Annotated in this window: 67 protein-coding genes (1 of these 67 cut by a window edge); 57 read left to right on the forward strand and 10 right to left on the reverse strand. The window is 61.7% G+C overall.

What is annotated here, in order from left to right:
- Window positions 1-229: 229 nt before the first annotated feature.
- From IV098_RS08875 to lplT, 6 genes are all read right to left on the reverse strand, one after another.
- The gene (locus IV098_RS08875; protein WP_296888228.1) at window positions 230-1633 is read right to left on the reverse strand and encodes a DNA-processing protein DprA; all 1404 of its coding nucleotides are present in this window, start codon (window positions 1631-1633) and stop codon (window positions 230-232) included.
- Window positions 1630-3708, reverse strand: coding sequence for a RecQ family ATP-dependent DNA helicase (locus IV098_RS08880; RefSeq protein WP_296888230.1), 2079 nt, complete (start codon window positions 3706-3708; stop codon window positions 1630-1632). The genes IV098_RS08875 and IV098_RS08880 overlap by 4 nt, the downstream gene beginning before the upstream one ends.
- 128 nt (window positions 3709-3836) lie before the next feature.
- The gene (gene pepN / locus IV098_RS08885) at window positions 3837-6518 is read right to left on the reverse strand and encodes an aminopeptidase N (RefSeq protein ID WP_296888232.1); all 2682 of its coding nucleotides are present in this window, start codon (window positions 6516-6518) and stop codon (window positions 3837-3839) included.
- 59 nt (window positions 6519-6577) lie between these two features.
- Window positions 6578-7682 (reverse strand): peptide chain release factor 2 gene (prfB, locus tag IV098_RS08890; RefSeq protein WP_296888234.1). Its coding sequence is split into 2 segments (ribosomal slippage): window positions 6578-7600 and window positions 7602-7682, totalling 1104 coding nucleotides; the frame shifts between segments, so codons are not numbered across the junction.
- Between the two features lie 11 nt (window positions 7683-7693).
- Window positions 7694-8977 carry an MgtC/SapB family protein gene (locus tag IV098_RS08895; protein ID WP_296888235.1) on the reverse strand — a complete coding sequence of 428 codons (1284 nt, stop codon included), beginning with the start codon at window positions 8975-8977 and terminating at the stop codon, window positions 7694-7696.
- Window positions 8978-9036: 59 nt separating this feature from the next.
- Window positions 9037-10254 (reverse strand): lysophospholipid transporter LplT, encoded by a 1218-nt coding sequence (gene lplT, locus IV098_RS08900; RefSeq protein WP_296888237.1) that lies wholly within the window; start codon window positions 10252-10254, stop codon window positions 9037-9039.
- Between the two features lie 159 nt (window positions 10255-10413).
- Between lplT and IV098_RS08905 the strand changes: the two genes are divergently transcribed.
- Both IV098_RS08905 and IV098_RS08910 read left to right on the forward strand, forming a co-directional pair.
- A complete protein-coding gene (locus tag IV098_RS08905) occupies window positions 10414-11358 on the forward strand; it encodes a LysR family transcriptional regulator (protein WP_296888239.1) in 945 nt (314 codons plus the stop codon).
- On the forward strand, window positions 11358-11762 hold the full coding sequence (locus IV098_RS08910; RefSeq protein ID WP_296888241.1) for a hypothetical protein: 405 nt from the start codon (window positions 11358-11360) through the stop codon (window positions 11760-11762). The genes IV098_RS08905 and IV098_RS08910 overlap by 1 nt, the downstream gene beginning before the upstream one ends.
- Before the next feature lie 38 nt (window positions 11763-11800).
- Here the strand turns inward: IV098_RS08910 and IV098_RS08915 are convergent, their stop codons facing one another.
- Window positions 11801-12211, reverse strand: a complete 411-nt coding sequence (locus IV098_RS08915; protein WP_296888243.1) for a Fur family transcriptional regulator — start codon at window positions 12209-12211, stop codon at window positions 11801-11803.
- A 139-nt stretch (window positions 12212-12350) separates the two neighbouring features.
- On the opposite strand from IV098_RS08915, the gene hisD reads away from it, so the two are divergent.
- From hisD to IV098_RS09120, 41 genes are all read left to right on the forward strand, one after another.
- Complete coding sequence (hisD, locus tag IV098_RS08920) at window positions 12351-13655, forward strand: histidinol dehydrogenase (protein WP_296888245.1); 1305 nt, start codon at window positions 12351-12353, stop codon at window positions 13653-13655.
- 13 nt (window positions 13656-13668) lie between these two features.
- Window positions 13669-14733 carry a histidinol-phosphate transaminase gene (hisC, locus tag IV098_RS08925; protein ID WP_296888247.1) on the forward strand — a complete coding sequence of 355 codons (1065 nt, stop codon included), beginning with the start codon at window positions 13669-13671 and terminating at the stop codon, window positions 14731-14733.
- A gap of 30 nt (window positions 14734-14763) precedes the next feature.
- The gene (gene hisB / locus IV098_RS08930) at window positions 14764-15351 is read left to right on the forward strand and encodes an imidazoleglycerol-phosphate dehydratase HisB (RefSeq protein ID WP_296888249.1); all 588 of its coding nucleotides are present in this window, start codon (window positions 14764-14766) and stop codon (window positions 15349-15351) included.
- Complete coding sequence (gene hisH, locus IV098_RS08935; RefSeq protein WP_296888251.1) at window positions 15348-16034, forward strand: imidazole glycerol phosphate synthase subunit HisH; 687 nt, start codon at window positions 15348-15350, stop codon at window positions 16032-16034. The genes hisB and hisH overlap by 4 nt, the downstream gene beginning before the upstream one ends.
- A 50-nt stretch (window positions 16035-16084) precedes the next feature.
- Window positions 16085-16840: a 1-(5-phosphoribosyl)-5-[(5-phosphoribosylamino)methylideneamino]imidazole-4-carboxamide isomerase gene (hisA, locus tag IV098_RS08940; RefSeq protein ID WP_296888253.1), complete on the forward strand. Its 756-nt coding sequence runs from the start codon at window positions 16085-16087 to the stop codon at window positions 16838-16840.
- A gap of 3 nt (window positions 16841-16843) precedes the next feature.
- Window positions 16844-17599 (forward strand): imidazole glycerol phosphate synthase subunit HisF, encoded by a 756-nt coding sequence (gene hisF, locus IV098_RS08945; RefSeq protein ID WP_296888255.1) that lies wholly within the window; start codon window positions 16844-16846, stop codon window positions 17597-17599.
- Window positions 17596-17997 carry a phosphoribosyl-AMP cyclohydrolase gene (hisI, locus tag IV098_RS08950; protein ID WP_296888257.1) on the forward strand — a complete coding sequence of 134 codons (402 nt, stop codon included), beginning with the start codon at window positions 17596-17598 and terminating at the stop codon, window positions 17995-17997. Before hisF ends, hisI begins: the two co-directional genes overlap by 4 nt.
- The gene (locus tag IV098_RS08955; RefSeq protein ID WP_296888259.1) at window positions 17994-18320 is read left to right on the forward strand and encodes a phosphoribosyl-ATP diphosphatase; all 327 of its coding nucleotides are present in this window, start codon (window positions 17994-17996) and stop codon (window positions 18318-18320) included. Before hisI ends, IV098_RS08955 begins: the two co-directional genes overlap by 4 nt.
- Window positions 18317-18655, forward strand: a complete 339-nt coding sequence (locus tag IV098_RS08960) for a histidine triad nucleotide-binding protein (RefSeq protein WP_296888261.1) — start codon at window positions 18317-18319, stop codon at window positions 18653-18655. The genes IV098_RS08955 and IV098_RS08960 overlap by 4 nt, the downstream gene beginning before the upstream one ends.
- 17 nt (window positions 18656-18672) lie before the next feature.
- Window positions 18673-18885 (forward strand): Sec-independent protein translocase subunit TatA, encoded by a 213-nt coding sequence (tatA, locus tag IV098_RS08965; protein WP_296888263.1) that lies wholly within the window; start codon window positions 18673-18675, stop codon window positions 18883-18885.
- A 64-nt stretch (window positions 18886-18949) separates the two neighbouring features.
- Window positions 18950-19417 (forward strand): Sec-independent protein translocase protein TatB, encoded by a 468-nt coding sequence (gene tatB / locus IV098_RS08970; protein ID WP_296888265.1) that lies wholly within the window; start codon window positions 18950-18952, stop codon window positions 19415-19417.
- The gene (tatC, locus tag IV098_RS08975) at window positions 19414-20238 is read left to right on the forward strand and encodes a twin-arginine translocase subunit TatC (protein WP_296888267.1); all 825 of its coding nucleotides are present in this window, start codon (window positions 19414-19416) and stop codon (window positions 20236-20238) included. The genes tatB and tatC overlap by 4 nt, the downstream gene beginning before the upstream one ends.
- A gap of 68 nt (window positions 20239-20306) precedes the next feature.
- Window positions 20307-21509: an ammonium transporter gene (locus IV098_RS08980; RefSeq protein ID WP_296888269.1), complete on the forward strand. Its 1203-nt coding sequence runs from the start codon at window positions 20307-20309 to the stop codon at window positions 21507-21509.
- A 226-nt stretch (window positions 21510-21735) separates the two neighbouring features.
- On the forward strand, window positions 21736-21969 hold the full coding sequence (locus IV098_RS08985; RefSeq protein ID WP_296888271.1) for a zinc ribbon domain-containing protein: 234 nt from the start codon (window positions 21736-21738) through the stop codon (window positions 21967-21969).
- Between the two features lie 201 nt (window positions 21970-22170).
- Window positions 22171-22572 (forward strand): hypothetical protein, encoded by a 402-nt coding sequence (locus IV098_RS08990; RefSeq protein ID WP_296888273.1) that lies wholly within the window; start codon window positions 22171-22173, stop codon window positions 22570-22572.
- A complete protein-coding gene (locus IV098_RS08995; protein WP_296888274.1) occupies window positions 22569-24287 on the forward strand; it encodes an ATP-binding protein in 1719 nt (572 codons plus the stop codon). Before IV098_RS08990 ends, IV098_RS08995 begins: the two co-directional genes overlap by 4 nt.
- Window positions 24288-24307: 20 nt before the next feature.
- A complete protein-coding gene (locus IV098_RS09000; protein WP_296888276.1) occupies window positions 24308-24601 on the forward strand; it encodes a hypothetical protein in 294 nt (97 codons plus the stop codon).
- Window positions 24598-24765 (forward strand): hypothetical protein, encoded by a 168-nt coding sequence (locus IV098_RS09005; protein WP_296888277.1) that lies wholly within the window; start codon window positions 24598-24600, stop codon window positions 24763-24765. Before IV098_RS09000 ends, IV098_RS09005 begins: the two co-directional genes overlap by 4 nt.
- A 37-nt stretch (window positions 24766-24802) precedes the next feature.
- Window positions 24803-25111 carry a hypothetical protein gene (locus IV098_RS09010; RefSeq protein ID WP_296888278.1) on the forward strand — a complete coding sequence of 103 codons (309 nt, stop codon included), beginning with the start codon at window positions 24803-24805 and terminating at the stop codon, window positions 25109-25111.
- 6 nt (window positions 25112-25117) lie between these two features.
- Window positions 25118-25432, forward strand: coding sequence for a hypothetical protein (locus IV098_RS09015; protein ID WP_296888280.1), 315 nt, complete (start codon window positions 25118-25120; stop codon window positions 25430-25432).
- A gap of 22 nt (window positions 25433-25454) precedes the next feature.
- Entirely contained in the window at window positions 25455-27035 is a 1581-nt protein-coding gene (locus IV098_RS09020) for an FAD-dependent oxidoreductase (protein ID WP_296888281.1), read from the forward strand.
- A gap of 5 nt (window positions 27036-27040) precedes the next feature.
- Window positions 27041-27655: a glutathione S-transferase N-terminal domain-containing protein gene (locus IV098_RS09025; RefSeq protein WP_296888283.1), complete on the forward strand. Its 615-nt coding sequence runs from the start codon at window positions 27041-27043 to the stop codon at window positions 27653-27655.
- Window positions 27655-29166, forward strand: coding sequence for a YdiU family protein (locus IV098_RS09030; RefSeq protein WP_296888284.1), 1512 nt, complete (start codon window positions 27655-27657; stop codon window positions 29164-29166). Before IV098_RS09025 ends, IV098_RS09030 begins: the two co-directional genes overlap by 1 nt.
- A complete protein-coding gene (locus tag IV098_RS09035; RefSeq protein ID WP_296888286.1) occupies window positions 29163-29357 on the forward strand; it encodes a hypothetical protein in 195 nt (64 codons plus the stop codon). The genes IV098_RS09030 and IV098_RS09035 overlap by 4 nt, the downstream gene beginning before the upstream one ends.
- A gap of 30 nt (window positions 29358-29387) precedes the next feature.
- Window positions 29388-29651: a hypothetical protein gene (locus tag IV098_RS09040; protein WP_296888288.1), complete on the forward strand. Its 264-nt coding sequence runs from the start codon at window positions 29388-29390 to the stop codon at window positions 29649-29651.
- Between the two features lie 42 nt (window positions 29652-29693).
- Window positions 29694-30392 (forward strand): fumarylacetoacetate hydrolase family protein, encoded by a 699-nt coding sequence (locus IV098_RS09045; protein ID WP_296888290.1) that lies wholly within the window; start codon window positions 29694-29696, stop codon window positions 30390-30392.
- A 36-nt stretch (window positions 30393-30428) separates the two neighbouring features.
- Window positions 30429-30863, forward strand: a complete 435-nt coding sequence (locus tag IV098_RS09050; protein WP_296888292.1) for a hypothetical protein — start codon at window positions 30429-30431, stop codon at window positions 30861-30863.
- Window positions 30864-30909: 46 nt separating this feature from the next.
- Window positions 30910-31224 carry a Rieske 2Fe-2S domain-containing protein gene (locus tag IV098_RS09055; RefSeq protein WP_296888294.1) on the forward strand — a complete coding sequence of 105 codons (315 nt, stop codon included), beginning with the start codon at window positions 30910-30912 and terminating at the stop codon, window positions 31222-31224.
- Between the two features lie 17 nt (window positions 31225-31241).
- A complete protein-coding gene (locus tag IV098_RS09060) occupies window positions 31242-32120 on the forward strand; it encodes a tRNA nucleotidyltransferase (RefSeq protein WP_296888296.1) in 879 nt (292 codons plus the stop codon).
- Between the two features lie 7 nt (window positions 32121-32127).
- Window positions 32128-32517, forward strand: a complete 390-nt coding sequence (locus tag IV098_RS09065; RefSeq protein WP_296888298.1) for a hypothetical protein — start codon at window positions 32128-32130, stop codon at window positions 32515-32517.
- 34 nt (window positions 32518-32551) lie between these two features.
- Window positions 32552-33022 carry an ankyrin repeat domain-containing protein gene (locus IV098_RS09070; protein WP_296888299.1) on the forward strand — a complete coding sequence of 157 codons (471 nt, stop codon included), beginning with the start codon at window positions 32552-32554 and terminating at the stop codon, window positions 33020-33022.
- Window positions 33023-33159: 137 nt separating this feature from the next.
- A complete protein-coding gene (locus IV098_RS09075; RefSeq protein ID WP_296888301.1) occupies window positions 33160-33489 on the forward strand; it encodes a hypothetical protein in 330 nt (109 codons plus the stop codon).
- 258 nt (window positions 33490-33747) lie between these two features.
- Entirely contained in the window at window positions 33748-34959 is a 1212-nt protein-coding gene (locus IV098_RS09080; protein WP_296888303.1) for an ATP-binding protein, read from the forward strand.
- 282 nt (window positions 34960-35241) lie between these two features.
- Window positions 35242-35718, forward strand: coding sequence for a HugZ family protein (locus tag IV098_RS09085; RefSeq protein ID WP_296888305.1), 477 nt, complete (start codon window positions 35242-35244; stop codon window positions 35716-35718).
- 237 nt (window positions 35719-35955) lie between these two features.
- Window positions 35956-36615 (forward strand): carbonic anhydrase, encoded by a 660-nt coding sequence (locus IV098_RS09090; RefSeq protein ID WP_296888307.1) that lies wholly within the window; start codon window positions 35956-35958, stop codon window positions 36613-36615.
- 117 nt (window positions 36616-36732) lie between these two features.
- A complete protein-coding gene (locus tag IV098_RS09095; protein ID WP_296888309.1) occupies window positions 36733-37620 on the forward strand; it encodes an ADP-polyphosphate phosphotransferase in 888 nt (295 codons plus the stop codon).
- Window positions 37621-37941: 321 nt separating this feature from the next.
- Window positions 37942-38538: a tetratricopeptide repeat protein gene (locus IV098_RS09100; protein ID WP_296888311.1), complete on the forward strand. Its 597-nt coding sequence runs from the start codon at window positions 37942-37944 to the stop codon at window positions 38536-38538.
- A gap of 82 nt (window positions 38539-38620) precedes the next feature.
- Window positions 38621-38959, forward strand: a complete 339-nt coding sequence (locus IV098_RS09105; protein ID WP_296888313.1) for an ankyrin repeat domain-containing protein — start codon at window positions 38621-38623, stop codon at window positions 38957-38959.
- A 163-nt stretch (window positions 38960-39122) separates the two neighbouring features.
- Window positions 39123-39434, forward strand: coding sequence for a hypothetical protein (locus IV098_RS09110; RefSeq protein WP_296888314.1), 312 nt, complete (start codon window positions 39123-39125; stop codon window positions 39432-39434).
- 141 nt (window positions 39435-39575) lie between these two features.
- Complete coding sequence (locus tag IV098_RS09115) at window positions 39576-40409, forward strand: hypothetical protein (protein WP_296888316.1); 834 nt, start codon at window positions 39576-39578, stop codon at window positions 40407-40409.
- A 184-nt stretch (window positions 40410-40593) separates the two neighbouring features.
- Window positions 40594-41163, forward strand: coding sequence for an antibiotic biosynthesis monooxygenase (locus IV098_RS09120; protein WP_296888318.1), 570 nt, complete (start codon window positions 40594-40596; stop codon window positions 41161-41163).
- Window positions 41164-41178: 15 nt separating this feature from the next.
- Here the strand turns inward: IV098_RS09120 and IV098_RS09125 are convergent, their stop codons facing one another.
- From IV098_RS09125 to IV098_RS09135, 3 genes are all read right to left on the reverse strand, one after another.
- Complete coding sequence (locus tag IV098_RS09125; protein WP_296888054.1) at window positions 41179-41763, reverse strand: Fe-Mn family superoxide dismutase; 585 nt, start codon at window positions 41761-41763, stop codon at window positions 41179-41181.
- 86 nt (window positions 41764-41849) lie between these two features.
- On the reverse strand, window positions 41850-42251 hold the full coding sequence (locus IV098_RS09130) for a group II truncated hemoglobin (RefSeq protein ID WP_296888320.1): 402 nt from the start codon (window positions 42249-42251) through the stop codon (window positions 41850-41852).
- An 84-nt stretch (window positions 42252-42335) separates the two neighbouring features.
- On the reverse strand, window positions 42336-42926 hold the full coding sequence (locus tag IV098_RS09135; protein WP_296888322.1) for a hypothetical protein: 591 nt from the start codon (window positions 42924-42926) through the stop codon (window positions 42336-42338).
- A gap of 484 nt (window positions 42927-43410) precedes the next feature.
- Here IV098_RS09135 and IV098_RS09140 point away from each other — a divergent pair, with 484 nt between their 5' ends.
- The 14 genes from IV098_RS09140 to IV098_RS09205 form a co-directional block, all read left to right on the forward strand.
- Entirely contained in the window at window positions 43411-44622 is a 1212-nt protein-coding gene (locus IV098_RS09140; RefSeq protein WP_296888324.1) for an IscS subfamily cysteine desulfurase, read from the forward strand.
- A gap of 24 nt (window positions 44623-44646) precedes the next feature.
- Window positions 44647-45069, forward strand: a complete 423-nt coding sequence (gene iscU / locus IV098_RS09145) for a Fe-S cluster assembly scaffold IscU (RefSeq protein WP_296888326.1) — start codon at window positions 44647-44649, stop codon at window positions 45067-45069.
- A 27-nt stretch (window positions 45070-45096) separates the two neighbouring features.
- Window positions 45097-45453, forward strand: coding sequence for an iron-sulfur cluster insertion protein ErpA (erpA, locus tag IV098_RS09150; RefSeq protein WP_367114180.1), 357 nt, complete (start codon window positions 45097-45099; stop codon window positions 45451-45453).
- An 11-nt stretch (window positions 45454-45464) separates the two neighbouring features.
- Entirely contained in the window at window positions 45465-45788 is a 324-nt protein-coding gene (gene iscA / locus IV098_RS09155) for an iron-sulfur cluster assembly protein IscA (protein ID WP_296888330.1), read from the forward strand.
- A gap of 23 nt (window positions 45789-45811) precedes the next feature.
- A complete protein-coding gene (hscA, locus tag IV098_RS09160) occupies window positions 45812-47680 on the forward strand; it encodes a Fe-S protein assembly chaperone HscA (RefSeq protein WP_296888332.1) in 1869 nt (622 codons plus the stop codon).
- Between the two features lies 1 nt (window position 47681).
- Window positions 47682-48020: an ISC system 2Fe-2S type ferredoxin gene (gene fdx / locus IV098_RS09165; RefSeq protein WP_296888334.1), complete on the forward strand. Its 339-nt coding sequence runs from the start codon at window positions 47682-47684 to the stop codon at window positions 48018-48020.
- A gap of 80 nt (window positions 48021-48100) precedes the next feature.
- On the forward strand, window positions 48101-49216 hold the full coding sequence (gene ald, locus IV098_RS09170; protein WP_296888335.1) for an alanine dehydrogenase: 1116 nt from the start codon (window positions 48101-48103) through the stop codon (window positions 49214-49216).
- Between the two features lie 156 nt (window positions 49217-49372).
- On the forward strand, window positions 49373-50515 hold the full coding sequence (nifV, locus tag IV098_RS09175; protein ID WP_296888337.1) for a homocitrate synthase: 1143 nt from the start codon (window positions 49373-49375) through the stop codon (window positions 50513-50515).
- Between the two features lie 71 nt (window positions 50516-50586).
- Window positions 50587-51324 carry a serine O-acetyltransferase gene (gene cysE, locus IV098_RS09180; RefSeq protein ID WP_367114181.1) on the forward strand — a complete coding sequence of 246 codons (738 nt, stop codon included), beginning with the start codon at window positions 50587-50589 and terminating at the stop codon, window positions 51322-51324.
- Window positions 51325-51344: 20 nt separating this feature from the next.
- Window positions 51345-51674: a nitrogenase stabilizing/protective protein NifW gene (gene nifW, locus IV098_RS09185; protein WP_296888340.1), complete on the forward strand. Its 330-nt coding sequence runs from the start codon at window positions 51345-51347 to the stop codon at window positions 51672-51674.
- A gap of 11 nt (window positions 51675-51685) precedes the next feature.
- On the forward strand, window positions 51686-52531 hold the full coding sequence (locus tag IV098_RS09190) for an electron transfer flavoprotein subunit beta/FixA family protein (RefSeq protein WP_296888342.1): 846 nt from the start codon (window positions 51686-51688) through the stop codon (window positions 52529-52531).
- 24 nt (window positions 52532-52555) lie between these two features.
- The gene (locus IV098_RS09195; protein WP_296888344.1) at window positions 52556-53656 is read left to right on the forward strand and encodes an electron transfer flavoprotein subunit alpha/FixB family protein; all 1101 of its coding nucleotides are present in this window, start codon (window positions 52556-52558) and stop codon (window positions 53654-53656) included.
- 24 nt (window positions 53657-53680) lie between these two features.
- Window positions 53681-54979 carry an FAD-dependent monooxygenase gene (locus IV098_RS09200; RefSeq protein WP_296888346.1) on the forward strand — a complete coding sequence of 433 codons (1299 nt, stop codon included), beginning with the start codon at window positions 53681-53683 and terminating at the stop codon, window positions 54977-54979.
- Window positions 54976-55090 carry the beginning of a ferredoxin family protein gene (locus tag IV098_RS09205; RefSeq protein ID WP_296888348.1) on the forward strand. It continues 179 nt past the right edge of the window, so only the first 115 of its 294 coding nucleotides appear in the window; the start codon lies at window positions 54976-54978; its stop codon lies beyond the right edge, outside the window. The genes IV098_RS09200 and IV098_RS09205 overlap by 4 nt, the downstream gene beginning before the upstream one ends.

The raw sequence follows: 55090 nt of genomic DNA on the forward strand, positions 1-55090 counted from the left end.
TGCGCGAATACCTGCATGGCGACTACCTCATGCTGTACACCGCATCGGAAACCGACGCCACGGTTTATCTGTTGTCTATCCGGCATCACCGCCAGCTTTCGTTTGACTTTTCTCGGCTCTGGCCTGGGGCGTGATGCTCGCCGCGCACCGGTCCACCAGGCTGGCGGAGCTGGGCGAGATATAAGGGGCTGGGGATGGTGGGGGCTGAGGGTGTACACCACCTACATCTTTACTCGAAAAGAGAAGATGGTTTGACGATGTAACGAACAGGTTTTTTATGTTTATCAAGGACTCCTTCGTCAACTAGGCGCTGCAGCCACGTTTTTGCTTGGGCGTTAGTAACGTCCAGTGCCGCGGCCACCTCGGCGTCTTTCATTGGCTTGTTCAAGAGCAACAGAATCGAATCGCGAACGGCTGCAAACAGCAACTCAGCCGGCGTCGTTATAGCCTTCTGGGTATCCGTTTCCTTGATGAATGGAACCGATGCTACCTGTGTCACAGTTGATAATCTTTCCGGGCGCTCAGCTACTGGCTTCGCATCTGAAAGCACATCGGTGGTTGTTGTTAGCACGTTCCCGGCATAGGACGCTAGGGTTGCATTGAGTGGAGACGGGGTAACATGCGCGGCATCGTATGGCTCGTCGTTCATAAATAGTGCAAAGCCAACCTGCTGAGAGGTTGCGGGAGAGGGCTTTGTTACGTTGAACACCGCCTCGAACGAATCCACGTCTTGTGGGTTCGGCCAAGGAAGCGCACCTTTCTTACATAGAGCATCAAGCCCCCTAGAAGGCTCACCCGTTGATCGAACAAACACGGGGACGAACTTGAGTTTGTCGAGCTGCTCGATGGCACCTGCCCAAGTACCGCCCTTGTTGAGGTCTGAACTCACCACTAGTGAGGTGTCTGCCAATGCGTAAATCAGCTTGTTTCGCTGCATGGCATTGCCGACATTGAACCCGGCGTTAGGATCGTAGGGCGAGATCAGCACCAGTTGGTCATCGAGCAGCAGGTTACGGTGCTCACGGTTCATGGTTGTCTTCTCCAGGCTGTCTGCCAGAACACCGCAGACCTTGCCACCCGCTTCGAGTGCACCACGCATTGCGGCTTGATCGATGCCTTTGGCACCACCTGAGACAAGCGTTCTGCCAGCGCGAGCAGCCAATCGCCCAACCGACATGGTGTAGTCAATCAAGGCGTCTTCCACATGGCGCGATCCGACGACGGCAAGCCCACCGGTTTCGAGCAAAGCCATGTCGCCACAGCCGTAGAGCACTGCCGGCGCATCTTCACGAAGTCGCGTCTTCAGGCGACGCGGATACTCGGCATCGGCGCGGCTGACCACCCAGATGGCGCGTGCTTGCCAGCGCTCGATCACTTGGCTCAGCAGGAATCCGCGCCCCAACAATTTCTGCAGGCGGTTCTCGTCAATTACCGGTTGGCACGCATGCAGGATCTCAGCTGCGTCCGGCGAGAGGAGATCCGCAGGCTGACGCTGGATCTCGCGCAAATGCCGTGCGAGACGTTTGTATTCACCAGGCGAGAGCAGATCCGATGACGCAGTTCCTCGTCCGGCAATGAGCGGCGCAGTCAGCAGCAGGATCGCCTGGGTGTTGGGTGAGAGGACTGGCGTCATTCGTCGTGCCCCGTCTGTGAAAGGGCCATAGGCCAAACCGCGCCACTACCGTTTTTGCGCAGCAGCCATGCAGACACCGTCAGCGTCCAGCGCGAGTCGACCATGTCATCAACCAGGAGGACTGGGCCGGGAGGAATGGGCTGGCCGTTGAGTGCGAGCGAGCCATCAATGTTGCGCGCCTGTTGTGTACTGTTTGCCATCGTTTTCTGTTCGGGCCTTGCGTCTTTTTTTGCGATGACCATATGAAACGGCAGACCCAGCGAAGCAGCCAAGCGTTGCGCTAAATTCGGTACCAATTCGGGATGCCGAAGCGAAGGAACGCAGGTCACCCAGGTCGGGCTCGGCTGCGGATTCCACTCCTGAATCATCTTCACGCACGCAGCAACGAGGTCATCGGAAAAGTGGCCGTCGTGGTATTTGCCCTGTCGAACCAAGCCACCCCAGCCTGCATCGCCCCAGACGCAGAGGGCCTTGCCTGGCTGCGCTTGATACGGAATGGTGGATGCGGTGTGAATTCCGTACTGCGGCATTCCCCCCACGGGCCATTTTTTGCGAGGCTCGATAGGCAGACTTGTGCGACAAAGAAATTCCTCCGCTTCCCGAACCAGCAACTGATCTACGTCTTCTGACAGCGGCGGTAAAGACGGTGGGCTAACAGTGCTTGAATCGCCATCAAGCGCATCAATCAGAAAGCCCATGTGCTGCCCGAAAGGCCGAGCGACGTATTCCTGCATTTGCTGGAGTTCGGCACGCCTTAATTTAGTGAGCCGGTCTGCTCGCGTCCAGAATCCGTCTCCTAGCTCGGCTGCAGTAAGCTGCCACTTCGTATTTTGCTTGGCGATCGGCGCTGGAGATTCGAGAGAGAGTGCCGTAATAGTCTTCTCGATGCGGCCTTTGCTCATGTTCACGCAGGCCATGAGATCAGGTATTGACAGTCCTTCCGGCGCTTCATTAAGAGCCCCCAGGACATCGTCAACCTCTTGGCGAGTTGGGAACGCGCTACGGATAAACCAGTCGGTAATTCCTTCTTCTTCATCTCCGCTCAAGAGCACGCCATATGCAGATTCCAGCGCTCGTCCTGCGCGCCCTACTTGCTGGTAATAGGCGACAACTGAGCCGGGCATCTGAAAATGGATAACGAACGCCAGGTCCGGCTTGTCGTAGCCCATGCCCAATGCGGTGGTCGCTACAAGTGCCTTAACCTTGTTCTCCTGCAGTGCTTGCTCCAGCTCCTCACGCCGGTCACCTGTCTTACCTGTGTAGGCCTCTACAGCAAAGCCCCGGGCCTTGAGCCAATCCGCCAGTTGATTGGCATCTCGGATAGTGAGGGTGTAAATGATGCCGTGCCCTGGAAGTGAATTGAGTTGCTGCGCGATCCATGCCATACGGACAGCTTGACTGGGCAAACGCATCGTTTGCAGCGTCAGAGAATCTCGATTCAGGTCACCACGTAGTACCTTCATATTGGGGCCGAGCACAGCCACAAGATCCTCCATAACCCGATTGTTTGCCGTTGCAGTTGTGGCCAGTAGGCGCAGATTGGCTGGTAGCGTTCGGGCGATACGTTCCAGCAGTCGGTAGTGAGGACGGAAGTCGTGACCCCAATCGGAAATGCAATGGGCCTCATCGATAACCATCAGCGAAATCTGCCCTGCGATACCAGCCAGAACCTCTGTGTTAAACCAGTCGTTACCCAGTTTTTCTGGCGCTATCAGCAGAATGTCCACTTCGTTTCGACTGAGCTTGGCTTCAACTGATTTCCATTCATCCTGATTATCGGAGTTGATGGTGGCGGCGCGAACCCCCATCCGCTCTGCCGCTGCGATCTGGTTTCTCATCAGCGCCAGCAGCGGCGAGATCAATAACGCAGGGCCGGCCCCAGCTTCCCGCAGCAACTTGGTCGCGATGAAATAGACGAAGCTCTTGCCCCAGCCCGTCTTCTGCACAACCAGTAAGCGACCTTTGCCTTCGACGATATGACGAATGGCATCTTCCTGGCCGTTACGGAAAGTGGCATCAGCACGTCCGGAGCCGATTCGGAGGTGTTCCAGTGCACGTTTTGGATCGTAGGCCACGTTATTACATTCCTTGTTTTATGTTCGGTAAATGGTCGCCGCCTAAATATGTTATTTCTAAAACCATGTGGATACAGGAGAATTGGCGTCTGAGACAGGCTTATGCTTGTAGCCCGGTCACCCACATCTCAAGCCTTTAACGCATTCCCCACCACCTCCGCCACATCCTTCGCCAGCCCCTCGACCGTGGCAATGCGCTCCAGCGCGGCACGCGCGTGCGCCTGCCGTCCGGCGTCGAACTGGCGCCAGCGGTCGAAGCTGCGGGCGATGCGTGAGGCGACCTGCGGGTTTATGGCCTGCAATTCGCTGATGACGTCGGCGGCCAGCGCGTAGCCGCTGCCGTCGGCGGCGTGGAAGGCGCGCGGGTTGGCGCCGCAGAAGCCGCGGATGAGGGCGTAGACGCGGTTGGGGTTTTTGAGGTCGAAGGCGGGGTGGGTCATGAGCGCGCGGATGGTGCGGGCGTCGGTGGTGCGCGCGGTGGCCTGCACGGACAACCATTTGTCGACGACGAGCGCTTCGTCGCGCCAGGTGTCGTAGAACGCGGTGAGCGCGGCTTCCCGCTCGGGCTCGTCGAGCTGGACGAGGGTGGCGAGCGCGGCGAACACGTCGGTCATGTTGCCGCCGGCCGCGATCAGCGCGGCGAGGCGCGGGGCCATCTCCAAGGGTGCGGCTTCGGCGAGGTAGCCCAGGCAGGCGTTGCGCAGGGCGCGGCGGCCCAGCTGTGCGCCGTCGGGGGCGTAGGGTTCGGTGGGCGCGAGTGCGGCCCAGGCCGCTTCGAATTGCGCCCGGCAGTGCGCGGCGAGCGCGCGGCGCAGGGCGAGGCGCGCGGTGAAGATGGCGTCGGGATCAATGACCTTGCCCGCTGCGGCGACGCTGTCGGCGAGCACGGTTTCGGACGGCAGGGCCAGCGCTTCGGCGGCGAGTGCGGGGTCGCCCGCGAGGCCGTCCGCCAGCACGCGCGCGCAGGCGTCGAGGAAGGCGGGGGGAATCCAGTCGCTGCCCTGGCCTCCGTTGGCGATACCTGCCAGCAGGATGCGCGTTGCGAGACGTTGCCCGGCTTCCCAGCGGTTGAAGGCGTCGGCGTCGTGCGCCATCAGGTGAGCAAGTTCGGCGTCGGTTTGTTCGAATTCCAGCCGCACGGGTGCGGAGAAATTGCGCAGCAGCGAGGCGACGGGCGCGGCGGGGATATCTTCGAATACAAACGTCTGCGTGGATTCGGTGAGCGAGAGTACGCGGGTGGTGGATGTCCCAATTTCGCCCGCGAGCCGCAGGTCGGCGTCGTGGCCGTCGGGCAGCACGAGGCCGACGGCGACGGGGATGTGCAGGGCGCCGTCTTCAACCGTCTGTCCGTTTTCCGCGAGCCGCTTTTCGTAGGCGGTGGGCGCGAGGGTTTGCGTGAGGGTGAGCGTGTAGCGCTTCGATGCGGCGTCGTACTCGCCGTGCGCTTTCAACACGGGCGTGCCCGCGCGCGCATACCAGCGGCGGAACTGCGTGAGATCGACGCCGCTTGCATCCTGCATCGCCGCGACGAAATCTTCGCAGGTGACGGCCTGGCCGTCGTGGCGCTGGAAGTACACATCCATCCCGGCGCGGAAGCCCGCTTCGCCCAGCAGCGTGTGGATCATGCGGATGACTTCCGCGCCCTTGTTGTAGACGGTGGCGGTGTAGAAGTTGTTGATCTCGGCGTAGGAGGCGGGCCGGATCGGGTGCGCCATTGGCCCCGCGTCCTCGGGGAACTGGCCGGCGCGCAGACCGCGCACTTCCTGGATGCGGGTGACCGCGCGCGAGTGCACGTCGGCGCCGAATTCCTGGTCGCGGAAGACGGTGAGGCCTTCCTTCAGCGAGAGCTGGAACCAGTCGCGGCAGGTGACGCGGTTGCCGGTCCAGTTGTGGAAATACTCGTGCGCGACGACGCGGTCGATGCCCTGGTAGTCGGCGTCGGTCGCGGTGTCGGGGCGCGCCAGCACGTATTTGGTGTTGAAGATGTTGAGGCCCTTGTTTTCCATCGCGCCCATGTTGAAGTCGCCGACGGCCACGATCATGTAGCGGTCGAGGTCGTATTCCAGGCCGAAGCGCGTCTCGTCCCAGCGCATGGCTTTTTTCAGCGCCGCCATTGCGTGGCCACACTGGTCGAGCTTGCCGGGTTCGACGTAGATTTCGAGCAAAATCTGGCGGCCCGAGGCGGTGGTGAACGTGTCTTCCAAACCATCCAGCTTGGCCGCGACCAGCGCGAACAGATACGCGGGCTTGGGGAAGGGGTCTTCCCAGCGCACCCAGTGCCGCGCCGCGTCATCGCACGCGCCGGCGGCGACGGGATTGCCGTTGGACAGCAGCTGCGGAAAACGCGCGCGCTCGGCTTCCACCGTGCAGGTGAAGGTCGCCATCACGTCCGGCCGGTCGGGGAAGAAGGTGATGCGGCGGAAGCCTTCCGCCTCGCACTGGGTGAAATAGCCGTCCTTGGAACGGTACAGGCCGGACAGCTGGGTGTTCTGGTCCGGGTGAATGCGCACCGTGGATTCAAGCTGGAACGTGTCGGGCAGCAGCGCGGCAATCGTCAGCAGGCCGTCGGCGCAGGTGTAACGCGTCGGGGCGAGCGCGGCGCCGTCGAGCGTCAGGCCCACCAATTCCAGCGCCTCGCCATTCAGTACCAGCGCGCCGGCCAGCGCGGCCGGATTGCGGCGGCAGGCGAGACGGGTTCTGACTTCAGCATGGCCCTCGAAAATGCTCACATGCAAATCGACCGTGTCGATCAGCCAGGCAGGTGGGGCGTAGTCCTTGAGATACAGCGTGACGGGGGTTTCGGTGCGCATGGGGACTCCGGCGGCAGACATGAATGAAGGGCGCCGCACCCGCCAGGCGGGTACGACGCTTACACGCCCTGTTTCAGGCTGGCTTCGATGAAGATGTCGAGGTCGCCGTCCAGCACTTTTTGCGTGGCGGAGGTTTCGACGTTGGTGCGCAGATCCTTGATGCGCGAGTTGTCCAGCACGTAGGAACGGATCTGGTGACCCCAGCCCACATCCGACTTGCCGGCTTCGAGCTTGTCCTGTTCGGCCTGGCGCTTGCGCAGCTCGGCTTCGTACAGCTTGGATTTCAGCATCGACATCGCTTCGGCGCGGTTCTTGTGCTGCGAGCGGTCGTTCTGGCACTGCACCACGATGTTGGTGGGCAGGTGGGTGATGCGCACCGCGGAGTCGGTCTTGTTGATGTGCTGGCCGCCGGCGCCGGATGCGCGGTAAGTGTCGACGCGCAGGTCGGCGGGGTTGATGTCGACTTCGATGGAATCGTCGACTTCGGGGTAGACGAAGATGCTGGCGAAGCTGGTGTGGCGGCCGCCGGACGAGTCGAACGGCGATTTGCGCACCAGGCGGTGGACGCCGGTTTCGGTGCGCAGGGTGCCGTAAGCGTAGTCGCCTTCGATCTTGATCGAGGCGGACTTGATGCCGGCGACGTCGCCTTCGGATTCTTCCAGCAGCTCGGCCTTGAAGCCTTTGCGCTCGGCGTATTTGAGGTATTGCCGCAGCAGCATCGAGGCCCAGTCGCAGGCCTCGGTGCCGCCGGCGCCGGCCTGAATGTCGATGAAGCAGTTGTTGGGGTCGGCCGGGTTGTTGAACATGCGGCGGAATTCCAGCGTCGACACATCCTTTTCCAGGCTGGCGATGTCGGTTTGCACGGCGGCCAGCGTGTCGTCGTCGTTTTCTTCGCGCGCCATCTCGAACAGTTCGGCGGCGTCTTTCAGCCCGGCGGCGACGCGGTCGAGCACCAGCACCACGTCTTCGAGCGATTTGCGTTCACGGCCCAGTTCCTGGGCGCGCGCGGCGTCGTTCCAGAAGTCCGGCGCTTCGGACAGACGGACGACTTCTTCTAGACGATCCTGCTTGTGATCGTAGTCAAAGAAACCCCCGGAGCTGGGTGGAACGGGCGCCTAGATCGGCGAGTTTGGCTTCAATCTGATTGAGGGATTCGGCTTCCATGGCGGGGCGTTTTACAGGGCGGAAAAGCCGCGCATTATAGCCCAGGAGGCGACCAGCCCCAGACCCAGCGCACCCATGCCCGCGGCTGCGTGGCGCGCCAGTTGCCGGCCGCCGACGAACAGCGCCAGTGCCGACTTGAACAGTAGGTTGGCCAGCGTGGCGATGACGACGACATTGACCACCGCCGCAACCGAAAGCCGGTCCAGATTGAACAGGCGCAGGCTGGACAGCGTGATGGCATCGACATCGGTCAAACCCGATACCAGCGCCACGGCATACAGGCCGCGCGTGCCGAGCCAGTCGGCCAGCCAGGCCGAGGCCAGCAGCACGCCGGCATACATCAGGCCAAAGCCCAGCGCCGTGCGCAATTCGGTCGGATTGCCCATGTCCAGGGTGGGCATCTCGCCCTGCGGCTGCAGCCGGTAGACGCCATAGGCCGCGCCGAGGCCGCCGATGAGCAGTCCGCCGCCGATGACCGGCAGCAGGTGCGGCAGCACGCCCGGCGCCAGCACGGCGGTCAGCACGCCCAGTCGCACCAGCACCATCAGATTGGCCAGCACGATGACGATGACCGCGACCGGCAGCATCGCGCTGCTGGCGCGGGCGTGGCGGCTGAAGGCCAGCGTGGTGGCGGTGGACGACACCAGCCCGCCGAGCAGGCCGAGGATCACCGCGCCGCGTTGCTGCCCGACTAGCCGCAGCGCGGCGTAGCCCGCCAGGCCGACGCCTGCAATCAGCACCACCATCCACCAGATCTGATAGGGGTTGAGCGCACCGTAGGGGCCGTAATCCCGGTTCGGCACCAGCGGCAGGATGATCAGCGACAGCACCGCAAACTGCAGCACCGACAACAGATCGCGCCGCGTCATGTGCTGGCTCCAGCCGCGCAGTTCCGGCTTGAAATACAGCAGCATGGTGGCCGCGATGCCCAGCATCACTGCCAGCTGGATTTCGGCGTGCCACACCAGCACGCCGAGCCCGTAACACAGCATCAGCGCCGCCACGGTGGTCGTGCCCGGATCGCCTTCCGGCTGCGGGTCGCGCAGATAGGCGGCGATCATCATGGCGCCGACCAGCAGCAAACCTGCTGCGATCAGCCAGTGTTCCTCCAGCGTGGTCGCCAGATGCGCCGCCAACACGCCCAGCAGAGCCGTCAGTGCAAAGGTGCGCAAGCCTGCCTTGGCCGCCGGATTGCGCTCGCGCTCCAGCCCCATCAGCAGGCCGATCGCCAGCGCCACCACGTAGCGCGGCAGGGCAGCGAGTTCGGCAGGAAGCCAGGCGAGGATTTCGTTCATGTGGGGGAGGGGGCAGCGTACTGCCTGTCGGTTACAGAGATTGCCGACTGTTTTATAGGCTAATGCACGACGTCATTGCGGTGGCGCAGCCAGATCGCGGTCATCACGCTGCTGATGAACAGGCCGAACACCCAGACGATGGTGTGAATGTGCCAGTCGGCGCGGATCATCAGGGCATAGGCCCCGGTCAGCAGCAGGATGCTGATGTTTTCATTGAAATTCTGCTGGGCGATAGAGTGGCCGGCACCCATCAGCAGATGGCCGCGATGCTGCAGCAGGGCGTTCATCGGCACCACGAAAAACGCGGCGAGCACGCCCAGCAGGATGAGCAGGAACAGCGCCAGCGTCAGGCTTTCCACCCAGATCAGCGAGATTGGAATCAGCCCCAGCACGATGCCGGCCGGCAGGGTGCGAATGGCGTGTTCGAGGCGGACGTATTTTCCGGCAAGGATGGAACCCAGAGCGATGCCGACCGCGGTGGCGGCCGTGAGCTGGGTAGCCTCGCCGAGCGAGTATTTGAGGTTGAGCGCCGCCCATTCGATGATCAGCAGGCGCAGGGTGGCGCCGACGCCCCAGAACAGCGTGGTGACGGCAAGCGAAACCTGCCCGAGCGGGTCGCGCCACAACAGCATGAAGCTGTGGCCGAAATCGTGCAGCAGGAATAGGGGCGAGTTGTTCGCGGGCTTGTGGTCGATCGGCAGGCGCGGAATGAACAGGTTGATGACGGCCGCGCCCAGGTACAGGCCGGTGGTGACGACAATGGCGAATTTGGGCGCAATCAGCTGGCCGTCCATGCCCAGGCTTTGCAACGTGGATTCGGCCAGAAGCGGATTGATGAGCGCACCGCCGATGATGGCGCCCAGTACGATCGCTGCGACCGTCGCGCCCTCCATCCAGCTGTTGGCGACCACCAGTTTTTCGGGCGGCAGCAGTTCAGTGAGGATGCCGTATTTGGCCGGGGAGTACATGGCCGCGCCGATCCCCACGATGATGTAGGACAGCAGTGGATGCAGACCGCCCAGCATGGCGATGCAGCCGACAAATTTGACCGTGTTGGCGATCAGCATGACGCGCCCTTTGGGCAGTGCGTCGGCAAACGCCCCCACCAGCGGCGCCAGCACGATGTAGGCGATCACGAAGACAGTTTGCAGCAGCGGCGAGTGCCAGTCCGGCGCAGCAAAGAACACCAGCAAACCGATGGCGGCGAAGAGCAGGGCGTTGTCGGCCAGAGCGGACATGAACTGCGCGAGCAGGATGGTGTAAAAAGCGCGGTTCAAAATTCAAGTAATCAGATAGGCAGGGCGGAAAGCGCGTGTTTGCAGCGTGCTCGGGGCGATCAAACGCGTGAGATTACAGCAACTTGGTGTGGCTCATGTTTCATGACGCTGGGCTTTGTGGTTGAATAAAATTCTTTACTGACCCCACGACATGGTTTTATGGCTGACCGCAGACTGCAAGTATTCTATACCGTTGCCAAACAGCTCAGCTTCACCAAAGCGGCCGATATCCTGTACATGACCCAGCCGGCCGTGACTTTTCAGGTCAAGCAACTGGAAGAACATTTCAATACCCGTTTGTTCGAACGCAGCCACGGCAAGATTTCTCTGACGCCGGTGGGCGAAATGGTGCTGGGCTATTCCGAGCGGATTCTGGCCTTGAGCGGCGAGATGGAAGCGCGCGTCGGCGAATTGACCGGCCAGGTGACCGGCCCCTTGATGATCGGCGCGTCGACCACCATTGCCGAATACCAGTTGCCGCGCATCCTGGGCGAGTTCAAGGCACGTTTCCCGCAGGTGCAGGCGCGTTTGACCGTCGCCAACTCGGAAACCATTGCGGCCAAAGTGGCAGATCACTCTCTTGATGTGGGTTTGATCGAAGCGCCTTCGCACGACCCCAATCTGTCGACCCTGGCTTGCTGTGAAGACGAACTGGTGATGGTGTGCGCGCCGAACCATGCGCTGGCCGGGCATAACAGCGTGACCGCGCGCGATATCGCCGATCAGCCCTATGTGTCGCGCGAACACGGTTCGGGTACGCGTGAAGTGGTGGACGAGTTCTTCAAGCACCACGACGTCAATCCCGACGATTTGCACATCGAAATGGAGCTCGGCAGTCGCGAGGCGATCAAGGGCGCGGTCGAGGCCAACCTGGGCGTGGCCATCATGTCGGCGTCCACGGTTGCCAAGGAACTGCAGCTGGGCACGCTGGTGGCGGTGCCGCTCAGCCCCCGGCTGACGCGCGAGCTGTCGATGGTTTACGCGCCCAGGAAATTCCGCAGCAAACTGCTCGATGCCTTCATCAGCTTTGTCGAGGTCAAGTTTCAGCAATGCGGACTGGAAGCATCGCCGCTCAAGCGGCAGGCCAAGGGACGCGCACGCTGATGCGGGACGGCAAGCGCCTGACCTCTATTTTCCGGTCGCTCTCTGCGCCGCGCCAGCAGGCTTTACTGGATTACGCCGAGTTTCTGGCGGGCAAGGAGGGCGCCGAAGTCGCTGCCGCCCCGCCCTCGGAGCCGCTACCGATTCCGCGCCCCGAGCAGGAAAACGTGGTCAAGGCGATCCAGCGTCTGACGCAGACCTACCCGATGCTGGATCGCAACAAGATTTTTCACGAAGCCTCGGCGCAGATGACCCGGCACCTGATCCATGGCGTGCCGGCGGTCGAGGCGATCGATGAGCTGGAGCGGATTTTTGCGCGGCAGTATCAGCAACACCGGGATGCGCTGGCTGCGTTGCAGGCGGCGTCCGAATCAGATCTGGCAGTATCCGGATCCGATCCGGACTGAACGGTCAGGCTGGGCCCGTTGTGGCAACGGGCGCGTGTTCAGGGCTGGCGACGAACGCGGACGATGAGATCGATGCCTTCCGTCACCATGCCGTCGGGCAGGGGCGGCAGGCCGGAAATCTGCACTGATCCGGCGTCGATGTCGGACAGCTTGCCGCTGTCCACTTCATAGAGATGATGGTGCGGAGTGGTGTTGGGATCGTAGAACACCTTGCTGGGATCGACGATGACTTCGCTTACCAGACCCTTTTCCAGAAACAGCTTCAGCGTGTTGTAGACCGTGGCCTTGGAGGTTTCAGAGTGGCGGGTGTTGACGGCCGCCATCACCTGATCGGCCGAGAGGTGCTCTTGGCGCGAAAACAGGGCGTGCGCGATCTCGATCCGCTGGTGGGTCGGATTGATCTCGTGGCTGCGCAAGAGCCCGGCCATGTTGTCGCGCGTGTAATTCATGCGCGCAATGATAATGGCCAATCTGGACTTTGTCTAATCTCGCGAATGGGTATGAGTATCATCTGGCCGGGCCAAGCCGAAGGCGGCAATGCGCCAAAAACCGGTACAATCGAACCCGCATTTTTGGAAATGGAATCCCGTGGTTACGCTCACCCGACTCGATAGTACGCAGCCTGATTTCCAGGCGCGCCTGACCCGACTTTTGCAGTTTGACGATGCCGCCGATGCGGCCATCGAACAGACCGTGGCCGCGATTCTGCATGACGTCAAAACGCGCGGCGACGCCGCCGTGCTCGAATACACCGAACGCTTCGATCACCTGCCGGCGGCCTCGCTTGCCAGCCTGGAACTGAGTGCGGCCCAGTTGCAGACCGCGCTCGATGCTTTGCCTGCGGACACCCGTCAGGCGCTGGAATCGGCTGCCGGGCGCGTGCGCAGCTATCACGAGCGGCAGACCCAGGCATCGTGGACCTATACCGAAGCCGACGGTACGGTGCTGGGGCAGAAGATCACCCCGCTCGACCGCGTCGGGTTGTACGTACCAGGCGGCAAGGCGGCGTATCCGTCTTCCGTGCTGATGAATGCGATTCCGGCCAAAGTCGCGGGCGTGGGCGAACTCATCATGGTGGTGCCGACGCCGAAGGGCGAGCACAACCAGCTGGTGCTCGCCGCCGCCGCAATTGCCGGCGTGGATCGCGTATTCACCATCGGCGGCGCGCAGGCGGTGGCTGCACTGGCTTACGGCACCGAGACCGTGCCGCAGGTCGACAAGATCGTCGGCCCTGGCAACGCCTATGTGGCCGCGGCCAAGCGCCGCGTGTTCGGCACGGTGGGCATCGACATGATTGCCGGCCCGTCCGAGATTCTGGTGATTGCCGACGGCAACACACCGGCGGAATGGGTGGCGATGGACCTGTTTTCGCAGGCCGAACACGATGAGATGGCGCAGTCGATTCTGCTGTCGCCCGACGCCGCGTATCTGGATGCGGTAGCCGCCGCCATCGACAAGCTGATCCAGGAAATGCCGCGTAGCGAGGTGATTGCCACATCGCTCACCAATCGCGGCGCGCTGATCAAAACCCGCGATCTGGCCGACGCCGCCGCCATCTCGAACAGCATTGCCCCGGAACACCTGGAATTGTCGATTGCCGATCCCGACGCGCTGCTGCCGCTGCTCAAGCACGCCGGCGCGATTTTCATGGGCAAGAACACCTGCGAAGCGCTCGGCGACTATTGCGCCGGGCCGAACCACGTGCTGCCGACTTCGCGCACGGCGCGTTTCTCGTCGCCGCTGGGCGTCTACGACTTCCAGAAGCGCAGCAGCCTGATTCACGTGTCGCAAGCCGGTGCGCAGACTTTGGGGCGGATCGCAGCCACGCTGGCGTACGGCGAGGGCCTGCAGGCGCACGCGCGCTCTGCCGAATACCGCCTGACCCACAAATGAGCCCGCTGCGGTCATGAGCCAGTACTGGAGCGCCGTGGTGCACGGCTTGACGCCGTACGTGCCGGGCGAGCAGCCCAAGCTGGCCAATCTGGTCAAGCTCAACACCAACGAGTGTCCCTACGGTCCCAGCCCCAGGGTGCTCGATGCGCTGCGCGCCGAAGCGGCCGATACCTTGCGTCTATACCCCGATCCCAATTCGGACCGCCTGCGTGCGGGTATTGCCGCCTATCACGGCGTGAATGCCGATCAGGTGTTTGTCGGCAATGGTTCGGACGAGGTGCTGGCACATGCCTTCATGGCGTTGCTGAAGCACGATGCGCCGATCCTGTTTCCCGACATCAGCTACAGCTTTTATCCGGTGTACTGCGGCTTGTATGAAATCGCCTATCGCCAAGTTCCGCTCACGGATGCGTTCGAAATCCGGGTCGATGACTACCTGACGCTCAACGGCGGAGTGATCTTCCCCAATCCCAACGCACCGACCGGGCGCCTGCTGGCATTGAGCGAGATCGAGCGCCTGCTGGCGGGCAATCCGGATTCCGTGGTGGTGATCGACGAGGCGTATATCGATTTCGGCGGCGAGTCGGCGGTGGGCCTGGTGGCGCGCTATCCGCAGCTGCTGGTGACCCGCACCCTGTCCAAATCGCATGCGCTGGCCGGTTTGCGGGTGGGTTACGCGATCGGCCAGCCGCACCTGATCGAGGCGCTCAACCGCGTCAAGGACAGCTTCAATTCCTATCCGCTCGACCGCTTTGCGCAGGCCGGCGCGCTGGCTTCACTGCAGGATCACGGCTATTTCGAGGCGCTGTGCGCCCGGGTGGTGGCGACGCGTACCCGGCTGGTGGCTGCGATGAGCGACATGGGGTTCGAGGTATTGCCGTCAACCGCCAATTTCATCTTTGCCCGTCATCCTGCGCACGATGGCGCCGAACTGGCTGCGGGACTGCGCGAACGCAGCATCATCGTGCGCCATTTCAAACAACCCGCCCGGATTGCGCCGTTTTTGCGCATCACCATCGGCACCGACGCGCAATGCGATGCGCTGATTGCCGCATTGAAAACTCTGGTCGCCTGCTAGAATCCTTTTACTGCCTGAACCTCCGACGCCATGCGCACCGCCACCGTTACCCGCAACACCCTGGAAACCCAGATTACCGTCAGCCTCAACCTTGACGGCACGGGTGTCGCCAAGCTCGCGTCCGGCGTGCCGTTTCTGGATCACATGCTGGACCAGATCGCGCGCCATGGCCTGATCGACCTGGATATCCAGGCCAAGGGCGATCTGCACATCGATGCCCACCACACGGTGGAAGACACCGGCATCACTTTGGGCCAGGCCTTTGCGCAGGCGCTGGGCGACAAAAAAGGCATTCGCCGCTACGGCCATGCCTACGTGCCGCTCGACGAAGCCCTGTCGCGCGTGGTGATCGACCTGTCGGGCCGTCCGGGGATCGAATACCACGTCGACTACACGCGGGCGCGCATCGGCGATTTCGATGTCGACCTGTTTCTCGAATTCTTCCGCGGCTTCATCAATCATGCGGGCGTCACCTTGCATATCGACAACCTGCGTGGCATCAACGCCCACCATCAGGCCGAGACGGTTTTCAAGGCGTTCGGCCGTGCCTTGCGGATGGCGGTTGAACCCGATGCACGCATGGGCGATGTGATGCCGTCGACCAAGGGGTGTCTGTGAGCGCAGATATCGCCGTCGTCGATTACGGCATGGGCAATCTGCGTTCGGTGTCAAAAGCCATCGAACACGTTGCGCCGGCCATGACGGTCGTGGTGACTTCCGACCCGGCCGTGATCGCGCAGGCGGGACGCGTGGTGTTCCCGGGCCAGGGCGCCGCGCCCGACTGCATGCGTGAAATCGATGCGCGCGGCCTGCGTCAGGTGATTATCGACGCGGCCCACAGCAAGCCGTTTCTGGGGATCTGCATGGGCATGCAGGTGTTGTTCGAACACAGCGAGGAAGGCGATACCACATGTCTGGGACTGTTGCCCGGCACCGTGCAGCGGTTTCCGGCCGAGGCGATGTTCGACGCCGAAGGCAACAAGCTCAAGGTGCCGCACATGGGCTGGAACAACGTCCACCAGACCGCAGCGCACCCGCTGTGGGCGGGGATCGAAGAAGGCGAGCGTTTTTATTTCGTGCACAGCTACTTCGTCCAGCCCGATTCGCCGGATCTGATTGCCGGGTTTTCGCATTACCCGTTCCCGTTCACTTGTGCAGTGGCCACGGGCAATATTTTTGCGGTTCAGTTTCATCCGGAAAAAAGCCAGAACGCCGGGATGGCGCTGCTGGGCAATTTCGTCACCTGGAATCCGGGTGAAGGCGAAGCCGCCTGTGATATGTCGGGCGCAGCCTGCGCCTGATTTTTTGATTGTCTTTCAACTTTTCGTCTGTACGACCCTGCTGATTAGCCATGTTAATTATTCCTGCGATTGATCTTAAAGACGGCCATTGCGTTCGCCTCGAACAGGGCGAAATGGACAAGGCCACCGTGTTTTCGGAGGATCCGGCCGCCACTGCGCTGCACTGGAAAGCGCAGGGTGCGCGCCGCCTGCATCTGGTCGACCTGAACGGCGCTTTCGCCGGCAAACCCATCAATGATGCGGCGATCCGCTCCATCGTCGATGCCGTGGGCGACGACATGCCGGTGCAACTGGGCGGCGGCATCCGCGACCTGGCGACCATCGAGCGCTATCTCGACGACGGCGTGCGCTACGTCATCATCGGTACCGCCGCGGTGAAAAACCCAGGCTTCCTGCACGAAGCCTGCGATGCGTTCCCCGGTCATGTGATGGTCGGGCTCGACGCCAAGGACGGCAAGATCGCGGTCGAAGGCTGGTCCAAGATCACCGGCCACGACGTGATCGATCTCGCCAAGCGCTTCGAGGGCTATGGTGTCGAAGCCATCATCTACACCGACATCGGCCGCGACGGCATGCTGACCGGGGTCAATGTCGATGCCACGCAGAAGCTGGCGCAGGCGCTGTCGATCCCGGTAATTGCCAGCGGCGGCATCACCAACCTCGACGACGTGAAGGCGCTTTCGGCGGTTGCCCGCGACGGCATCATCGGTGCGATCACCGGACGTGCGATCTATCAGGGCACGCTGGACTTCACCGCCGCGCAGAAACTGGCCGACGAACTGGCTGGTGGCGTGTTCGGCGTCTAGTCCATGCTCGCCAAGCGCATCATTCCCTGCCTCGATGTCACCGATGGGCGCGTCGTCAAAGGCGTCAACTTCGTCGAGCTCAAGGATGCCGGCGATCCGGTCGAAATCGCACGCCGCTACAACGAGGCGGGCGCCGACGAACTGACCTTTCTCGATATCACGGCGACGTCCGACAATCGCGACCTGATTCTGCACATCATCGAAGCCGTCGCGTCCGAAGTGTTCATTCCGCTGACGGTCGGCGGCGGCGTGCGTACGGTAGCCGACGTGCAGCGTCTGCTGAACGCGGGCGCCGACAAGGTCGGCATCAACACCTCGGCGGTGCTCAATCCCCAACTGGTCAAGGATGCGGCTGACCGCTACGGCAGCCAGTGCATCGTGGTGGCGATCGATTCCAAGCGCGTGGGCGATCATTGGGAAGTGTTCACCCATGGTGGACGCACCGCCACCGGGCTCGATGCCGTCGAATGGGCGAAAAAGATGGCGCAGCTGGGCGCGGGCGAATTGCTGTTGACCTCGATGGACCGCGACGGCACCAAGAGCGGCTTCGACCTCGAACTCACCCGGGCGATTTCCGATGCGGTCGACATTCCCATCATCGCCAGTGGCGGCGTCGGCAACCTGCAGCATCTGGTCGATGGCATCCGCGAAGGCCATGCCGATGCAGTACTGGCAGCGAGCATTTTCCATTTCGGCGAATACGGCGTCGACGAAGCCAAGCGCTACATGAAGCAGCACGGTATCGAGGTGCGGCTATGAGCGACTGGCTGGATGCCGTGAAATGGGATGCGCAGGGCCTGGTGCCCGCGATTGCGCAGGACGCGGTCACCCACGAAATCCTGATGGTGGCGTGGATGAACCGCGAGGCGCTTGAAGAAACCGCGCGCACGCTGCGCGGCGTGTACTGGTCGCGTTCGCGCAACCGTCTGTGGCGCAAGGGCGAGGAGTCGGGCCACGTGCAGAACGTCAGCGAAATCCGCCTTGATTGCGACAACGACGTGGTGCTGCTGAAAGTCGAGCAGTTGGGCGGTATCGCCTGCCATACCGGCCGCCGTTCATGTTTTTTCCAGAAACTGGCCATGGATAATCAGGGCGGCGGCCACTGGGTGACGACGACCCCGGTGCTGAAGAACCCCGACGAGATCTACCGCAAATGAGCGACATCCTGGATCGATTGGCCGAGACGCTGGAAGCGCGCAAAACGGCGGCGCCGGACAGTTCCTACGTGGCGAAGCTGTACGCCAAGGGTACGGATGCCATCCTGAAGAAAATCGGCGAGGAAGCGACCGAAACCGTGATGGCGGCCAAGGACGACCAGCCCGAAAAGATCATCTACGAAGTCGCCGATTTGTGGTTTCATACCCTGGTGCTGTTGGCGCACAAGGGACTGAAGCCGTCCGACGTGCTGAATGAGCTGGCGCGCCGCGAGGGCCTCTCGGGTTTGACTGAAAAAGCGAATCGGCAAGGCGAATCGACATGAGTGACTGCATCTTCTGCAAAATCGTTGCCGGCCAGTTGCCGTGCAGCAAGGTCTATGAAGACGACGAGCTGCTGGTGTTTCATGACATTCATCCGTTCGCGCGGGTGCATCTCCTGATCATTCCCAAGGCGCACATCGTATCGCTGGCCGAGTGCACGCCCGAACATGAGCGCCTGCTCGGCAGGATCATGCTGCTGGCGCCGCGCCTCGCGAAGGAACACGGCCTCGACAGCGGCTTCAAGACCCTGCTCAACACCGGGCGCGGCGGTGGTCAGGAAGTGTTTCATATTCATGCACACGTATTCGGCGGCGGTGATCCCGTCGCGCATATTTAAATTCAAGGAGAATCATCATGGGTAGTTTGAGCATCTGGCATTGGCTGATCGTACTGGTCATCGTGTTGCTGGTTTTTGGCACCAAAAAGCTCAAGAACATCGGCAGCGATTTGGGCGGGGCGGTCAAGGGTTTCAAGGACGGCATGAAGGACGACACAACGAAGCTGAACGATTCGGCCGACGTGGGTCGCACTATCGACGTCGAAGTCAAGGACAAACATCAGAACTAATCGGCAGGGCGCAAGCTGCAAGGAAATCCAATGGATCTTGCGTCTTGAGTCCTGTACCTGACCCATGTTCGAAATCGGATTCACCGAACTGATCGTGATCGGCGTGGTTGCGCTGATCGTCATTGGCCCTGAACGGCTGCCCAAGGTGGCGCGTACGGCCGGGCACCTGTATGGACGCCTGCAGCGCTACGTATCGTCCGTGAAAACCGACATCAGCCAGGAAATGCGGCTGGACGAAATGCGCCGGGCCGGCGAGGAATTCAAGCAATCGATCGAGTCGGCGGCTGCCGATGTCGGACAGCAGGCAACGGTGGTCGATGATTACCTGCGCAACGAGCTGGAGAGCGTCAATCAGGCGGTTGCGGACGCGAGCAGGAAGGTGTCCGAGTCGGCCGTCCTGGAGGCCGCGCCGGCCGACGCCCCGGCCCAGCAGAGCCTGCCGCTCGACCTGCCCGACCAGAATCCCCGCCCGCCCGCGCCGGTTGCCGTGATCGAAACGGCGCAGGGCGATCACGCCGGCAAACCCGCATGAGCCAGACAGAAGACAGCTTCATTTCGCATCTCATCGAAATGCGCGACCGCTTGTTGCGTGCGGTGCTGGCGATCATCGTCATTTTCGTGTGCCTGTTTCCGTGGGCGCAGGATTTGTACGCCTTGCTCGCCCAGCCCATGCTGGCGGCCCTGCCCAAAGGCGGGCAGATGATCGCGACGGATGTCACCACGCCGTTCTTCGTGCCGATCAAGGTCACGATGATGACCGCGTTCCTGCTGGCCCTGCCGTGGGTGTTCTATCAGATATGGGCGTTTGTCGCGCCGGGGCTGTATCAGCACGAGAAGCGGCTGGGCGTGCCGCTGATCATTGCCAGCGTGATCCTGTTTTTGCTGGGCATGGCGTTCGCCTATTTCCTGGTGTTCCCGGTGGTGTTCGGTTTTGTCGTCGGCGTGGCGCCGGTCGGCGTGGCGGTGATGACCGACATCGGCAAGTATCTCGATTTCGTGATGACCCTGTTCATGGCCTTCGGCATCACCTTCGAGGTGCCGGTTGCCGTGGTGCTGCTGGTCAAGATGAACATGGTCTCGGTGGCCAAGCTGCGCGAAATTCGCCCCTACGTCATCGTCGGTGCGTTTGTCATCGGCGCGATTTTCACCCCGCCGGACATCATTTCGCAGTTCATGCTGGCGGTGCCGCTGTGGGTGCTGTACGAGGCCGGCATCATCGTGGCCGCGCTGATTTCAAAACCGAAGCCGGAAGCGGAATCGGATTACCAGCCGATGTCGGAAGCGGACATGGATTCCGAATTCGACCGCATCGAATCGGACCAGGCGGACACGGGATCGCGCGATCTGAAATGACCGGGCTCGCCGCGCGAGCCGGGAGCAGGCTGTAGACAAACCATAAAAAAACATTTGGGAGACGGTGTATGGAAGCGTTGAAGTCAGGCAGTGACGTTCTGTTTGTATTGCTCGGCGGTATCATGGTGTTGGCCATGCATGCCGGGTTTGCCTTCCTCGAACTGGGCACGGTGCGCAAGAAGAACCAGGTCAACGCACTGGTCAAGATCCTCACCGATTTCGCCGTCTCCACCATCGCCTATTTCTTCATCGGCTACAGCGTCGCCTACGGCGTCAGCTTTTTCTCCAGCGCCGAAGTCCTGTCCGCCAAAAACGGCTACGACCTGGTCAAATTCTTTTTCCTGCTGACCTTTGCCGCGGCGATTCCCGCCATCGTGTCGGGCGGCATCGCCGAACGCGCCCGCTTCAACCCGCAGCTTGCCGCAACCTTTGCCCTGGTCGGCCTGGTGTACCCGTTCTACGAAGGTCTGGTCTGGAACGGCAACTACGGCGTCCAGGCCTGGCTGGAAGCCAGTACCGGCGCCAAGTTTCATGACTTCGCCGGGTCGGTGGTGGTGCATGCGGTAGGCGGCTGGATCGCCTTGCCGGCGGTGTACTTTCTGGGCGCGCGGCACGGCCGTTACACCAAGGACGGCCTGGTCTCGGCGCATCCGCCGTCGAATATTCCCTTTCTGGCGCTGGGCGCGTGGATTCTGACCGTGGGCTGGTTCGGCTTCAACGTCATGTCGGCGCAGTTGATCGAGGCGGTATCGGGTCTGGTGGCGGTGAATTCCCTGATGGCCATGGTGGGCGGTACGCTGGCCGCCCTGGTGATCGGCAAGAACGACCCGGGCTTCATACACAACGGCCCGCTGGCGGGTCTGGTCGCCGTGTGCGCCGGCTCCGACCTGATGCATCCTCTGGGCGCACTGGCCACCGGCGTGGTGGCGGGCGCGCTCTTCGTGTGGATGTTCATGGTGACGCAGAACAAATTGAAGATCGACGATGTGCTGGGCGTGTGGCCCCTGCATGGTCTGTGCGGCGCGTGGGGCGGCATTGCCGCCGGCATTTTCGGCAGCAAGCTGCTGGGCGGCATGGGCGGCGTCAGCTTCGCCGCGCAGCTGATCGGGACGTTGGGCGGGATACTGGTGGCCGTGATCGGCAGCGTGCTGGTGTACGGCACCCTGAAACGCTTTGTCGGACTGCGGCTCGATCCGGAAGAAGAGTTCAACGGCGCCGACCTCAGCATTCACAAGGTGTCTGCGACAGCCGAGCGCGAAACCAGCTGGTAAGCGCGCGGCGCCGGCGGGAATGGCGGTTTGAAAAACCGCCGCCCGCGTCAGGCAGCTCCCATTCAACGCCCGGTTCCGCCGGGCGTTGTTGTTTGCGCTTCGCGCTGCGTTTTTCCCCGCGCCGGCCGGTTCGCGACACGGCTGTCCGCCTGCCGGTGAATCAGGCCCCGTTCTTGCATATACCTGTCTGTACAAGCCGTTTGTCGCAAACGCTACAGGAGGATGCATGCCCTTATTCGACTTTCACTGCAAGCAATGCAACTGCAATTTCGAGTTGCTGGTGCGCGGATCGACCGCTTACGTGTGCCCTGAATGCGGGAGCGCCGAAGTCGAGAAACTGGTGTCGCTGCCTGCGGCTCCGGGCAAAACCCAAGACATCATTGCGCGCGCGCGCGGCCAGGCTGCACGCGAGGGTCACTTCAGCAACTATGCGCCCTCCGAGCGTCCGCGCCGCAAGTGACCGGCATGTTTTCACGTATGCCATCACGCCGCGTATTTGTCGGGTTTGCGACAAAATCCCACATTGTCCTGGCCAGCATCGCATTGGGCCCGCGCCCATGAAAAAGCACGGCCATGCCTGGGGCTGTTGCCTGCGCGAACTGGCGACATTCATTTTTCGCCGCCGTCGGGTGCGGCGCACCGCTCTGCCGGAGCCCCGCCCATGCTGAACGCATCGCTGCTTTCGATCATCGAAGAGGCGGGGGTGGGCGTGCTCATCCTGACCGAAGGGCTGGAACAGGACGAATTTCTTGCCTCCAGCCTCACCCGCGCGGAAACCCAGCGTCAGGTCAAGGCCATCAGCGACAGCATTGCCAATCTCGCGCCGTCGATATTGAGCACGCTGGTCGAAGTGGACTGGGCGGGCTGGCATACCGTCGCGCGCCAACTGGGCGGCCCGGACAAGACCGCGGAACAGGACGCGCTGTGGTTTGCGGTGCGTTCCCTGGTGCCGGCCACGCTGATGTGGCTGCGGTTCTACCGCAAGGAGCAACCGGCGGTTTTCGAATGCAAGCCTGCCCGGCCTGAGATGAACGGGCCAGGGATGAACGGGAGCGCGCCATGAACCTGCAGATCGAGCGTCCCTACGTCGAGGCCATGATCACGGCATTTCCGCGTCTCGCGCCGCTTCAGGACCAGTTGCTCTTCGGTAACAAGGTCACGCTGCCGTTCAGCCAGTTCTCCGGCATCGAGCTGGGCTTCCTCGGCAATCTCTATCGCGAAGCCGGCCCCGCCATGCGTACGCGTGCGGCGCAACTCGCCACGCTGCAACAGGCGTTCGACGGTCAGGGCGTCCGCTTCGGCCCTGACGACGACCTCGAAATGCTGATGCCGGCGATCGCCGCCTATCTGATGACGGATGCCGTGCGGGGCTGGCTGTTCCGTCTGGATGTGGCGGACAAGCCGCTGGCTTACGTGGTCACCCGTCTCGACTACATCGCGTCGACCAACGATGAAACCGGCAAGGTAGTCATCGAGCTCAGGGCCAATGCCAAGGGCACGCTGGCCACGTCGGCTTTCCGCATTTCCACCGCCGATATCGTCGGCAAGACCGCGGCGGAAATCATCGCCGCCAAGGGCTACGTGCGCGAAAGCGCCGAACTGATCGCCGCCTACGACGACAGCGTGGCGCGCTATTTCGACTGGCGCGCCCAGTACGGCAAGCAGTTCTCCGCGCAGGGCACGGGCTTTTATGCCGAAGACCCGAGCGCGACCCACCGCGACACCGACTGGTCGCGCAAGGACGTGGTGGTGCTGTCCTCCGGCGGCGGCGCCACCCGGCTGGTCAACGACGAAGGCATCCTGAGCGCGCGTACCACCACGCTGGAAACGACCGGGGATATTCTCGGCCCCTACCTGCGCAAGGCGGCGAAGAGCAATCAATACAATGCCGAAGAAGCCCTCGGCGAAACCCAGGCGGCGATGCCCAAGGGGCTGTTCACCCAGCTGCCGGTGCATCCCTACATCTTCATGTTCCATCTCGACCTGCACCACTACCTGTGGGTACACGTCGACGACATCGCCCCCTATGAATACCAGCCGGCATTGAAGCAGAAGCTGATCCTGCCGCCGGAACAGACCGACCTCATCGACATCCTGACCGCCGAGATGGACGTGCTGATGGACGATATCGTGGCCGGCAAGTCCGGCGGCACCACGGTGCTGTGCGCCGGCCCCGCCGGAGTGGGCAAGACGCTGACCGCCGAGGTGTATTCGGAAATCATCCAGCGCCCGCTGTACCGCGTGCACTCCGGGCAGCTGGGGCTCAACGTGGCCGCGATGGAGACCGCGCTCAAGGACGTGCTGACCCGGGCGCAGCGCTGGGGCGCGGTGATGCTGATCGACGAAGCCGATGTTTACATCAAGCGCCGCGACGACAACATCGCCATGAACGCCGTAGTCGGCGTGTTCCTGCGCGTGCTGGAATATTTCAACGGCCTGCTGTTCCTCACCACCAACCGGGTCGACGACATCGACGAAGCCATCGTCTCGCGCTGCATCGCCCTGATCCGCTATTACCCGCCCGATCACGACGCGCGGCGGCGGATCTGGCAGGTGATGCTGGAGCAGTTCGCGCTCACGGTCGACGACGCCTTGCTGGACGAACTGGTCGCGCTGTTTCCCGGCGCCAGCGGCCGCGACATCAAGGGCTTGGCCAAGCTGGCCGCCAAGTTCTGCAACCAGAAGCAGGTTCCGCCTAGTGCCGAAGTGTTCCGGCGCTGCTCGATCTTTCGCGGCATGGAACTGGAGCGGCCTGCGCAACAGCCTTGTTCCACATGACGCAGCAACAGGAGAAACCCATGCAAGCAAGCATCACCTTCGAAGGCGAACACGTCGAAATGGCCACCGCGGACGAGATTGCCGCCGGCATCGCGGCAGCCAATGCGGTGTTCCTGGACCACGACGCCGACCCGCTGGCCTGCGCGGCGGCCAAGGACAAACTGGCGAAGAACGAGCCGCTGACCCGGGACGAAGCCTTGCTGTGCGTGATCTGGGAAACGGCCGAGGACAAGGCCTTCCGCGCGGTCACCCTGAACTGGCTGGTACGCGGGGATACCGACATCTGGCTCACCGTCAGCCCGGGCGTGCAATGACCGTCGGGCAACTGATCGCCGCATTGCAGAAGATGCCCGCGGAGGCGGTCGTGCTGCTCGAAGGCGATGCCGGCTACTCGCTGGTCGGCGGGCTGGATTTTGAGGAAAACGGCGACGGCATGCCGGACGAAGTGATTCTGCTGCCGTCGATGGAAGACGACTAGGCACCACCCATTCAACGCTGCATAGGAGCGCAAAGACATGGCAACTCACATCAAGACCACCGAAGACGGCCGCAAGCTGCAAGTGATCGGCCGCGCCGTATTTCTGGACGGCGTGAAAGAGGCCGAGTGGCTCATTCCGGTTGTCCAGCATCCCAACTGGAAAGCCATCATCGAAGCGGTGCCCAAGGCCACCCACCTGGCCGGGCGCGTGCCGCTCACCTGGGACGAAGCGCTCGTCGCGCAGGCGGCGCTGAACGAAGCGCGCGAAGCGTATGAGAGCAGCCCGACCGGTATCGCCGAGCGGCTGCGCCAATCGATCAACGTCGTCACGTCGATCCGCGATTGAGTCGCCATGATCTACATTGTTGAAATCCCGCACCAGAAACGCCCGCATGCCTGGTTTGCGTTCAACCGCGAGGATTTCGTGCTCAAGGTGCGCGCGACCCATGGAGCGAACGTGTGTCAGGACGGGGCGGTGAGTGAATTCGATGCCTGCGTCGATGCACTCGCGCGTGATCTCAAGGACTGCCGTGTCCACCTCAGCGACGAGCTGGCGATCGGCGCACTGCAGAGCGATCCGCTCTACGACAAGTACGATGGGTTCTACGCACACATGGCCTTGCGCGAGCAGCTGGTGGCGATGGATGCGCTTGAGGACGACCTGTAAGGCGAGGCAGACGGGGTCAGACATGAATGAAATAGATACCGAGATTGCCGTCGTCGGCGCAGGCCTGTGCGGCCTGGCGCTGGCGCACACGCTGCATGCGCGTGGCCAGTCCTTCCTGCTGTTCGAGGCGCGTAGCCGGCTCGGCGGAAGGATTCTGGGCGCGCACAGCAATCAGGGCATGGCGCTCGATCTCGGCCCAACCTGGTTCTGGCCCGAGTCCGAGCCGCACATGGCCACGCTGGTCGCGGAACTCGGCCTGGAGGCATTCCCCCAGCACGACAGCGGCGCGGTGCTGCGCATGCGCGATCCCGAGAAAGACGCCGAAACCTTCGATCAAGCCATCCATGGCGGCTCGCAGCGGCTGCGTGGCGGCATGGCCGGACTGGTGCAGGCCCTGTCCGGCAGCGTGCCTGCCGACAGAGTGCGACTGGCGCACGAACTGGTCGCGCTGACCGATGTGGGGGCGCATCTCGAATTGCGTTTTCGCAACCCTGCCGATGCGCCCGGCGCGGCCGAAACCGTGATCCGCGCGCGCCGCGTGGTGCTGGCCGTGCCGCCGCGTTTGCTGCTGGAACGCGTGCACTTCACCCCCGCGCTCGATCCGCAGCTGGTCGAGGCGATGCGCGTGACGCCCACCTGGATGGCTACCCAGGCCAAGGCCTTGATGGCATATCCGCAAGCGTTCTGGCGCGCAGCCGGACAGTCCGGCAACGCTTTCGTACGCCATGAGCGGGCGGTGCTGGGTGAAATCTTCGATGCCTGCGGCGGCAGCGATCCCGACCAGGACGGCGCGGCGCTCGGTGGTTTCATGGCGATGAGTCCGGATCAGCGCACGCAATTCGAAATGGGCATGCCGATGCTGGTGCGCAACCAGCTGGCGCAGCTGTTCGGCGAAGCCGCCGAACATGGCGAGCTGCATCTGCAGGACTGGGCCGGCGAAGTCCATACCTGCGCCGCGCTCGACCGCGCCGATCCCGCCAGCGATCCCGAGTATGGCCACCCCGCGCTGACGCGCAGCTGGTGCGGCGGACGTCTGCTGTTCGGCGGCAGCGAAACCGCCCAGCACGGCGGCGGCCACCTAGAAGGCGCGCTGGACGCCGCCCTGCGATTGCAGCATGCGCTGGCGCCGACGCGCGCGCCGCAGCCTGTTTCCGCGCTCAACGCACACTGTATCGAGCGCTTCGCGGCGTGGGCGGACGGGCAGGGCGAACCCGCGCTCGCCGCCTACCAGCGCACGCTGAACGAACGGCTGTCCGGCCAGGCGCGCGAACAGCTCACCCACCACAGCGTACTGGCCAGCCTGGCCGATACCTACGACGCCGCGCTGCAGCAGCTGGCCGGCTTGCCGTTCGATGCGAGCGGATCGGTGGCGCAGCCCGGCTGGTCCGACCTCACCGCGCCGGCGCTCCTGCCCATGCATGGTTTCGGCGCTCGCCTGCTCGACGCCGCCCTGCGCTTTAACCGGGGCTCCTGCGCCGTCTCCAATTTCCCCGCCGAGCACGCCCCGGAGCCGGCGTATGTCGAAGCGATCCAGCGCGATCTGTACGCCGCCTGGCGCGACTTCGTGCTGGCCGGTAATGCCATCCTGCTGCAAAAAGCTTAAAGCCCATGAAGTTCTACATGACCCCCGGCTCCTGCACCACGGGTATCCACATCCTGCTGGAAGAGCTCGATCTGGCGTTCGAGGCCACCATCGTCAACCTGCCGGCGGGCGACCATACGAAACCCGATTACCTCGCGATCAATCCGAAATCGAGCATCCCCACGCTGGTGCGCGACGACGGCTCGGCGCTCACCGAGTTTCAGGCGATCGCCTGGTGGCTGGCGCGCAGCTACCCCAGGGCCAAACTGCTGCCGGACGATGCGGAGGGCGAAGCGCGCGTGATCGAGGCGATGGACTACGTCGTCGGCACAATTCACGGCCAGGGTTTCGCCCGCCTCTTCACCACCGATACGTTCACCCCCAACCCGGCCGACCACGACGCGGTGAAGGCGCGCGGCCGCGAAATCGTCGAGCAGGGTTTCGCGATCATGAACGCGGCGCTGGCCGGCAAGGACTACGTGGCCGGCCGGTTTTCCATCGCCGATGCCGCGCTGTTCTACGTGGAATTCTGGGCCGACAAACTGGCCATCGAGCTGCCCGAACACTGCCGCGCGCATTACCAGCGCATGCTGGCGCGCCCGGTGGTGCAGCGGGTGCTGCGCGAAGAGGGGTATCGCTGATGCGTCCGCAGGAAGCCTTGCTGCACGGGGCGCCGAAGCCGCTCGAACAGCTGCCGCTCGACCCCTGCTATGCGGGCCTGAGCGACGTCTATCACACCGTGGTTTCGCCCACGCCCTTGCCGCATCCGCGGGTGGTGCATTTCAACGCAGCGCTCGCGGCGGAGCTGGGGATCGATGCCGGCGACCAGGCGCTGGTCGACATCCTGTCCGGTAACCGGCCGTGGCCCGACTATGCGCCGGTCGCTTCCGTCTACGCCGGGCATCAGTTCGGCGCCTGGGTTTCCCAGCTCGGCGACGGCCGCGCGCTGACCATCGCGGAAATCCGCAAGCCCGACGGCGAACGGGTCGAACTGCAGCTCAAGGGGGCGGGGCCGACGCCGTATTCGCGCGGCTCGGACGGCCGCGCGGTGCTGCGTTCGTCGATCCGCGAATACCTGTGCTCCGAAGCGATGCACGCCCTCGGCATCCCCACCACGCGCTGTCTCAGTCTGGTGGCGTCGCCGCAGCCGGTGCAGCGCGAAACGCTGGAGACCGCCGCCGTGGTGTGCCGCGTTGCGCCCAGCTTCGTGCGCTTCGGCCAGTTCGAGTTTTTCTACCACCGCGGCCAGCCGGAACAGCTTGCGCCGCTGGCCGATCACGTCATTGCCCAGCATTTTCCGCATCTGTGCGGCCGGCCGGACCGCTATGCGCGCTGGCTGGAAGAAGTGGTCGATCGCACCGCGCAGCTGATCGCGCAATGGCAGACGGTGGGCTTCTGCCACGGGGTGATGAACACCGACAATTTTTCCATCCTCGGCCTCACGCTCGATTACGGCCCGTTCGGTTTCATGGACGCCTTCCGCCAGCACCATGTCTGCAACCATTCCGATTACGAAGGCCGCTACGGCTACGACAGCCAGCCGCTGATCGGGCAGTGGAACTGTTCGCGCCTGCTGCAGGCCATGCAGCCGCTGCTGTCCGACGATCAGGACGAAGCCGCCGCCATCGTCACCGCCATTTACGAGCGCTATTCCGCCACCTATTCGCGCGCAGCCCTGCGCCGCTGGGCCGACAAGCTCGGGCTGATCGAGGTGCGCGACGGCGACACCCGGCTGGTCAGCCAGTTGCTCACGCTGCTGCATCACGGCAAGAGCGATTTCACCCGCAGTTTCCGGCTGCTGTCGCGGGTGCGTACCGACAGCGATGCGCCGGCCGTGGGCGTGCGCGAAGAGATGGCCGACCCTGCGGCGTTCGATGCCTGGGTCGCAAGCTACCGCGCGCGGCTGCGCGCCGAGCAGAACACCGACGACGCGGCGCGCGCCGTGCGGATGGACCGGGTCAACCCCAAATACGTGCTGCGCAACCATCTGGCGCAGGCCGCCATCGAGCGCGCGCTGGACGGCGACGACAGCGAAGTCGCCACGCTGATGCGGCTGCTCGGCCGCCCCTACGATGAACAGCCGGGGATGGAGCGCTACGCCGCCGCGCCGCCCGACGAACTGCGTCATCTGGAAATCAGCTGTTCGTCGTGAGCCGCATTGTCATGAACACACCATTCCATCAATCGGGATTGTCCATTGGACAAAACGGCGTCATTCCGGCGGAGGCCGGAATCCAGCGGATTGAACATCTCCCGCGCAAGCGGAACAGCATCATGGTTTTGTCCGCTTCGCGGGGTGATTTTTCGTGCTGGATTCCGGCCTTCGCCGGAATGACGGGCTGATGGATGATTTTGGATCAAGGCCAGACTGTCATGGAAACAGAATCATCGAGCGGGTTTGTCGTGGCTGAAATGAATACGCACGCCTTCATGTTCAGGGGAGCAGGGCGCACCCGCGCTGCCGCCCGCGATGCATTGCTGAACGCCTGGCAGGTGCACCGCAGCGCATTGCTGGCGCGCTACCCGGAGCGGGCCGACTCGATCCCGGAGGCCAGCGGCATGGAAGCGCATTTCAAAATCCATTTTCTGGAATTCGCCATGGATGCGGGCTATCGCGATGGCGAACGCATCGTGTAGCCCGGCCAAACCGAGCCCTTTTCAATTCGAGATTCTTCAACCATGGACTACGCTTTTCCGCCCGCACCCGTCGTCACGCTGGACGCCATGTCGAGCAACCCGTTTCCGGTGCGCCGGATTTTCTGCGTCGGGCAGAACTACCCCGACCATGCGCGCGAAATGGGCGCCGACCCCGGGCGCGATGAACCCTTTTTCTTCATGAAGCCGCCCGGCGCCATCCTGCACAACCAGCCGGTGTTTCCCTATCCGCCCGGCACCGCGGATCTGCAGCCCGAGGTGGAACTGGTGGTGGCGCTGCACAAGGGCGGCAAGAACATCCCGGTCGACCGCGTCGATTACGACTACGTGTTCGGCTATGCCGTGGGGCTCGACATGACGCGGCGCGACCTGCAACGCGCTGCCCGCGAAAAGGGCCGCCCCTGGGACATGGCCAAGGCGTTCGACCACTCGGCGCCGTGCAGTGCGATCACCCCGGAGTTTTATGCGGGCAACATCAGCCGCGGCAAGATCGAGCTCAAGGTGAATGGCGACATCCGCCAGAGCGGCGATGTCGGCGACATGATCCTGAAGATTCCGCAGATGGTGCACACCCTGTCGACCCTGGTCGAACTGTTTCCTGGCGACCTGATCTTTACCGGCACCCCCGCCGGCGTGGGGCCGGTGGTGCCGGGCGATGTGATCGAAGCCACCGTCGCCGGGCTGGAGCCGCTGATCGTCACCATCGGCGAGCCTGCTCGATAACCCGAATTCAATCGTTCCAACCCCGGACCCATCGCCATGAATACCCAGACCCTGTTCGACCGCAACCGCGTGATCCTGAGCCACTTCGACAGCTACAGCACCGCCCTGGTGTTTGCCCGCTACGGCGCGAGCATCCTGTCGTCCGCGCCGCTGCCCGAATCCGCCGCGCCGATGCCTGCGCCCGGCGACGAGGCCGAACACTATGATCCTGCAGCCGTGCTGGATGCCCTGGTGGTGCAGGCGGGGATCGAGGCTGCGCAATTGAAGCTCGACGACGAATTCAATGTCTGGATGTCGAGCGACAGCGGCCCCATCCGCATACACCTGGTGCGCTTTACCACCCTGGACGCACCGCGCCAGGCGATCGAACCGCTCGGCGGCGTGTTCAAGCCGATCAGCGAAATGCGCGGCTTGCCCATGGTCGAACTGAACCTGATGCGGCAGGTTTTCGACCTCACCATGGGCGGCTGAGTCATGGCTTGTTTCGATGCTTGTTTCAATCTGCCGGGAGCCAGCCATGGCCTTTGAAAACGTCTGCAAACAGAGTCTGCTCTACGAAGGAGAGCTGGTTCCCTGCAAGCTCGGCGATCAGGAAATCGTCATCATGTGGCCCGACGGCGGCCAGCCCAAAGCCTATGAAGCGCGCTGCCCGCATGAAGGCGTCTCGCTGGGACGCGGCGACTTCAACGGCCGCATCCTGTACTGCACCGCGCACGGCTGGGTCTTCGACGGCCACAGCGGAAAATGCCTGCAACCCACCGGCTGGGCGATGAAGGAATACCCCATGCGGATCGAAAACGGCATGGTCCAAGTTGATACGGCGGGCGGCTGAGGCACAGCAGCAACGGAATGAACATGCCGTCCGAATACACCGCCCTGCCGCCGGAGTTCATGCAGGCGCATCCCGCGCTGAGCCTGCTGCGCCTGGCGGCCCTGTCCGCCGGCCCCGAAGGCATACTGGACGACGACACCCTGGAACTGATGTTCGAACAGGTCGAAACCGGCGCGCTGACGCTCATCGCCCCGAGCGACGTGTGGCCGGAACTGGTGCGCGGCCTGATGGCCAACACCCCCTCGAACATGTTTCGCGCCCTGTTTGCCAGCGGCGCCCTGGCCGAAGTGCTGCCCGAAGTGCTGGCCGTGTTCGGCGTGCCGCAAATCGCCGACAACCCGCCCGAGGTCGACATCGGCCAGCACCTGCTGCGCGTGCTCGACGAAGCGGCGCGCTGCAACGCGCCGCTGGCGGTACGCTTTGCCGCGATGGCGATGCACGTCGGCAAAGCGGACTCGCCGCCCGAACATCTGCCGGTTCACTACCGCCACGTCGAGCGCGGCCGTCCCCGCATCGAGGCGATGTGCGCGCGCTTCGGCGTGCCGGCGGACTGCCGCGAACTGGCCCTGCTGGCGCTCGTCGAATGCGAGCGGATCCACCGCGTCGGCGAAGTGCGGGCCGGGCCGGTGGCCGCGCTACTGGAACGCATCGGCGCCTTCGACCGGCCGCAACGCTACGCGCAACTCATGACCCTGTGCGCATGCGATTACCGCGCCTACGGTGGACGCGCCGCACAGGCCTACCCCAAAGGCGTGTTGCTGGAGCGTGCCCTCAAAGCTTGCGCCGGCATCGATGCCGCCGCACCTGGCGCGAGCGCGGAAACGGCAGATGCCGTGCAGGAAGCCCGCGCCGCCGCCATCGCCCTCGCGTTCCGCTCGGAACGCTGGTCGGGTTGAGACAGCCATGACGCAATCAACTACAGATGACCATCAGGCCGCACAACTTCATCCGGCCGCGCCACTCCACCCAGCTGCGCTATGGGCCATACGCTCAGCATTCACCCCCGAACAGGTCGATTGCACCACCGCGGTGGTGCTCAAGATTCTCGACAACAAATGCAAGATGCTGCCCGGCGAAAAACTCGCCGTCATGGCCATCTACGATGTCGTCCGCCACCTTGCCGCGCCCCTGTTCGACGGCACCGTGCATGCCGCAATCAACGCCGCGCGCCTGCAGCCCGAACCCACCGCACTCGAAGCCATCCACCCGCTGCGCGTGTACGCCGAAGCGGCCATCCCCAAGCCCGTCATGAAGGACTACAAGGCTTTTCTGCGCGACGGCCTGTTCGGCTAGCCGATGTACCGAAATTAAACGAGGAGTCCCAAGCATGAACGACATCGCACTCAAGGCCTGGCTCGAAAACGAAGGCTTCCCCGCCACCGCCACCCTGCGGCAAAGCCTGCACGGCCGCATCGACGCCACCACCACGCCGCTGATGCACGCCGCAGGCCTGGGCCGCATCGGCTATGTCGGCGAATTGCTGTCGCGCGGCGCAAACCCGCGCGAACTGAACGCCGACGGCAACGGCGCGCTGTGGTTTGCCTGCCAGGCCGGCAGCGCGCCCTGCGCCAACGCACTGATCAAGGCCGGCGCACCGCTCGACAGCCAGAACGCCAGCGGCGCCACCGCGCTCATCTACGCCGCATCGACCGGCCAGACCGCACTCGTCCAGCTGCTGCTCGATGCCGGCGCCGACACCACACTGGCCACCCGCGACGGCACCACCGCACTCGACCTCGCCGCCAATCGCGGCTGCATCGACTTGCTGCGCAGTCGCCTGCATCTGCAGGCGGCATGAGCCGCGCGCGGGCGCGGCATCAGGACGAAGACGGCTTACGCTCAACCGCCCGCATGTTTGCTGAAGCGCATCCGGCCGATGCGCAGCAAGAGCCGGAAGACTTGGCAACGAGCCCGCGTCGGACGTAGCCTCGCGCAATGAAAACCTACATCCCCGAGCTCAGCGAACAGCGCATGATCAAGCGCGCCCCGAATCGGCCGATCGATTTCGGGACGGATCGCGACTACATTTTTTCCTGCCTGCAGGACATCGAGCACAGTTTTGAATTGCAGGGATTTCCCGGTCTCGCCCCGGAACAGATTCCGGCGCGCGCCCTCATCAGGCAGTTCATCGTCTGGTGGCGCACCCTTGAGCCTGCCAATGCGAATCAGCAGACGGCCTACGCCCGTTTACCGGGCACCATCCGGCTCATCGATACCATCTCCAGTTGGTGGGCGGAGCAGGGCGGCAAAATGCAAGGGGATTGAGGCCGGTAAAGTTGCGATGGTTGTTGGGTTGTCCGTGCGATGGCTGATGATTTTGGATGTTCACCAACCCAGGTAGACGACTGTTTACTATGACTTAAACGGCCGCCAGAGCGGGCATCGCGATGGGCTGGTGTTCGGCCAAATCAGACGCACGAGCTTGAGGCTCACGGACGTCTAGTACACTGGTGTCAGTCCACCATTTTTTATGGCTAAAAATATCTCATGCCAAGAATCAATCCCTTCAGGCCGAATAGCCCTGTGCCAACTGCCATGTTCGCTGGCCGGTATGACGAGATTCTTGCTCTGGAAAAAGGGCTCTTCCAAACCAAGCACAATCAGCCTTGCAATTTCATGATCACAGGTGATCGTGGCATTGGGAAGTCGTCACTTCTGTTCTATTTGAAGCACGTTTCAAATGGAAACATTGAGTGTATTGAGCACGGCAATTTCGACTTCGTATCGATCAGTGTTCCGGTTTCAGACAAGCTCGACATAGTCACACTGCTCAAGCTTATCGAGCGAAACATTACACGTGAGCTTGGGAAGATTGAGGCTGTCCGAAGCTTCCTCTCCGAGACTTGGTCATTCGTCCAACGCCTTCGGGTGATGGACTCTGGCATTAGCGCAGCAGAACAAGACTCCGAGGTCGAACTGCAATTAGACAACTTCGCTTACTCACTTGCGGAAACGTGTAAGCGTGTAGTTAACCCTGAGCGGGGTGAGAAAAAGAAGGATGGCATTCTGTTTCTTTTCGACGAGTGCGACAACGCAACTCCGGCGCTACGGATTGGGCACTTCTTCAAAACAATTACTGAGGCGTTACAGAGACATGGGTGCGATAACGTCATGTTCATCCTTGCCGGCCTTCCGGATACTCCTGAAAAGCTGTCCAAGTCTCACGAATCTTCTGTCCGCATTTTTACGCATATAAAGATTGAAGAACTTGGTGCAGCTGATAGGGAGTACGTTATTGATAAGGGCTTAGAAGAGGGGAATAGAATCAACTCAGAGCAGACAACGATCACAGGGAATGCTCGAAATATGATCTCTATGCTCTCTGAAGGTTATCCGCACTTCATACAGCAATTTGCCTACTCTGCGTTCGACGTTAATGCCGATGGGGAAATTTCAGACGAAGACGTCTTGGATGCTGCATTCAAGACGGGGGGAGCAATTGATGCTATTGGCAGTCGCTACTACGAGAATGCTTTCTACGATCGGATTAAATCCGATGAGTACCGGCAAGTTCTGGCGATCATGGCCGAGAAAATGAACGCTTGGGTAACCAAAGCGGAGATCCGAGAAAAGTTCACAGGCGATGAAACCACACTCTCCAATGCATTACAGGCGCTCACTTCGCGCAAAATCATTCTCAAGAATTCCTCAAGGATTGGGGAGTATCGGCTTCAACAACGTGGCTTTGCAATTTGGATAAAACTTTTCGGCGACCGCAAGAAAGCTCAAATGTAATTCAGAGCCATCCCAGAACAGGCGTATCTGAAAAGCATCAACAACAGGGGACAGGCTACGGTTTCTGGATACGATGGACACTCGTAAGAGCCAAATATCCTGATCAGTCATGGCGAATCAATTGACCGTCACTTGCTGGCCGGTTCAAGGACAGCAAAAGCATGAAGGTTTGGACGCTGGTAGCATCAAATGCCTGCAGCCAACCCATGGAACCATTGTGCCGCGCCGGCAACTTTCACGTTACGAATCAAACCCAGCGCCGCTGAACCCTAGGCCCCACCAATGAATCTCGCCTACGCCCAAACCCTCCGCACGCTTCTGCAAACCCAACAGGTGGCGGCCCTTGGCACGCTGCACAACGGGCTGCCGTATGTGTCCATGGTGCCCTTCGCCATGCTTCCCGGCGGCTCGGGTTTCGTCATTCATGTCAGCCAGCTCGCGGCGCACACCCGGGACATGCTGTTGAGCCCGCACGTGAGTCTGCTGGTCGTCGCGCCACCGACGCCGGATGTGCCGGTTCAGGCATTGGCCCGGATCACGGTGCAAGGCCGGGCGGTGCAATACGCCGACGCGACCGAAGGCCAGGCCGAGGCCAAGGCCGCCTACCTGGCCCGCTTTCCCCAGAGCGCGGAGTTGTTCGGCTTTGCCGACTTTTCCTTGTTCGCCATATGGCCTGAGTCGATCCGCTTCGTCGGCGGCTTTGCCCAGGCCACGACGCTTTCGCCGGAGACGCTTGTCGAAGTGCTGGGCGAAGGCTGAGGCCCCTGTTTCGTTTGTCTTTTTGGGCCGCACTCTGCGTGCCTAAAACACGTCAACTGTTGGGTGCTGCGCGTACGCTTGCGGTGACGGGTAACTGCAAATTCAAGGCTGAATCAGGCGCATCAATACAGGGGATGCGTGGGGGCGAATTCCCCCTTGACTGGTACTCAACCGGGTCTATACAGCCGTATGGTCAGCGACCGCTGAAGATTACAACATCACTAAGGAGGGGTAATCATGGCGAACTTGAATACCGATCAATACCTGGAAAACAACAAGCGATATGCAAGTGGTGAGGCGGTGCATAAACCGGTTTATCCGGGCAAGCAGCCCATCCAGCCATCCCGGCATGTTGCCGTTGTGGCCTGCATGGATGCCCGGCTTGATGTCGAGGATCTTCTCGGCCTGCAGACTGGCGAGGCGCACGTCATTCGCAATGCCGGCGGTGTCGTAACGGACGACGCCATTCGGTGCCTGATCATTTCCCATCACCTGCTGAACACGAACGAGATCATCCTCATTCACCACACGCGTTGCGGCATGCTCGCTTTCACGGATGACTTGCTCAAAGCCGGGCTGGAGGGAGACGCGGCGGCCGAGAAATTGCTGGGCCAGGCAACGGGCCGTGCATTCACGAAAACGGGAAAATCGTCGTCGTCTCCTGTGGCTTTCCATGCATTTCGCGGGCAGCTTCAACCGCTGGACGCACCACGCGATGCCCAAAGCATGGAGCGACTGGAATGGGATGTGCGCAGGGGCATGTCAACGATCATGAACCACCCCTGGATCCCCACCAGCGGTCCCGATGCAATCACGGTGCGTGGATTTATCTACGACGTGGACACCGGAAAACTCGAAGAAGTCACGTATCCCGGGCCGATGGGTTCGATCGGCTGAACGGTTGCTGTAGTGGCACGTTTTCCTGGAAGCCGAATACGGCAGTCGGGTATGCCTTGAGTTGGCCGGCCTCAGGTGAGAGCATTTGCCGGAAGCAGAGAGGTGGATGATGTCCGTATGAAAATCGATTCAAAGGATTACCGGGTACAGGAAGGCGAAACGGTCGAGCTCAAGAAATGGCCGACGCGGGTGAAGCCCGTTTATGAATCGAAGGAGCAGTATCAGGAACTCCTCGCAGAACAGGTTGCAGAACTGAGTGAACTGCAACAACTTCTGTACGCATCCAACAACTATTCGGTGCTGCTGATTTTTCAGGCCATGGACGCCGCCGGCAAGGATGGCGCCATCAAGCACGTGATGTCCGGCATCAATCCCCAGGGTTGCCAGGTGTTCAGTTTCCAGCATCCGAGCCCTGCGGAACTGGACCACGATTTTCTGTGGCGCGCCGCCCAGCGTTTTCCGGAACGCGGCCGCATCGGCATCTTCAACCGGTCGTATTACGAGGAGGTGTTGATCGTCCGGGTGCATCCGGAAATTCTCCACAGTCAGGGGCTTCCGGATGGCTTGCACGACGAGAAAACGATCTGGCAGGAACGATATCGTTCCATCGTGGACATGGAGAGTCATCTCCATCGTAATGGCACGCAGATCATCAAATTCTTTCTGCATCTTTCGGAAGACGAGCAACGCAAACGCTTCCTCGCCCGCATCGACGACCCCGAAAAAAACTGGAAATTCAGCATTGCCGACATCGAAGAGCGGAAATTCTGGAAAGAGTACATGCAGGCCTATGAGGCGTGCCTGAGCGCAACGAGTACCAAAAATGCGCCCTGGTATGTGGTGCCCGCCGACGACAAGGGCAACGCCCGGCTGATCATTTCCCGAATCATTCTGGATACGTTCAAGGCGCTGAAAATGAGCTATCCGGAAACCGACGAAAAGCACCGGCAGGAATTGCTCGCGATTCGTGATCAGCTGATGAAGGAGGGGCCAGGCAGCAGCTAAGCGCTGACACGCTCGGAGTGCCGTTGGGAGTCAGTTCAGCTCCGCAGTGTTTTTATTGCGAAGCTGACGCTTTAGTTTTCATTGGTTTTTCGAGGCAGCGAAAACGGTCTGTTCACCATCCCGAACAAGACATTTCGCCGGTAGTTGGGCATCCCGATCAAGCGCATAATTCGCCAGCCGCCGGTCTCTTTTTTCATAACGTAATATGGAGACAGATAAATAAAGTATCCGATATAAATCATCAAGATAAAAAATTATGACGTCCGTCTCTATATTGATAAATGTCCGGACCCATGGGTCTCTTGAATAACTGTTAGGGTTATGAAGCACCTCATCGTTTTGCTGGTCATCTTGGCAACATCTTGTAGCAGCGCATTCGCGTGTGGCTCCAATGACGCGATTTGTGAGCTCATGCATCAAGTCGAATCTGGCTCGACTCCCTTGGCACTTGAAAGGGTGGAAGCTCTTGCAAAGACAGGGAGTCTGAAAGCGCAATTGATGCTTGGCTTACTCTACGCTGCCGGTAAGGGTGTGCCGCAAGACGATGCCAAAGCTTTGCCGTGGTTACTTCAAGCTGCGCATTCTGGAAATCCCACAGCACAATCATTAGTGGGAGGTTTCTACGCAGCTGGTCGAGCCGGCCCCATTGATCTCGTTGAGGCAAAGAAATGGTATGAACTCGCCGCTATCGCTGGCGACCCTGGCGCTCAATTAATGCTCGGAATTAGCTACGCCCGTGGCCAAGGTAGTCCTCTCAATTACTCAGCTGCCTATCTATGGTTTTCACTCGCGTCGCTGGGCGGCGAGTCCGATTCTGAAAAATATCGAGATATGGCACGCCTACACCTATCGCCGTCTGAGCGCGAAGCGGTTGAAGAAAAGGTAAAAACGTGGAAGCCTGTTCGTCGTGAGCCCTAACCCGGCGCTCAACCTCGCTCCCTTCGGCCGCTGGTCGGCGCTAAAGCGCCGCCGGTTAGCTCTACGTAAGGCTGCTAGAGAAATGAAGCATAGTGTCATTGGTCTGATATTTGTTATGAATCTCTGGTCGGCACACAGCGCCGCACAAGAGCCATCAATTTTTTACTCAGCCATGGCTAACGACATTGGGATCGCACGTTTATACGTGACTAGCGGCGAACCAGTTAATGTGCGCGATAAATCTGGACGTACGCCTCTAATGTTGGCTGCGGAGCATGGAAACACAAAGGTTCTTGAATATCTGCTCTCGGTTGGCGCCGATCCAAACCTAACAACCGACAACGGTTTGCGCGCTCTCGATTTCACCCGCAGCTCAGAGATCAAACGCATTCTCACCCACACGAATGGAAGCAAGAATTAAACAAAATTCCCTCTCTCTCAATGGTGGGCCGCCTTACTCTGCATTCGAGCCTCCCGCAGCAAGCGGCGTCGGCTCAATTTGAACGTTGGGCAGCGAAATGAGGCTACTCCCTTCTCAGACGGACAAAATATCGCTCATCTCATTTGGGGAGGAGGCGTGCGCGATGCTCAAGGGGCACGATTACTTAGGGTTGGCAGATCGTTTTGGCTATGCGCTCGCATATGATCGTGAGCCCGCTGCAGCTATCGAAGCCGATTTTTTAGTGGCCACAGCATCGCCACATAAAGTAATGCCCGGCGAGCAACAATCAGTTGTGGTTAAATATTTTCAACCAAACAGCACATGCTTGATTGCGGTAGTGGAGTGTACGGTGCCTGTCGCAGAAGGGGCCGCCGTCTTTCTTGAACTCATCGTCGGTGGGGAGGGTGAAGAGAAACACATTACAGTGGAGGACATCTGCGGTGTCATTGCATAGACCCAACAAATCATTCCAGCGGACGGTGGGTCGGCTTCGCATTGTTTTTTATTGCGAAGCCGACCCCTTTAGTTGCGATATTAATAAATGTCCGGATCCATGGGTCTCTTGAATAACTGTTAGAGCCAATCGGAAACTCCTATGACACAAGTAAGCCAGGAACCGCAATCCATATTTCCAAACAAAAAGGCTCCTGTTTTCATCTCAAAATCAATACTTCAACCATCGACTAAAACAGGAACACACAATATGAAATTTCTAGGAATCCTATTTTTTACTACCCTATCATTGCCACTTACAGCAGTTGCATGTCCTATCGGCATGCAATTCAACGGGAACGGTTGCAGCCCTCCGTATGAATATACCGGCTGGGACTTGATGCGTGACCGTCGGGCTGCCATTGATGCCATGGGCTCCGACACACTTTATAAAAACAACTACGCAAATGCACTACCTCCTGAGGAATTTAAAAGATTGGAAGCGCTCAGGAAACGGGTAGAAAAAGAAAAAGAGGACAAAAAACAAGCGCATGCAAAAGGTGTCTGGGATTTTGGTTCCATATCCACACCTGAAGGGAATCTGTGCGCGGCGGTGTTTTCCAAATACAGTTACGAGTACAAGGAATACAAGCCCGAGCACGGGGGACTTGTGACGGTCATGGGGTTCCAAAACCCCAAACCAGATGCGTGGCTAATTTTTCATGGCGTGGGGCTGCCCAAGTCAAAAGACGTGACCAAGCTGAAAATCACCCTCCAGCAGGATGATGAACCAGCCCAAACCCTCCAGGTATTCAATTACATGGAATCAAGGGAGATTGGCACGATTCTGTTTGCCGTCCCCGGACTAACTGCGATGCTGAACGGGATGAGTGACAAGCAAAGATTCAGGTTGTCAGATAACGGGAAAATGCTATTGGATATCGAATGGCACAGCGCCGCACCGGTAATCGAGAAACTTAAGCAGTGTGCAAAATAGCGCGGCGACACAAGAAGAGGTTGTTATTCGACATGGCTCCGCGCGCCCAGCTCTAACAACTCATTCAAGCGGGACGTTTAGCGGCGCCCCTTAATTCAACGTTGGGTTGGTACGCATTGCTTTTTTGTTACGAAACTGACCCCTTTAAGTTGGTTTTCTCTGCCACCTCAACGGAGTTTTCCAGTTGACCGAATCACCCCCCACCCGCAGCGACGGTGCGACCGTCGTCATCACCCACCGAGTCCGCAGTGACAAGCACGCCGAGTATGAGCGCTGGCTGGAGGAGATCGCACCCCTTTGTCGGGCGTCGCTGGGCCACTTGGACTGGCACATCGTGCGCCCGATTCCAGGTGTCACAGAGACCTACACCGTGATCATCCGGTTCGATACGACAGCGCATCTCAAGCACTGGATGGAGTCGAGTGAGCGCGATCGGCTCATCGAGAAGGTTCAGCCGTTGTTTGTCGGCGCCGATGACTTCTACATAAGCAGTGGTCTTGATTTTTGGTTCACTCCGGCGGGCGCCAAAGCGAAGCTGCCCGTGCGGTGGAAGCAGTACCTGCTCACGTGGTCGGCCATTTACCCGCTGGCACTTGGCGTACCTTTTGCCGTCTCCCCGGTACTTCGGCTCGTCGGGGCTCCCGCAAGCCTGCCACTCACCACACTTGCGGTCACCGCCGTTGTGGTCTTCCTGATGGTTTACGTGGTCATGCCACGCTATACCCGTCTGGTGCAGCGGTGGCTATTCACGTAGCCGTGCGGCCTGACCTCAAGCGAAGTTCGCTTCCGCAAACTTCCAGTTCACCAGATTGTTGAGGAAGGTCTCAACGAACTTGGGACGCATATTGCGATAGTCGATGTAGTAGGCGTGCTCCCACACGTCGACGCACAGCAGGGCCTTGTCGCCGGTGGTCAGCGGGGTGCCGGCGGCGCCCATGTTGACGATGTCGACCGAACCGTCGGCCTTTTTCACCAGCCAGGTCCAGCCGGAACCGAAGTTGCCGACGGCGCTGGTCTGGAACGCGGTCTTGAACGCATCGAAGCTGCCCCACTTGGCGTTGATGGCATCCGCCAGCGCGCCGCTGGGTGCGCCGCCGCCGTTGGGCGTCAGGCAGTTCCAGAAGAAGGTGTGGTTCCACACCTGGGCGGAATTGTTGTAGACGCCGCCGGCAGGCGCGCTCTTGATGATGTCCTCAAGCGACTTGCTCTCGAAGTCGGTTCCCTTGATCAGGTTGTTGAGGTTGGTGACGTAGGCCTGATGGTGCTTGGCGTAGTGGTATTCGAAGGTTTCCTTGGACATGTGCGGTGCGAGCGCATCCATGGCAAAGGGCAGTGCGGGCAAGGTGTGTTCCATGAGGCTTTCCTGGGAATGAATAAACAAGAGGGACTGCTGCTACCAGCCGATTGAGGAATGAGGCCAGCCCGCAGAAGGGCGTGACGTTACTCCTGCCGGTTGCGCATGAAATCGGCCGTCTTGAAAAAGGCGTGCTGCAGTTGCATCCGCAGGTCGTCTTCCAGCCCGACATCCTGCATGGCGCGCACCATGCAGCCCATCCATTGATCCCGCTCGCTGATGCCGATGGAGAAGGGCGCGTGGCGGCGGCGCAGGATAGGCTGGCCGACGTGGTCGGCGAACAGTTTGGGTCCGCCCATCCACTCGCTCAAAAACCAGAACAGTTTGTTGCGCGATTCGCTCAGGTCTTCGGGGTGCAGTTTGCGGATGCCGTAGTAATCCGGGTCTTCGTCCATCAGGTCGTAGAAGCGGTCTACCAGTACGCGCACGCCCTGAGCTTCGCCGATACGACCGTAATGGGGGTTTGCGTTGACGATCTCGGGGTGCATGGTGACGGCCTCCTGGTTTGCGAATGGGCGCTGCGGGGTTTGCCGCAGGCGCCGATGGCGACGCTGCGGCAAGCGGACAAACGCTTAAACCGGCCGGCCTTCGTTGGGGTTGCGCACCGGGCCCATCCGGCTCAGGCCTTCTTCGTAACTCATGGTGGGGAAGGTGCCGGAAAACTTCATCGCGCTGTCGGCGATCTTGTTGACCTTGCCGGCGGTATCCAGGCGCTTGAGATCGATGCGCTCGAGGTAGAGCAGGTCGAGCATCTCGTTGTAGACGGTGGCTTCGGAGATCGGCAACACATAGAAGGTCGCGTCGTTGTACGGCACCTGATAGCGCGTGGAGAGGTCGATGTTGTCGCAGAACAGGAAGTACTTGCCGTCCGGCGTCAGGGTGGGGCCCATCGCTTCGGCCAGCGGCTTGAGCGATTCGAAGGACAGCAGGTAGGCCGCCATGAAGTCGATGCCGGACTTGCCTTCCTGCGCCACGGCGATTACCTGGTCGGCGGTCAGTTCGGGCGGGCGGGCTTCGTCGGCAAACTGCGGCGCGAACTTGATGGCGATTTCGCCACGGAAGCCAAAGCGGCCGGTCTCACCGGTGGCAGCTTTGAATACCGGATTCTGCAGGCGCTTTTCAGCTTCGAGTTGTTTGAAGGCGGTCTGGTCTAGCGTGGTCATGGCGGGCTCTTTGCTAACGTTGAAGGAAATAGGTTCAAACCTGTTCCAGCAAAACTGGTGCCAGCAAGCGATGCGGATTCAAGTCAATGATATTTCGATATAAATAGCGAAATTGGCGGCATAGGGCGCATGTCGCGAATGCGACAAAGGCTGCATTTTGCAGGGCGCAAACCGGCAAATGCGTCTCGCGCTCGAGCCCGTCGAACGGGTTCGCCGTTGTGTGGTCGGTGGGCGCGTAGCAGCCGTTCGCAGCTGCGCCGGTCGTGTGCTGAAAACCGACACGCGTCGGGAAAACCGCTGCGGGTTTGTCGCAAAACAAACAAAGCCTACACAGCAAAACACGCCGCCACTGGGTGTTTTAGTTGCGTCTATTCAATGGCTTATATGGATTTTTCAGACGTGGCACATGAGTTGCTTTTAGTCAGGCATGAGCGGCGGTGCCCGACACCGTCATCCAACGCAAGCCAACCCGAGCGAGACGTTCATGCCCACGTTGCCCATTTATCTCGATTACTCCGCGACCACGCCGATCGACCCGCGCGTGGCGGAAATCATGATTCCCTATCTGACGGAAAAATTCGGCAACCCGGCCTCGCGTTCGCACGCGTTCGGCTGGGATGCCGATCAGGCGGTGGAACGGGCGCGCGAGGAAGTGGCAGGTCTGGTGAATTGCGATCCGAAGGAAATCGTCTGGACCTCGGGCGCCACCGAATCGGACAACCTCGCCATCAAGGGCGCGGCGCAGTTTTACAAGGGCAAGGGCAAGCATCTGATTACTGTGCGCACCGAACACAAGGCCGTGCTCGACCCGATGCGCGAACTGGAACGGCAGGGCTTCGAGGTCACGTATCTCGATCCCGAACCCAACGGCCTGCTCGATCTGGACAAGTTCCGCGCGGCGATACGCGCCGATACGATTCTTGCCTCGGTCATGCACGTGAACAACGAAATCGGCGTGATCCAGGACATCGAGACCATCGGTGAAATCTGCCGCGGCAAGGGCGTGCTGTTCCATGTGGATGCCGCGCAGTCCACCGGCAAGGCGCCGATCGATCTCGCCCGCCTCAAGGTGGATCTGATGTCCTTCTCCGCCCACAAGACCTACGGCCCCAAAGGCATCGGCGCGCTGTACGTGCGCCGCAAACCGCGCATCCGGCTGGAAGCGCAAATGCACGGCGGCGGTCACGAGCGCGGCATGCGCTCCGGCACGCTGGCGACGCACCAGATCGTCGGCATGGGCGCGGCCTTCCGCATCGCGGCCGAGGAAATGGCCACCGAAAACGAACGCATCCGCTGCCTGCGCGACAAGCTGTGGGCCGGCGTCAGCACGCTGGACGAAGTGCACCTCAACGGCGACATGCAGCAGCGCGTGCCGCACAACCTGAACGCCAGCTTCAATTTCGTCGAGGGCGAATCGCTGATGATGGCGATCAAGGACCTCGCAGTCTCCAGCGGCTCGGCCTGCACCTCGGCCAGCCTGGAACCCTCGTACGTGCTGAAGGCGCTGGGCCGCAACGACGAACTGGCGCACAGCTCGATCCGCTTTTCCATCGGCCGTTTCACCACCGAGCAGGATATCGATTTCGCCGTGCAGTTGCTCCACAAACACGTGGGCAAGCTGCGCGATCTGTCGCCGTTGTGGGATATGCACCGCGCCGGCATCGATCTGAATTCAGTGCAATGGGCTGCTCACTGAGCGCCGCACACCAAGGAGAGTCACATGTCTTACAGCGACAAGGTTCTGGACCATTATGAAAATCCCCGCAACGTCGGCGCGCTCGAGGCGAACGACGCTTCGGTGGGCACCGGCATGGTGGGCGCACCGGCCTGCGGCGACGTGATGAAGCTGCAAATCAAGGTGAACGACGCCGGCATCATCGAGGAAGCGCGCTTCAAGACCTACGGCTGCGGCTCGGCCATCGCCTCCAGTTCGCTGGTGACCGAATGGGTCAAGGGCAAGACGCTGGATCAGGCGCTGGCGATCAAGAACACGGCGATTGCCGAAGAGCTGGCGCTGCCGCCGGTCAAGATCCACTGCTCGATTCTGGCCGAGGACGCGATCAAGGCCGCAGTCGCCGACTACCGCAACAAACACGAAGTCGTCAGCGCCGGCTATGCAGCCTGCGATCCGGCTGCCGCCTGAACCCCTGAAGGAGAACGCACCATGGACATGCAGACGACGGACATACAGACGACAGCCAGCGCCATCATCTTCACCGATGCGGCGGCAACCAAGGTCAAGGAAATCATCTTCGACGAAGGCAATACCGCGCTCAAGCTGCGCGTCTCGGTCTCGGGCGGCGGCTGTTCTGGTTTCCAGTACGGCTTCAGCTTCGACGAGAACGGCACCGCGGACGATACCGTGGTGGAGAACTGCGGCGTCACGCTGCTGGTCGATCCGATGAGCTACATGTACCTGATGGGCGCCGAGATCGACTACAAGGAAAGCCTCGAAGGCGCGCGCTTCGTGATCAACAACCCGAACGCCGTGTCGACCTGCGGCTGCGGCGAATCGTTTTCGGTGTAAGGGAGCGGGACATGGCAATTACCCTTTCCGAAAGCGCCGCCAACCGGGTGCAGAAATTTCTCGACCAGCGCGGCAAGGGCGTCGGCCTGCGTCTCGGCGTACGCACCAGCGGCTGTTCCGGTATGGCCTACACGCTCGAGTTCGTCGATGAAACCCTGCCCGACGACATCACGTTCGAGTCCTTCGGCGTCACCGTGCTGATCGATCCCAAGAGCCTGATCTTTCTGGAAGGCACCGAACTGGATTTCGTGCGCGAAGGGCTGAACGAAGGCTTCAAATTCAACAACCCCAATGTGAAGAATTCCTGCGGCTGCGGCGAAAGCTTCAACGTCTAGCACGCTCATCCAGAGAGATCATCATGGCACTCCTCCAAATTGCAGAACCGGGTTTAAGCGCCGATCCCCACCAGCACCGGCTGGCGATCGGCATCGACCTGGGCACCACGAATTCCCTGGTCGCCACCGTGCGCAGCGGTTCGGCTGCGGTGCTGGAGGACGAAGACGGGCGCGCGCTGCTGCCGTCGGTGGTGCGCTACGTGCAGGTGGGCATTCCGGAAGTCGGAGTGGAAGCGCAATTGCGCCAGACCGACGACCCGCATAACACCATCGCTTCGGTCAAACGCTTCATGGGCCGCGGGCTCAAGGATGTGCCGGGCGCCGCCGCCACGCCGTATCGCTTCGTCGACAGCCCGGGCATGGTGCGCATCGATACGCGCGCCGGCCTGAAAAGTCCGGTGGAGGTGTCGGCCGAAATTCTGCGGGTGCTGCGCAGCCGCGCGGAAGCCAGCCTGGGCGGCGAGCTCACGGGTGCGGTCATCACCGTGCCGGCCTATTTCGACGACGCCCAGCGCCAGGCCACCAAGGATGCCGCCCGTCTGGCCGGGCTCAACGTGCTGCGCCTGCTGAACGAGCCGACCGCCGCCGCCATTGCCTATGGCCTCGACAACGCCTCGCAGGGCGTGTTCTGCATCTACGATCTGGGTGGCGGCACCTTCGATATTTCCATCCTGCGCCTCAGCCAGGGCGTGTTCGAGGTGGTCGCCACCAACGGTGATTCCGCGCTCGGCGGCGACGATTTCGACGAATGCATCTATCGCTGGATCGTCGAGCAGGCTGCCATCGCAGACCCCACTGTCACGGATGCCCGCCTGCTGCTGAGCCTGGCGCGCAAGGCCAAGGAAACCCTCACCGATCACGACGAGGCGCCGATTTGCGTCACGCTGTCGTCCGGCCAGGCGATCGATCTGGTGCTGACCGCCGAGACCTTCTTCACGCTGACCGCCAGCCTGATTGCCAAAAGCCTGGCCCCCACCCGCAAGGCGCTGCGCGACGCCGGCCTGGGCGTGGGCGACATCGATGGCGTCGTGCTGGTCGGCGGCTCCACCCGCATGCGCCATGTGCGCCGCGCCGTGGCGGATTTTTTCCAGAGCGAACCGCTGACCAATCTCGATCCCGACAAGGTGGTGGCGCTGGGCGCCGCGATGCAGGCCAACCTGCTGGTGGGCAACCACAAGACCGACGACTGGCTGCTGCTGGACGTGATCCCGTTGTCGCTCGGTCTTGAAACCATGGGCGGGCTGGCGGAAAAAGTCATTCCGCGCAATGCGACCATCCCGGTTGCCCGCGCCCAGGAATTCACCACCTTCAAGGATGGCCAGACCGCCATCAGCATCCACGTGGTGCAGGGCGAACGCGAATTGGTCGGCGATTGCCGCTCGCTCGCGCGCTTCGAACTGCGCGGCATCCCGCCCATGGTGGCGGGTGCGGCGCGCGTCCGGGTCGCCTTCCAGGTCGACGCCGACGGTTTGCTGTCGGTTTCCGCCCTGGAGCAGACCAGCGGCGTGCAGGCCACGATCGAGGTCAAGCCTTCCTACGGATTGAGCGACGACGAAATTGCCCGCATGCTGAACGACTCCTACAGCAACGCGCAGACCGATATGAACGCACGCAACCTGCGCGAGCAGCGCGTGGATGGCCTGCGCCTGCTCGAGGCCACGCAGGCCGCGCTCGATCAGGACGGCTGGCAATTGCTGTCCGAGGCGGAGCGCGCCACCATCGAACGCGCCATGGAAACCCTGCGCGTCATGCTGAACGGCCAGGACCCCGTCGCGCTCAAGCGCGCGGCCGATTCGCTCAACCGGGCCACGGCCCAGTTCGCCGCCCGCCGCATGGACGCGAGCATCCAGCGCGCCCTGAGCGGCCAGCGCCTGGACATGCTCGAGGTCTGAGATGCCGCAAATCATCGTATTGCCCCACGCGACGCTGTGCCCCAATGGCGACGCGTTCGACGCGGCGAAGGGTGCCACCATTTGCGACAGCCTGCTGGCCGCCGGTATCGAGCTCGACCATGCCTGCGAGATGTCCTGCGCTTGCACCACCTGCCATGTCATCGTGCGCGAAGGGCAGGACTCGCTCAATCCCTGCACCGAAATCGAAGACGATATGCTCGACAAGGCCTGGGGGTTGGAACCCCAGTCGCGCCTCGCCTGCCAGGCCATCGTCGATGCCACCGATCTGGTGATCGAGATCCCCAAATACTCGGTCAACATGGTCAAGGAAGGGCATTGAACTGAAGGTTCCGGTTGCGCCGGAGACAGGCGCTCCGGCCATCGCGACAACAGGCTGACCGCCTTCTCCGGAGTCGACTCATGCGCATTGGCATCCCCAAGGAAATCAAGGACCACGAATACCGCGTGGGTGTCACGCCTGCGGGCGTGAGCGCCCTCACGGCGCGCGGCCACGAAGTGCTGGTGGAAACCCTGGCGGGCGCGCGCATCGGCTTCGACGATGCGCAGTATGAAGCGGCCGGCGCGATGATCGCGGGGCGCAACGAGGCCTACGGCTGCGACATGGTGATCAAGGTGAAGGAGCCGCAGCCGTCCGAGGTGGCGCTGCTGCGCGAGGGCCAGGTGCTGTTCTGTTATCTGCATCTGGCGCCCGAACCGGATCTGACACGCGAACTGCTGGCGCGCAAAGTGATCGGCATCGCCTACGAGACCGTGACCGATGCCCAGGGCATGCTGCCGCTGCTGATCCCCATGTCGGAGGTGGCCGGCCGCATCGCGGTGCAGGCGGGCGCCACTGCCCTGCAGATCGCCAACGGCGGCAGCGGCGTGCTGCTCGGCGGGGTGCCGGGCGTGGCGCCGGGCAGGGTGGTCATCCTCGGTGGCGGCGCGTCCGGACTCAACGCGGCCAAGATGGCGCTCGGTCTTGGCGCGGAAGTCACCGTGCTCGACATCAGTCTGGCGCGTCTGCGCTACCTCGACGATGTATTCGGCATGCGCGTCAAAACGCGTTTCTCGGAACCTGTCGCCATCGCCGAGCTCACGCGCGAAGCGGACCTGGTCATCGGCGCCGTGCTCGTTCCGGGCAAGCGCGCACCCCGCTTGCTGACGCGCGAGATGGTCAAGGCCATGCAGCCGGGTTCGGCGCTGGTGGACATTGCCATCGACCAGGGCGGCTGCGCCGAGACCTCACGTCCCACCACGCATTCCGCCCCCACGTATATCGAACACGGCGTGGTGCATTACTGCGTGACCAACATGCCGGGCGCCGCTGCGCGCACCGCCACGCTGGCGCTGACGCAGGCCACCTTGCCGCTGGCGCTGGAACTGGCCGACAAGGGTTACGCGCAGGCCTTGCGCGAACATCCGGGCCTGCGGGCAGGCCTCAACGTGTATCGCGGCCGGGTGACGCACCCCGCGGTTGCAGCCGATCTGGGGTATGCGCTGGAAGACTTTGCCGCGTTGGCGCTGGCTGCTTGAGCGCTTGTCGCAATCCTTACAAACCCCGACAAATGTCGTTTACGCGCCCTTGGCCGAATCGGCCGTTGACGGTTAAGCGACTGATTCAATAAAGAAAATCACCCTGGCACGCCGCTTGCTGAATGCTGGGTGCAAGCATTCTTCTTTGGAGCGGACATGGCCCAATCTTCTGTAGTCGTCAACGACACGACCCTGCGCGATGGCGAGCAGACCGCGGGCGTGACGTTTACTGCGGAAGAACGCATCACCATCGCGCGCGCGCTGGCCGCCGCCGGGGTGAAGGAAATGGAAGTGGGCATCCCGGTCATGGGGCCCGAAGAGCGCGACAACATCATGGCGATTGCCAGCCTCGGCCTGCCGTCGAGCCTGATGGTATGGGGTCGCATGAGCGAGCCCGATCTGGCGGCAGCAGCCAGCTGCGGCGTGCCGCGCGTCAATCTGTCGATTCCGGTTTCCGATATTCAGATCCGCCACAAGCTGGGACGCGATCGTGAATGGGTGCTCGACACCATCGGGTATTTCGTCCGTCGCGCCCAGGATCTCGGCATGGAAGTCTGCGTCGGCGGCGAAGACAGCTCGCGCGCGGATGCCGATTTTCTGCTGCGCGTGCTGGAAGCAGCCGAGACCGCCGGCGCGCGGCGCTTCCGCTTTGCCGACACGCTCGGCCTGATGGACCCGTTCAGCACCTACAAACGGATCGATCAATTGCGCCAGGCAAGCGATCTCGAACTCGAGATGCACGCCCACAACGATCTGGGGATGGCCACCGCCAATACGCTGGCTGCGGTGCTCGCCGGCGCCAGCCACATCAACACCACGGTCAACGGTCTGGGCGAGCGTGCGGGCAATGCCGCGCTGGAGGAATCCATCACCGCGATGCATCAGCTCTACAACATCGAAACCGGCATCGACAGCCGCCACTTTCCGGAAATCTCGCGCCTGGTCTCGATTGCCTCGGGCCGCCCGATTCCGGTCAACAAGAGCATCGTCGGCGAGGCGGTGTTCACGCACGAGGCGGGCATCCATGTGGATGGCCTGATCAAGAACCCGCTCAACTACCAGGGCGTGGCGCCGGAATCGGTCGGCCGCACCCACACGCTGGTACTCGGCAAGCATTCGGGCTCCAGCGCGGTCAAGCACGCCTACGCCGGCATCGGCATCGCGCTTACCGAATTCGAAGCCAAGGCCATACTCGCGCGCATCCGGGAACACGCCGTGTCGACCAAGCGCACGCCGAACGCCGACGACCTCGAACGCTTTTATCTGGAAGCGATGCCGCGCGCATCGATCCAGTCCTGACGGAGGCCGATATGACCGCGATGATCGATCCCCAGACCCTGGCCACGCCGGCGCCGCAATCCGCGCCGGGACTGTTCGCCCTGCTGCGCGAAGACGTGGCCTGCGTGTTCCAGCGCGACCCGGCCGCGCGCACCACCTGGGAAGTCATCACCACTTATCCCGGCGTCCATGCGCTGTTCTGGCATCGGCTCGCGCACGTGATGTGGGGGCGTCACTGGCGCTTCCCTGCGCGTTTCGTCAGCTTTTTTGCGCGCATGTTCACCCAGGTCGACATCCATCCCGGCGCCACCATCGGCCGCCGCTTCTTCATCGATCACGGCTGCGGGGTCGTCATCGGCGAGACCGCCGAAGTGGGCGACGACGTCACGCTCTATCACGGCGTCACCCTCGGCGGCGTCTCCTGGAATGCCGGCAAGCGCCACCCCACCCTGTGCGACGGCGTGGTGGTGGGGGCGGGCGCGAAGATACTCGGCCCGATCACGGTCGGCCGCGGCGCCCGCGTCGGTGCGAATTCGGTGGTGATCCAGGATGTGCCGGACAGCATGACCGTGGTGGGGATTCCGGGGCGGGTGGTGTTGCCCGCGAATCAGCGGCGTACCCAGCATGGCATCGACCTCGACCATCACCTGATGCCGGATCCGGTAGGCAAGGCGATCGCCTGCCTGCTCGAACGCATCGCCCATCTGGAACAGCAGCTGGGCGTCACGCCGCAAGGCGAGGCCGCTGCTGCGCCGAACGATTGCGCCACCTGCGGCGACATCTGCGAACCGGTTGTTCCGGCCAGCAGGACGAAACGCATCACTCACTGAATGTCACGGACGGGAAAACCATGAGCGACTTACTCAAAACCATGAGCACCTTGTCGGCGGCGGAAGAGTTTCTGGACTATTTCCAGATTCCCTACGATCAGCCGGTCATCAACGTGAACCGGTTGCACATCCTCAAGCGCTTCAACCAGTACCTGCGGGCCACGCCAGGGACGGCCGAGATGGACGACGATACCCTGCGCGGCGTGTGCAGGGACGCGCTGGGCAAGGCCTACAGCGACTTCGTGAGCTCGACGCCGGCGCAGGAAAAGGTATTCAAGGTGTTTCAGGACACCGATGGAAAACAGCACATTTCCCTGGACAGCATGCGTTCGGCACTGCCGTCCCGTTAGGAGTTGACACCATGCATATCGTCGTTTGCATCAAGCAGGTTCCGGACAGCGCGCAGATCCGCGTGCACCCGGTGACCAACACCATCATGCGCCAGGGCGTGCCGGCCATCGTCAATCCCTACGACCTGTTCTCGCTGGAAGAAGCGTTGCGCCTGAAAGACGAATACGGCGGCCGCGTCACCGTGCTGTCGATGGGGCCGCCGCAGGCCGAGGCCGCACTGCGCAAGGCCATCTCGTTCGGCGCCGACGACGCGATCCTGGTGACCGACCGCGCCTTTGCCGGCTCCGACACGCTGGCGACGAGTTTCGCACTGGCTTCGGCGATCCAGAAAATTCATGAAGACATGCCGGTGGACATCGTGTTTGCCGGCAAGCAGACCATCGACGGCGACACGGCGCAGGTCGGCCCCGGCATCGCCAAGCGCATGGACCTGCAGTTGCTGACCTACGTTTCCAGCATCACCGATCTCGATCTGGAGAACCGGGAAATCACCCTGCATCGCCGCGCCGAAGGCGGCGTACAGGTGCTGAAAACCAGTCTGCCGTGCCTGATCACCATGCTCGAAGGCACCAACGAAATGCGTTTCGCGACCCTGCCCAACATGTTCCGTGCGGCGCGCTATCCGCTCAAGCAGTGGGACAAGGACGCCGCCGGCATCACCGACGTCAGCAAGATCGGCCTCAAGGGTTCGCCCACCATCGTCAGCAAGGTGTTCGCGCCGCAGCCCAAAACGATCCCCGCCGAAATCATCGACTGCGAGAGCAAGCAGCCGAAGGATCTCGCGGTCACGCTGCTGGCCAAGATGTTCACCAAGTTTCCCAATCTGCATGAAGACATTGCCAAGGCCAACGCCTAGAACGCACCCAGGAAGGATTGAGTCATGAGTGAAGAAACCGAAAAGGACGCGCCGAAAAAACCCGCCGGGCGGCGCAAATTCGAACTGGACCCGCGTCTGGCGTCCTACAAGGGCGTGTGGGTGTTCGTCGAGCACGAGCGCGGCGTCGCCCATACCGTGTCATGGGAACTGATGGGCGAGGGCCGCAAGCTCGCGGACAAGCTGGGTGTCCCGCTGGCGGGCGTGGTGATGGGTGCGCCCGGCATCCAGACGCGGCGCTTCTGCGAGGAGGCCTTCCATTACGGCGCCGACCTCTGCTACCTGATGGAAGACCCGCTGATGGCCGACTATCGCAACCAGCCCTTCACCAAGGGGCTGACCGATCTGGTCAACGCCTACCAGCCGGAAATCCTGCTGCTCGGCGCCACCACGCTTGGCCGCGACCTGGCCGGCAGTGTCGCCACCACCTTGCAGACCGGGCTTACCGCAGACTGCACCGAGCTCAACATCGACATGGAAAACCGCAGCCTGGCGGCTACCCGGCCTACCTTTGGCGGCAGCCTGCTGTGCACCATCGTGACGCTCAACTACCGGCCGCAGATGGCCACTGTGCGGCCCCGGGTGATGAGCCTGCCGAAGCCCGACATGACCCGTACCGGCAGCATCGTCGAACATGCGCTCGGCATGACCGAGAGCGAGATCGTGACCAAGGTGCTCGAATACATTCCCGACAACCTGCAGGGCAAACCGCAGCTGCCCTTCGCCGACATCATCGTCGCCGGCGGACGCGGCATGAAGCGGCCGGAGAATTTCCAGCTGATCTGGGATCTGGCCAAGGTGCTGGGCGCCGAAGTCGGCGCAACCCGGCCGATCGTGCAGGCCGGCTGGGTGGAACTCGACCGCCAGGTCGGCCAGTCCGGCAAGACCGTGCGTCCCAAGCTCTACATCGCCGCCGGCATCTCCGGCGCGATCCAGCACCGGGTGGGGATGGATGCGTCGGACGTGATCATCGCCATCAACAGCGATCCCAATGCGCCGATCTTCGACTTCGCCACCTACGGCATCGTCGGCAACGCGATGACGATCCTGCCGGCGCTCACCGAAGCCTTCCGGCAGCAGCTCGCAACCTTGAAAGTGGCCGTCTAGCCGCGCCCGTACAGGAGAAGAACCATGGACGAAAAATTTGATGCCATCGTGATCGGCGCGGGGCCTTCCGGCAACGCAGCCGCCTACACGATGGCCAAGGCCGGACTGAAAGTGCTGCAGATCGAACGCGGCGAGTATCCCGGATCCAAGAACGTGCAGGGCGCCATCCTGTATTCGAAGGCGCTGGAGGAAATCATTCCGGACTTCCGCGAGGATGCACCGCTCGAGCGTCACCTCATCGAGCAGCAGATGTGGGTGCTCGACGACGAGTCCTACATCGGCACCACCTACCGCTCCGCCGAGTTCAACCAGGAGCCGTACAACCGCTACACCATCATTCGCGCCCAGTTCGACAAATGGTTCTCGAAACGGGTGCAGGAGGCGGGTGCGCTGCTGGTGTGCGAAACCACCGTCACCAACCTGCTGATGGACGGCAACCGGGTGATCGGCGTGCAGACCGACCGCGAAAACGGCGCGATCTACGCCGACGTGGTGGTGCTCGCCGACGGCGTCAATTCGCTGCTGGCCAAGAAAGCCGGATTCCATGCCGAACTCGAACCCAAGGACGTCGCGCTGGCGGTGAAGGAGATTCATTTCCTGCCGGAAGAAACCATCCAGAGCCGCTTCAACATCGGCGAGGGCGAAGGCGTGGTGATCGAGATGGCGGGCAAGATCACCCAGGGCATGATGGGCACCGGCTTCCTCTACACCAACAAGGATTCGCTCACCATCGGCGTCGGCTGCATGCTGTCCGATTTCAAGCAGCAGAAAATCACGCCTTACGAACTGCTGGAAAAGATGAAGGCGCACCCTGCGATCAAGCCCCTGCTCGCCGGTGGCGAGATGAAGGAATACACCGCGCACCTGATCCCCGAAGGCGGCTACAAGGCGATGCCCAAGCTCTTCGGCGAGGGCTGGATGATCGTGGGCGATGCCGGCATGTTCGTCAACGCGGTGCACCGCGAAGGTTCCAACCTGGCGATGACCACCGGCCGCTATGCAGCCGAGGCAGTGATCGACCTGAAGGAAAAAAAGCTGCCGATGACCGCGGCCAACCTCGCGCGCTACCAGGGCCGGCTGGAAGACAGCTTCGTCATGAAAGACATGAAGAAGTACAAGAACATGCCGGAGATTTTCCACAAGAACAATCATTTCTTCACCACCTATCCCGAACTGCTCAATCGGGCCGCCCACACCATGCTGACCGTGGATGGCGTGGACAAGAAGTCCAAGGAGCGTGAGATTCGCAAGAGCTTCAAACAACGTCGATCCCTGTTCGGACTGATGGGCGACGCGTTCAAAATGTGGAGGGCATTCGAATGATCCCCGTCAAGATCGAAGAAAAACTGTTCCAGAACCGCTACCGCGTCGACGCCGGGCGGCCGCACATCAACATCATCAATCAGGAAACCTGCCGGGTGGAGTGCAAGACCC

Origin of the sequence: Thiobacillus sp., from assembly GCF_018780105.1 — a bacterium.
Classification (GTDB): domain Bacteria; phylum Pseudomonadota; class Gammaproteobacteria; order Burkholderiales; family Thiobacillaceae; genus Thiobacillus.

Bases quoted from the DNA above. Each gene is read 5' to 3' on its own strand.
- IV098_RS08990 (WP_296888273.1), top strand. From the start codon at position 22,171: ATGCTGAACGCATCGCTGCTTTCGATCATCGAAGAGGCGGGGGTGGGC.
- IV098_RS09200 (WP_296888346.1), top strand. From the start codon at position 53,681: ATGGACGAAAAATTTGATGCCATCGTGATCGGCGCGGGGCCTTCCGGC.
- IV098_RS09010 (WP_296888278.1), top strand. From the start codon at position 24,803: ATGGCAACTCACATCAAGACCACCGAAGACGGCCGCAAGCTGCAAGTG.
- IV098_RS09130 (WP_296888320.1), bottom strand. From the start codon at position 42,251: ATGCACCCCGAGATCGTCAACGCAAACCCCCATTACGGTCGTATCGGC.
- fdx (WP_296888334.1), top strand. From the start codon at position 47,682: ATGCCGCAAATCATCGTATTGCCCCACGCGACGCTGTGCCCCAATGGC.
- IV098_RS09020 (WP_296888281.1), top strand. From the start codon at position 25,455: ATGAATGAAATAGATACCGAGATTGCCGTCGTCGGCGCAGGCCTGTGC.
- nifW (WP_296888340.1), top strand. From the start codon at position 51,345: ATGAGCGACTTACTCAAAACCATGAGCACCTTGTCGGCGGCGGAAGAG.
- erpA (WP_367114180.1), top strand. From the start codon at position 45,097: ATGCAGACGACGGACATACAGACGACAGCCAGCGCCATCATCTTCACC.
- hisB (WP_296888249.1), top strand. From the start codon at position 14,764: ATGCGCACCGCCACCGTTACCCGCAACACCCTGGAAACCCAGATTACC.
- IV098_RS09095 (WP_296888309.1), top strand. From the start codon at position 36,733: ATGAAAATCGATTCAAAGGATTACCGGGTACAGGAAGGCGAAACGGTC.
- IV098_RS09090 (WP_296888307.1), top strand. From the start codon at position 35,956: ATGGCGAACTTGAATACCGATCAATACCTGGAAAACAACAAGCGATAT.
- IV098_RS09060 (WP_296888296.1), top strand. From the start codon at position 31,242: ATGAACATGCCGTCCGAATACACCGCCCTGCCGCCGGAGTTCATGCAG.
- IV098_RS08905 (WP_296888239.1), top strand. From the start codon at position 10,414: ATGGCTGACCGCAGACTGCAAGTATTCTATACCGTTGCCAAACAGCTC.
- hscA (WP_296888332.1), top strand. From the start codon at position 45,812: ATGGCACTCCTCCAAATTGCAGAACCGGGTTTAAGCGCCGATCCCCAC.
- iscU (WP_296888326.1), top strand. From the start codon at position 44,647: ATGTCTTACAGCGACAAGGTTCTGGACCATTATGAAAATCCCCGCAAC.
- IV098_RS08985 (WP_296888271.1), top strand. From the start codon at position 21,736: ATGCCCTTATTCGACTTTCACTGCAAGCAATGCAACTGCAATTTCGAG.
- IV098_RS09110 (WP_296888314.1), top strand. From the start codon at position 39,123: ATGCTCAAGGGGCACGATTACTTAGGGTTGGCAGATCGTTTTGGCTAT.
- pepN (WP_296888232.1), bottom strand. From the start codon at position 6,518: ATGCGCACCGAAACCCCCGTCACGCTGTATCTCAAGGACTACGCCCCA.
- IV098_RS08875 (WP_296888228.1), bottom strand. From the start codon at position 1,633: ATGACGCCAGTCCTCTCACCCAACACCCAGGCGATCCTGCTGCTGACT.
- IV098_RS08915 (WP_296888243.1), bottom strand. From the start codon at position 12,211: ATGAATTACACGCGCGACAACATGGCCGGGCTCTTGCGCAGCCACGAG.
- IV098_RS08995 (WP_296888274.1), top strand. From the start codon at position 22,569: ATGAACCTGCAGATCGAGCGTCCCTACGTCGAGGCCATGATCACGGCA.
- IV098_RS09100 (WP_296888311.1), top strand. From the start codon at position 37,942: ATGAAGCACCTCATCGTTTTGCTGGTCATCTTGGCAACATCTTGTAGC.
- IV098_RS09105 (WP_296888313.1), top strand. From the start codon at position 38,621: ATGAAGCATAGTGTCATTGGTCTGATATTTGTTATGAATCTCTGGTCG.
- IV098_RS09115 (WP_296888316.1), top strand. From the start codon at position 39,576: ATGACACAAGTAAGCCAGGAACCGCAATCCATATTTCCAAACAAAAAG.
- IV098_RS09000 (WP_296888276.1), top strand. From the start codon at position 24,308: ATGCAAGCAAGCATCACCTTCGAAGGCGAACACGTCGAAATGGCCACC.
- tatB (WP_296888265.1), top strand. From the start codon at position 18,950: ATGTTCGAAATCGGATTCACCGAACTGATCGTGATCGGCGTGGTTGCG.
- IV098_RS08980 (WP_296888269.1), top strand. From the start codon at position 20,307: ATGGAAGCGTTGAAGTCAGGCAGTGACGTTCTGTTTGTATTGCTCGGC.
- IV098_RS09005 (WP_296888277.1), top strand. From the start codon at position 24,598: ATGACCGTCGGGCAACTGATCGCCGCATTGCAGAAGATGCCCGCGGAG.
- IV098_RS09050 (WP_296888292.1), top strand. From the start codon at position 30,429: ATGAATACCCAGACCCTGTTCGACCGCAACCGCGTGATCCTGAGCCAC.
- IV098_RS09125 (WP_296888054.1), bottom strand. From the start codon at position 41,763: ATGGAACACACCTTGCCCGCACTGCCCTTTGCCATGGATGCGCTCGCA.
- IV098_RS09015 (WP_296888280.1), top strand. From the start codon at position 25,118: ATGATCTACATTGTTGAAATCCCGCACCAGAAACGCCCGCATGCCTGG.
- IV098_RS08960 (WP_296888261.1), top strand. From the start codon at position 18,317: ATGAGTGACTGCATCTTCTGCAAAATCGTTGCCGGCCAGTTGCCGTGC.
- hisI (WP_296888257.1), top strand. From the start codon at position 17,596: ATGAGCGACTGGCTGGATGCCGTGAAATGGGATGCGCAGGGCCTGGTG.
- IV098_RS09040 (WP_296888288.1), top strand. From the start codon at position 29,388: ATGGAAACAGAATCATCGAGCGGGTTTGTCGTGGCTGAAATGAATACG.
- IV098_RS09025 (WP_296888283.1), top strand. From the start codon at position 27,041: ATGAAGTTCTACATGACCCCCGGCTCCTGCACCACGGGTATCCACATC.
- IV098_RS09045 (WP_296888290.1), top strand. From the start codon at position 29,694: ATGGACTACGCTTTTCCGCCCGCACCCGTCGTCACGCTGGACGCCATG.
- IV098_RS09190 (WP_296888342.1), top strand. From the start codon at position 51,686: ATGCATATCGTCGTTTGCATCAAGCAGGTTCCGGACAGCGCGCAGATC.
- nifV (WP_296888337.1), top strand. From the start codon at position 49,373: ATGGCCCAATCTTCTGTAGTCGTCAACGACACGACCCTGCGCGATGGC.
- IV098_RS09135 (WP_296888322.1), bottom strand. From the start codon at position 42,926: ATGACCACGCTAGACCAGACCGCCTTCAAACAACTCGAAGCTGAAAAG.
- tatA (WP_296888263.1), top strand. From the start codon at position 18,673: ATGGGTAGTTTGAGCATCTGGCATTGGCTGATCGTACTGGTCATCGTG.
- IV098_RS08910 (WP_296888241.1), top strand. From the start codon at position 11,358: ATGCGGGACGGCAAGCGCCTGACCTCTATTTTCCGGTCGCTCTCTGCG.
- tatC (WP_296888267.1), top strand. From the start codon at position 19,414: ATGAGCCAGACAGAAGACAGCTTCATTTCGCATCTCATCGAAATGCGC.
- IV098_RS09085 (WP_296888305.1), top strand. From the start codon at position 35,242: ATGAATCTCGCCTACGCCCAAACCCTCCGCACGCTTCTGCAAACCCAA.
- IV098_RS08895 (WP_296888235.1), bottom strand. From the start codon at position 8,977: ATGAACGAAATCCTCGCCTGGCTTCCTGCCGAACTCGCTGCCCTGCCG.
- ald (WP_296888335.1), top strand. From the start codon at position 48,101: ATGCGCATTGGCATCCCCAAGGAAATCAAGGACCACGAATACCGCGTG.
- IV098_RS08955 (WP_296888259.1), top strand. From the start codon at position 17,994: ATGAGCGACATCCTGGATCGATTGGCCGAGACGCTGGAAGCGCGCAAA.
- IV098_RS09140 (WP_296888324.1), top strand. From the start codon at position 43,411: ATGCCCACGTTGCCCATTTATCTCGATTACTCCGCGACCACGCCGATC.
- hisC (WP_296888247.1), top strand. From the start codon at position 13,669: ATGAGCCAGTACTGGAGCGCCGTGGTGCACGGCTTGACGCCGTACGTG.
- IV098_RS09070 (WP_296888299.1), top strand. From the start codon at position 32,552: ATGAACGACATCGCACTCAAGGCCTGGCTCGAAAACGAAGGCTTCCCC.
- hisA (WP_296888253.1), top strand. From the start codon at position 16,085: ATGTTAATTATTCCTGCGATTGATCTTAAAGACGGCCATTGCGTTCGC.
- IV098_RS09030 (WP_296888284.1), top strand. From the start codon at position 27,655: ATGCGTCCGCAGGAAGCCTTGCTGCACGGGGCGCCGAAGCCGCTCGAA.
- IV098_RS09055 (WP_296888294.1), top strand. From the start codon at position 30,910: ATGGCCTTTGAAAACGTCTGCAAACAGAGTCTGCTCTACGAAGGAGAG.
- iscA (WP_296888330.1), top strand. From the start codon at position 45,465: ATGGCAATTACCCTTTCCGAAAGCGCCGCCAACCGGGTGCAGAAATTT.
- IV098_RS09075 (WP_296888301.1), top strand. From the start codon at position 33,160: ATGAAAACCTACATCCCCGAGCTCAGCGAACAGCGCATGATCAAGCGC.
- hisF (WP_296888255.1), top strand. From the start codon at position 16,844: ATGCTCGCCAAGCGCATCATTCCCTGCCTCGATGTCACCGATGGGCGC.
- IV098_RS09195 (WP_296888344.1), top strand. From the start codon at position 52,556: ATGAGTGAAGAAACCGAAAAGGACGCGCCGAAAAAACCCGCCGGGCGG.
- IV098_RS09065 (WP_296888298.1), top strand. From the start codon at position 32,128: ATGACGCAATCAACTACAGATGACCATCAGGCCGCACAACTTCATCCG.